Consider the following 43,925-nt stretch of genomic DNA (forward strand, 5'->3'; position numbering starts at 1 on the left):
GCAGTTTGTAGTATGGCACTTCTCATATTAATCTTTTTCTGATGATTTTAATTTTAACCTAATCAAACTATATACACCAAGCGCGGCAATGCTCAATACAACGATTTCAAACATCGTATCCAAACCTCTAAAATCAACCAGAATTACATTGACTACATTTTTGCCCTTAGCAAGGGTATAGGCAAACTGACCGTAAAACTCACTGATTGTAATATCGGTAGGTACTTGCAATACTTTAATAGCTATTATTGATAATAAAGTACCAAATGTTATTGCCACAATTGAATCTCTGATAATTATTTTATTATTAGCCTGATTGATAAATGACGGGAGATTAAATAGTACGAACACAAATAAAACGACCGTTAAAGTGTCTATCGTAAATTGGGTCATGGCAAGATCGGGTGCACTGTAATAAACGAACATCAAACAAATTGCATATCCTATTGCGCTTGTTCCAACTACAGCTGTCAACCTCGACGATGTGGTTACTGTAAGTCCTACCGCCGCAATCAATATCAGTACATTAACGGCTTCATAAATACTAATGGGAGATAATTGAGTGTAATCAATATATATGGATCCGCCGATAAACAATTCATAAGCCAGCAGTGCTTCAGCAAAAATGATAATTTTGAGTAAATAGGATCTTAAAAAGCCATTGTGCATGATATTGGTATACCACGCTGAAAAATTAACAAACTTTTTGAATAGCTTTTTAGTGATATTTTGAGGGGAGACCTTATTTAAGGGCACTAATAAAGTCAGCTTTCGGCTGTCAGGTTTATTATAAAGGAACAAGATCGATCCTAATGCAAGTGTAACAAGGCTCAGCAGGAGCACTGTATTGAAACCATGCCATACTTGGAGATGAGCATTTACCGTTTCTGCAGACATGCTAGTTACCGCAGGGGAGACAATAAAGTAGCCTGCAACTGCAGGAAAAAGGCCAAAAGCCAATCCAAGTAAAGCTAAAATCAAAGGGGGGATCCACATCGATTGATCAGGTAAATGAACCTTTTCGTATTGCTGGGGCAAATTTCCAAGGAACGGTTTGATACCAGCCATAAACCCTGCTGCTACTAAACAAACATTGGTAAGTACGGCAGCGATCGTTAAATACAATGCTAGATGTTGCTCGGAATGTAAGGTCGCTTCATAGATCAGGTCCTTTGAAATAAAGCCAAATAACAGGGGCATGCCTGCACTGGATAATGCAGCTAACGTCCCTGCAATAAAAACCGGGAACAAAACCTTTCTTAGGCCCGAAAGCTTACTAAGATCCCTTGTTTCTGTTTCATGATCAATTATTCCGGTTGTTAAAAATAATGTGGCTTTGTATAACGCATGTACAACTGTAAATGTAATTGCCGCAATTAATGCTTCCTGTGTGCCGATGCCTATTAAAAATGTTAAAATCCCTAAAGCGGATATAGTGGAATAGGCGAGTACGGCTTTTAAATCTGTCCGGAATAAGGAGTGCAGTGCAGCATATATCATGGTAAAGCCACCCACTATCATTAACGTATAGGACCATGCAGATGTACCCCCTAAAATAGGAGTAAAGCGCGCTAGGAGAAATATCCCAGCTTTAACCATAGTGGCCGAATGAAGATAAGCCGATACAGGTGTTGGGGCCTTCATTGCATCAGGTAACCAGAAATGGAAGGGGAATTGAGCCGATTTAGTAAATGCTCCGATAAATACCAATCCCAATACTATTGGATACAATTCGTGATTTTTAATAATACTGGCGGATTCTATTAACTGCCCAATTGAATAGGTTCCTGCAATACTACCCATCAGGATTAAGCCCGCTAAAAGAAAGAAACCACCTAGTCCTGTAACGCTTAATGCCGTAATCGCACTTTTTCTTGAATCCGCATGGTCATTATTAAAGCCGATTAAAAAAAAGGAGCTAATACTGGTTAATTCCCAAAAAACGAAAAGAAGTATAATATTGTCAGACAGGACTATGCCCAACATGGAAGCCATAAACAGACATAGATAACCATAAAAACGATCTAAGTAGGAATGCCCCTTTAGGTAAGAGCTGGCATATATGAAAATTAATGAACCAATTCCTGTGATTAACAGGCTAAATAATAGCGATAACCCATCTAATCTAAGGTCAAAATTAATATGTAAAGAAGGGACCCATTCGTAACTTTCGTACAGCGTAATACCGGTACTTATAACAGGAATAAACTGCAGTAAATAACAAAATAATAAGATAGGCAGTATGGCAATAACAGCACCCCATTTAGTACGGAAATATTTTCCAAATGGAATGAAAAGACCTGATGTTATTAATCCTGATAATACAGTAAATAGCATTTAAAGGGAGTTTTTGAGGTTGAATTGGCCAAAATAATGAAGAATGATCACTCTTCTTGTATTATTATCGCTAAAAAAGGAGTTGTAACGCTTTATTTCTAATAATGTGATTTGCAGATCAATAACAAATTTACTCAAATCTTTCGATTTGCCTTTTCAATAGCTTACAACTTTCGTTAAGAAACTAGTCAATATTAAAATCAGTATTGATCCCTATTACTTCTATATTTGGCACCTCCTTAACATGAAATTCACCTCACATTTATGTGAAATTAATGAACGATAAGAAAGTTAATATCCTTAATGCTTCCCTGTCTGGAAGATGGGCCCTCGCCTGGTCCGAATCTCTTTTTAAGCAAAAGCTGCTATTAGCCATAGCTATGATGTTATGCCTTACCCCGGTTTTTCCTGTTTTTTATCAGTACATAGAAGCTCGACAGGGTTATGTGTACAATGACTGGTTACTAAATATTATCCCTGCAACTGATGTCTCCATACCCATTTTCACCATTACCTGGGGCATGGCAATCTTTTCGATCATAAGAGTGGTGCAAAGTCCTTCATTGCTTCTAAACTTAATGTATGGAATTATTGTATTGAATATCTCCAGGTTTATTACAATTTCTTTGGTACCTCTTAATCCACCTCAAGGGTTAATTGATATATGGGACCCAATTACAGACCTGTTTTACGGAGCTACCTATGTCACTAAAGATTTGTTTTATTCAGGACACACAGCAACCCAATTCCTGTTTTTTCTGATACTCCAAAAGAAAAGTGATAAACGACTCGCCCTGATCACCACTACTTTAATGGGGGTGCTGGTACTGTTGCAACATGCCCACTATAGTATTGATGTAATCTTTGCCCCAGCATTTACTTATCTGTGCTATTTATTAGCAAAGAAATTTGCGAATTAAAAGTTGAGAGAAATAGTATTGCTTAATTAAAGGTTTTAGTTCTCATGAAATAGCTATTTGATAGAATTAAACCTAATGCATAAATTGTTGATTGCCCCCAATGATAAATTACCTAAGGTTAAACAGATCGTTTATGAAGCGTTGTTATCAGCCGAAAAATCGCTTCAAACATATAAAAGCATTACAAATGTATTTCTAGAATTAAACAATCATCCTACTGAAACGCTGGAAGGAATCAAGCAGTTTTGTAAGGATTATAAAAAGAAATTTGCTATTGTTCCTGATGTCGACCAAATACAATTAAAAAAGGGTCAGGTATTCCTTACCCTTACTGAGTCAGCTTTGGCTGATCTAATCAAGATGGTTAGGTCTAAAGGATTAAAACTAGGAATTGATATTGGAATTATCTCCTTCAATGAAACGGTATTAAAGGAATTGTTAGACCTAACCGTTATAACCACCAACTTTGAAGAAATGAGTAATACTGCCGCTAACTTAATTCTGGATAAAGAGTTTAAGCAGGTTCGCAATTCATGTAAATTAATTGAAAGATCGTCACTATAAAGAACTTTAATGTATTTTTAAAATTTATTCCAGTCATTTTATGACTACTAATAGCTATTTCAGGATTGCGGAATTTTCATGAATTTGCCTGAAATAATTGTATTATGATTACCGCTACCACCAAAGATAAAACAGAAAGAATTGTTAATGTTTTTGAAACAGGTTCTACACAAGGTAAATATGATTCGTTGGTTAAATTGAAGGACTATACGGATGCTAAGACCAAAAGTAATATCGTTCAGATTACCTATGGCCGTTCGCAAACTACTGAATTTGGGAACCTCAAATCGCTGATTAATGTCTATATGCAGCATAATGGCATCTTTAAGAAGGAGTTGTTGCCTTATATAAACAGAATAGGTCAGAAGCCATCCCTGGCTTCTGACCTAACTTTTTGCAATTTGCTAAAAAAAGCAGGTAAGACTGATCCTGCTATGCAGGCTTCGCAGGATGATTTTTTTGATTCCTATTATTACTTGCCTGCTTATGCCTGGTTTAACCAAATGGGATTTAAGCTTCCACTGAGCCTCCTTGTCATTTATGATAGTTTTATCCATTCCGGTGGAATACTAAATTTTCTGCGTCAACGCTTCCCAGAAATGGTTCCGGTAAAAGGAGGTGACGAGAAGAAATGGACTTCTCAATATGTAGATGTTCGCGATGAATGGTTGAGAACGAATAAAAAAGTCATCCTTCAAAATACGGTTTATCGTACGGAATGTTTGAAGGAACAAATCAAGAATGATAACTGGGATTTGAAACGTCCGGTAGTGGCTAATAGAGTTACTGTGGCGTAATGCAGCGTGTATTGTGAAATTGAAATTGTTTTATTAATCAAAATAATCAAATCAAAACAAATGGCTACAATCAAAGTAAAAGACGGTACAGAAATTTATTATAAGGATTGGGGAACAGGACAGCCCCTTTTTTTTCATCACGGTTGGCCGCTATCCAGTGATGATTGGGACGCACAGATGACGTTCTTTTTACAGCATGGATATCGGGTTATTGCTCATGACCGCAGAGGACATGGTAGATCCAGTCAAACTTCCGAAGGGCATGATATGGATACCTACGCAGCGGATGTGGCTGAATTATCACAGGCACTTGATCTAAAAGATGCAATACACATCGGCCATTCAACTGGTGGTGGTGAAGTAATCCACTATGTGGCCAAACATGGAAAAGGACGTGTTGTCAAAGCAGTACTTATCAGTGCCGTTACCCCGTTAATGGTACAGACAGAAAAAAATCCGGAAGGCATTCCCATTTCTGTATTTGATGAAATACGAAATGGAACAGCAACTCAGCGACCACAGTATTTTTATGAATTTACCATTCCATTTTATGGATATAACCGCGACGGTGCAAAAGAATTGCAAGGTATTAGGGATAACTGGTGGCGGCAGGGAATGATGGGTGCAATAAAAGCACATTACGACGGTATCAAAGCTTTTTCGGAAACAGACTTCACCGAGGATCTTAAAAGTGTGGATGTTCCTGTACTGGTTATGCATGGTGAAGACGATCAGATCGTTCCATTTCCAATTACGGCACCAAAGTCTGTGAATTTATTAAAAAATGGAAAACTTATTTCTTATCCAGGTTTTCCTCATGGAATGCCAACTACAGAAGCTGCGACAATAAATGCAGACCTTTTAACTTTTATTAAATCTTAAAAGATTCTATATAAAGAGTATTAACAGAAGCTGATGTCAATAATAGCTGATGACATCAGTTTTTGTTAATACTCTTTGAAAATAACCAGTCAAATCTTTTACAATAACCAGTTAATTGGAGCAAATAACTATTCCATAGCTTGCATACCCATATTGGCCCACTCTTCTTTTGATGGTCCATAAATTCCAGGAACAGGAAGTCCAAGCATCCTCATTATCACAGTCATTTGTGCACGGTGATGTGTTTGATGTATAATCAGTACCTGCAAAATCTTTCCCTTTTCCCATTCCTCGCCGTACATATTTACTTTATCCTCAAGAGAAGAATCAGTCCATTTAGAATTTACTGCCTTACTAAGCTGTTCACAATAATCCTGATAGGTATTGACAAGTTCAACAATTGATTCAGGAATAGGACTATTTTCTAAATGATCAACAGGGAATAATCCAGCTTTGTGTCCCATCTCGGTAATGGTTTGAGTTAGATGCCATGCAAGTCGTTCTAATGAACGTACATTTTCATTAATTTTTACCTGACGTATTTCTTCTGTAATTACGTAAAATACTTTAATAGTACTTTCACTCTCATTTTTCCAGTCTGTTAAAAAATCGTAAATATTTCTGTACATAATTTAAGTTTTTTTATTTTTCATGTCAGGTAATTAACCAGACAAGAGCAAATATCGAAAATTAAATCATAACTAAAATTATTAGTGATAAAAAATTAATAAAACTAATTATTTTAGTTAATAAAGGGGTTTTAAATTGTAGCTTCAAATAGAAACAAGCGTTATTGGTTAGGTATTTTGAAAGAGCCTGATACCTGCCTTTTAGTAAAAGATTCCAGTAAGACTGCAGTAAGATTCCGATATAAGTCCGACTATAGCTAGTTTAAGTCGGACTTTTACCGGAAACTTACTAGTTTGAATCTGCTATCGATAAGTTCAGTAACTGCTAATTAATGCAGCAAATAAAGCTCCTAGTAGATTTATTCCTTTTTTGAAAGAAGAAGGTGAAAAGGTAAATTTTTTCTTAAATGCAGCAGAGAAATGGTTGGTGTGTTTATATCCAAGTTTGGATGCAATTTCCTTTAAGCTAACAGCATGTTCCTTACTTAATAATGCTTTGGCTTCCATCATTTTTAAATCTATGGTATACGTATAAATAGTTTTACCGAAAAGATCCTTAAATCCAGTTTGCATTTTTGTCCTGTTCATGCCGGCCACCATGGCTAAATCTCCAATGGAATAATTTTTACTCAGATTTTTTTCAATAAGTTCTTTCAGCTGATGAAATAACATTTTTTCCTTTTCGGTCCATTGGAATTCAGAAGTTGCTATTGAGGCAGTAGATAAAACTTGAATGACTAACTCACATACTTTAGTTTGCAGATATACCTTTTTGAATTTCGGATGACAGGAACAATGAAGAATGTCAGTGATTATATTTAGGATAGGAAGAGATGTTTTTTTAGTACCTGTTAGCTGATGATCGGTTATTTTTAGAAATTCCTCTTTAGACAAAGTAATTTCCATCAAACATGTATTAGTTATCAAATTATCGTTTTTAGCTGGTATTTCAGTCCACAAAAAGTCTGTTATTTTAATGCTTTCACTTGTAAAATAAAGATTAACCAACGGGTAATCAGGTTGTTGAAAGCCGAAAGGCAGTATCTTCTCTTTTGAATCTTTAATTTCTACCTTAAACATATTCCTGCTAAATCTGTATGCATTCCTGCAAAATTCGTATAAATAATATTCTATTTTTGGCCAAGTTAAGAATTAGTCTAAATAAGAACAAACAAATTTTATGCATATTTTACACAAGCAGGTATATTCAATCTTCCTTTACCTTTTCCTCTTCATCGGTATCTGCAATGCAAGTGCTCAACAAAAATATGCCTTTTCTGGTCGTGTAATAACTAAATCAGGAGTTCCTCTTACAGGGGCTAGTATCAAAATAACAACGGGTGGTAATTCGGCAGTAACTAATGCCGACGGTAAATTTTTTATTCAAAGTCTCCCATCTGGGCATTATAAATTCAAGATCAGTTATATTGGTTATAAGGAATTAAAAGAGGAATTAACACTGCCGCTTAAAGACAATCAGTCTATTTTCTTTACGCTGCAGGAAGAGGAGAACGACCTGTCGGAAGTTGTAGTTACAGGACGTACCGTGGTTCAGGAAACCAACAGGCAGGCTTTTAATGTAACTGCTGTCGACGCTAAAAAACTATATAATACAACACTCGATATTTCTGGGGCCCTGGATCGGGTTGCTGGGATCCGAGTAAGAGAATCGGGAGGAGTGGGGTCAAACTTCAATCTTTCTTTAAATGGCTTTTCGGGAAATCATGTCAAGTATTTTATTGATGGCATACCGATGGACAATTTTGGGACTTCTTTCCAGATTAATAATATTCCGATCAATATTGCAGATCGGATAGAGGTTTATAAAGGAGTTGTTCCGATGTGGTTGGGTTCTGATGCGCTTGGAGGAGCGATTAATATTATCACGGCTGATCGTTATCGTAATTATGTAGATGCTTCTTATTCATTCGGATCCTTTAACACGCATAGAAGTGTAGTTAATGCCGCTATGACTTCCCAAAAGGGTTTTACTGTACAATTGAATGCATTTCAGAATTACTCAGACAATGATTATAAAGTAGATGTCGAGGCATCAGATATTTATACCGGGGCTTATGCTGCTGAAGCCTCATTAAGGCGATTTCATGATACGTATCATAATGAAACGTTTATTGCAAATGTGGGGGTAGTGGATAAAAGTTATGCGGACAAGCTTTTGTTCGGTATTACCCTGGGTCAGAATTACAAAGAAATACAAACAGGTGCCCGAATGGTTACGGTGTTCGGCGGATGGCATAGAAGAGGGAATACCATTATGCCTACTTTGAAATATAAGAAAGAAGATCTGATAAAAGGACTGGATGTCACGATTAATGCCAATTACAATTTGGGAAAGGAACAGAACATCGACACGATGAATGTCAGATATGACTGGTATGGCACTACTAAACCGAATGGTTCAAATGGCGAGAGCTCAAGAAGTTTATATGAATACAAGAATAATAATGGTTTGGCAACAACGATGTTAAATTACCAGATCAATGACAATCAATCCCTTTCATTAAGTAATGTATTCAGCACATTTAACAGAAAGGGAAGTGACCCTCTTAATCCAGGCAATGCTCAGTATGAACTAACTAAGAAAACGAATAAAAATGTTTTAGGGTTAGGCTATAGCTTTGATGTAAAAAGTAAATGGAGTGCTACCGTGTTTGGCAAATTTATTAATCAGAATAGCATAAATGGGGGTGGCGCCGCGGCAGGAAATGATAACGTAAGCAAATTTGGTTATGGTGGAGCTACAACCTATTTTATTAAGCCAAACTTACAATTAAAGGCGTCGTATGAGTTAACTAACCGTATGCCTGAGGCATATGAAATATTTGGTGATGTGGAAAATCAGGAAGGGAACCCTGGCCTGAAACCAGAGAAAAGCGCCAACATCAATCTGGGGATGAACTATAGCTTTTCTTTAAATGAAAACAGCTATTTGTTTTTTGCTGCAAACGCTATTTATAGAAATGCAACTGACTTTATCTATAACAAATTAAATAATAATCAATCAAAATTAGTAGCTGATAACAGAGAGGGTGTCCGCACTTGGGGAGGTGATGCTGAAGTCAGGTATTCTTACAAGGACTGGCTTACAGCAGGTACGACCTTCACCTATCAGTACTTGCAAAACCTTCAAATGTTTGAACCCGGATATACCGGAGTAAGTATTGTTTACAAAGATCAGATGCCCAATATTCCCTATCTGTTCGGTAACAGTGACGTTTCTGTATCACTTAAAAACTTTGGCAAAAAGGGTAATAATTTAAATATAGGGTACAATTTATTATATGTACATGCCTTCTGGCTCTACTGGCCCAGTCAGGGAGGTAAGGGAGTAAATGACGATAAAAAGGTTATTCCTGAGCAGCTTTGTCATGACCTTAACCTGGTCTACAGTCTGGCAAAAGGCCGGTATAATATCGCATTAGAGGGTAAAAATCTTACCAACGCTTCCCTTTACGATAATTTCAGTTTACAAAAACCGGGTCGCGGTTTCTATTTAAATCTTCGCTATTTCTTTAATAAAAACAACAACAATTAATATGAAAACAAACATTCTAAAAACATGTGCAGCACTGGCAATTGCAGTCGCGATAACTTCTTGTTCTAAGTCAGATAATGGACCTTCGAATCCTGGTAATTTTATTGTAGCAGTTACTCCGGTTGCCTCTACTGGTGTTGCCGATTATTTACTAACTACGAGTAGCCTGGACACCGGTAAGATAACCACTGTTGGAAGCGGAGTAGAGCAGGATGGAACATACCGGTATTATGTAACACATAACAATAAATTTTTCAGTATGCTTTATGGACAAGGGAATCCGGGAGCTGTAACAACCTATAGTATTCTTAACGGTCAGTTAAACAAGCTTTCAAATTTTCAGACTGAAACAGTTCAGGCATTTGCCCCTGTAAATGACGATTTGTTATTGATTAAAATATCCAGAAACATAACAAACCCTTTGTCTAGCTGGTATCAGGTAAATACAAACACGTTGTTGATAACCGCTGAGGGAACCATCAATACGCAAGAACCATCTCATAATGGAGAAACTGCTCATTTTAGCTGGATCAAACAGGTAGGAAATAAAGTGTTTGCTCCTTATTTCTCTATTAAGGGACTCCCTGGGGCTGCATTTGAAACAAATTACCCTGACAGTGCATGGATTGCGGTATACAGTTATCCGGAAATGAAATTGGAGAAGGTAATTAAAGACAACCGGACCAGCTTTATCGGTCGATATTTCACGGACGGATTAGCAGTAGTTGAAAATGGAGATACGTATGCCTTTTCATCGTCCGTTGCAGTAACTAATAAGGTATTAAGTTCCACAAAACCATCCGCTATAACACGTATTAAATCTGGAACAACTGAATTTGATCAGAGTTACTTCTGCGATTTTGAGTCGATTTCCAACGGGTATGTCATAACCAACTGGATTTACATTGGCGATAATAATTTTGTAGTGAATGCCTCTCTTAAAGCAGAAAAAGGTGCTTACACTGTTGGAACTACTATTGGTATTGTAAACGTACTGAACAAAACCTTTACTCAGGTAACAGGAATGCCTGATGTTAACGATATTCAAGGTATCACAAATAATAATTACACCCCTAAAGATGGAAGGTACGCCTACATTGGTGTGAATTTGAAGAGTGGATTGGGCTATGTATATAAAATAGATGCTACCAATCACACGGCCACTCAAGGGTTAAAAGTTGAGGGTGGATTAATTACTGCCATTCAACATTTACAATAATTAAAAAACTTTATCTCACTACATACTAAAAAAACAATGAAGCCTGTCAACATGAACACAACCTCAAAAAAGAAAAGCGCGGATTCTCTTTTTATTAAGATCAACAAGTGGCTCCATCTTTGGTTGGGACTTGTATCGGGCATCATTGTTTTAATAGTATGTTTAACAGGCTGTATCTGGGTTTTTAATGATGAGATTACCGGTTTGCTTGAACCGGAAACTAAAGTAGAAAAGCAGAATAAGCCTGTTTTGCAACCCTCGCAAATAGGTGCTATAGCCGCTCATCTTTATCCTGATAAGGTGCCAGCTTATGCTTTCTATCAGCAAGGGCGCGCAATTAATTTGACACTTAAAGATCCAAAAGAACAAGGTCGTAGAGGTGGTGGCATCAGTATTCATATCGACCCTTATACAGGAAAGGTAGTTAAAACCGATGTCCGTAAAAAAGGCGATACTGATTTTTTCAGGTTTATACTAAACGGCCATCGCGCCCTTTGGTTACCTTATACTATTGGACGACCTATTGTGAATTATGGCACCCTTATATTTGTGGTGTTACTTATTACCGGATTGATCTGGTGGTATCCCAAAAAACGGAATAACTCTACGCGTGATAAAAGCTTTAAAATTAAATGGGGCGCTTCGTTTAAACGAGTAAACCTGGATCTGCATAATGTAGTTGGCTTTTACTCGCTGCTATTTTTGCTTGCTATTGCGCTTTCTGGAATGGTATATGGCATCAAGTGGTATAGAGAGGGGCTCTATTGGGTCAGTACTGGAGGAGAAACATTGGCCGAATATAAGCGATTAGAATCTGATTCGCTTCAGGCAAAGAAACACTACACTCCGCAGCAGGCTATGGATAAAGCATGGCTAACTGTAATCACCAGGCATCCGAAATCAGCTGGTTTTTATTATAATTTCCCGGACACAGCTCATTCAAAATCTACTATAGGAATTACTGTTTATCCCAACACTGGTCAGTTTTACAATAGTCAGGGTTATACATTCGACCAGCATACCGTGCAAGAGCTTAAGCGTGAAGATATTTATTCAACGGCTTATGCAGATGCCGGATTCGGGGGTAAATTAAGGAAAATGAACTATGATATCCATGTGGGCAGTATTCTTGGTTTTCCTGGTAAAGTAATCGCTTTTCTAGCTTCTCTTATTGGTGCCAGCTTACCTGTAACGGGTTTCCTGATCTGGTATGGTCGAAATTTCAAGAAGAAAGGTAATAAAAAAGTGGTATCGGTTAACGCTACTGATAGGCTTCCTTTGAAAAGACGAATTAATATAGTAAAGAATGAATCGGAGCCCGTTTTGGCTTCAACAAGCAATAATCTTTTGAATACTAAAAAATCATAATAATGAAAAATATAAAAATAATGATGCTGATATTTCTACTCAGCTTTGTTTCCAATAGCATCTTTGCACATGCGTTATGGATAGAAACTAAATCAACAGGTAATGTTGGTCAAAAACAGGTTGTAAAGGTATTTTATGGGGAGTTTGTAAGTAATGAGAGAGATAGTGTGGATAAGTGGTATTCAGATGTAAATGAATTCAGTTTATGGCTTGTTGGTCCTGATCAGAAGAAAACACAGATTGCTGTAGTTCCCGGTGTTAACTTTTTTGAGGGTGCATTTACTCCGGTGCAAAGTGGTGCTTACACTGTTATGGTAAGTCATGAAGCGAAGGAGTTGGGAGGTTTAACTAAATATCATTTTCTTTCCAGCGCAAATATTGTGGTAGGAAAAGTGCTGCCTACAGCGACTCAAAACACGAACGTACTTAAACTTCATGTTGATGCTGTTTTAACAGCAAAAGTCAATAAAATGGTTCAGGTAAAGTCATTCCTTAATGATCAGGTGGCGAAAGGTAAAACAGTGGCTGTATTTACTCCCAGTGGCTGGTCTAAAGAACTAAAAACTAATGATTATGGAGTAGTGGAATTTGAACCTCTTTGGGCAGGTAGGTATGTTATTGAGATTAGTGATATGGATAAAACTGCTGGTAAGCATCATGGCAAAGACTTTAATGCTACATGGAGAGGGGCGACTTACAGTTTTGAGGTAAAATAAATATAAGGTTTGGCAATCTAGTTAATCTTAGAATAGCTAATGTGCCCTTATCTGTTTGAAATAATGTGTTGTAGAAAAAACTATCTGTTCAATGTAATAGCGCACAAGAATACATTGGGTTTTATTAATTGAATATAAATTTGTTCCTTAAGAAATCGTGAATAGTCATATAGCTTTTTGTCGCAAAAGTGCCTGTAATTGTCTTAATCAACCATTTGTGGTTAGTTTAAGATAATTAATTTTGTAGGATAACGAAGCAAATAAGTCATGAGAAAAATTATTGTTACTACATATTTAAACCATGGATGGTGTGCTTCAGGCACCTGTTACTGGGGAGGCGCATATATGAAATATTTGCAGCACACTGGCCTTATCAGAATAATGACCCAATAGCCGAAACATTTAACCGGATCCAAAAGTATGTAGTAGCTACAACACATGGATGATGAAAGGGCAGAGACCAATTGCGGTAACAGCCGTTACGAGACATTACAAACCTGAAGTTTATCCTAAAGTGGAGGACGATGCTACTGTGATTTTGGAGTATCCAGGAGCAACTGGTCTTATTGAAGCATCATGGAACTGGCCCTTTTCTATTAAGGATATGGAAGTTTTTGGAGTAAGTGGTTATCTGCATGCGTTGGACGATGTGAATATCAACAGTCTGAACCGTGAAAAGATCTCTAGTAATCAAAAAGCTAAAGATCTGCCTACACAGATAAAGGATCCCATCACTTATTTATCTGCAGTGCTCCGTAATCAAGTTTCGGGTACTGACGACCTTTCTTCATTAAAATATAATATGATCGTAATGGAAATTCTTGATGCTGCAAAGAGATCAGCGGCAAGTGGTAAAAGAATTGTTTTATAAGATCAGGTTGATCTAAATAGACAACAGTTTAAAATGTTCTAACTGAAATTATGAATAGATATGTCCTACTTATTTGGATTTAAGCTTTATTAAGTAGATGATAGTACAACTATTCGGAAGAACAGGTATATTCGCCAAAAATTATGGGTTACGCAAAAGAAAGAGGAAAGCTTGAAAAGCTGGTTATAAAGATTGCAGGTATAGCTGCTTATGATGAGAAAAGTATGGCTGTTCTTATTGATATTCATGAGAATTACTCCCACACCATCAGAATCTTAAAGAATAAGCAACCGGATAGTTTTGGCGATTTATACAAAAATGAATTGCAGGAGATTAATCAAGCTAAAAAGGCTGTTAAAGAAGCAAATTCGGATGAAATTCGTCAAAGTAACTTTGTCTTATATAAAGATACATTGGTACGCGTTTTGGAAAAGACCATTCAGATTGCAAAAGCGATTTTATAATAAGCGATAAATTTATAGCTGAGATTCAAGTTCGGCCAGTCTTTTTTTGATAAAAATGAAAGGGACTGATTTGTGTATCACACCATCGGTCCAGGAGGGAAGTGTCAATTCCGTTATTATACTTGCTAAGCGAAATACAACAGATCTACAAGATCCACCAGCAGGTGTTGCTCGTCCTGAATATGACATGATCTTACGCATGCGGCCTACCGTCTATGCTAATACGAAGTTATCTACTCAGAAACTGTAGTCATTACTCCAGTTAAAAGGCCTGTTACAGCATCTAAAACAGTGATTTTATATCAGCAGATGTGTGGAAGTTGTCATGGTAATGATTGCGGAGAACGGACCGTGCTAAAGGCTTATTGGCAGCTAAACTGCTGTACGGCTCAACTAAGCCAGCTCTGTTCATACCATTACGAATGGGGATATGCTTAAGGGAATGCCAGCATGGAACGGGGCAATTAGTAAGCCTGACATCGCTAAAATTGCAGACTATATTATAAGTAATAGAAAGAGGCGGTAATAGTTAATTATTTTTTCTCTTTATCCAAAACCTCAAACTTTTGTTGCAGCGTATTGCCCCGGTCGTCAACTAAGGTAATCACATGTATGCCGTTGGATGGGGAGATCGCTATTTGGTGGAAACCTGTCGTCGTAGTAATGAATTCCCGATCAATAGACCAGTAGATTTTGCTCCTGGGATTTCGATGTGCAGCGTTGAAAATTACTTTTCCCCTAACGCCGTCTATCTCCAGCGGAATATAGATCTTCGCATTGTTTTTGGGATAAATAAGTTCCATTGGGCGATAGTTTTCCTGTTCATTTTGACAGGCTGGACTGAATGGAGGAAGTGTCTGGTAGTCGCGATGTCTGATTTTGTAATAATATTCCATGGCAGGAGGCAGTACAAACCAGTTGACATGTTGCATGTTTTCGGGAGATTCACAGGTCGAACTTACCCTGTATTTTCCTGAGCGGTCTAAATGAATCAGTTGATGATAAGGACAGAGTGGCGATTTCATCGATGCGGCTGGCATGTAGGTTGTTTTGGTGTTAGTGCAAAACTCACCGGCTCTAAAGCCACTCTTCAGGCATACGGATACTTTAATTAAATCATGGTAAGGAACTGTAAATTCGTTGTTTTTGGGTAAGAGATCGAAGATATCAAATAAGATCGGGGCAGCAGTTTGGATGCCGGTTAATTCAGGTCTGCCTTCACCGTCGGCATTGCCTACCCACACACAAACTACATAATCAGGAGTCACGCCAATTGCCCACCCATCCCTAAAGCCAAAACTGGTACCTGTTTTCCATGCGATCTTTTTTGATGAATTAAACTGTTCCCAAAGCAATTCTTCGCCGGGACGCATCACTTCCTGCATAGCCTGAAAGGTGTAGAATAGCGATCCGTAATCCATAACAGTGGAGGCAGAGAGGTTCTCTTTAAGAGGCTTTGACGCGCTCATATACACCGGTGGATGGTAATCGGAAGCATTGTACTTTCCCTTATAGCGGGAATAATGATTTAGTGTGCGGGCCATACTGGCATAAGCACCTGAAAGTTCCCACATGGAAACTTCACACCCTCCAAGAATCATTGACAAACCATAATAGTCCGCGGGTTTATTTAATGATTGGATGCCTGCTTTTTTAAGGAGCTGATGAAAGCGTTCATATTTATATTGCTGCAGCATCTTTACTGCTGGGATATTCAGCGAACGGCTTAATGCCCGCGAAGCAGGTATGGCGCCATCATAGCCGAGATCATAGTTCTGAGGGGTGTACCCGCCAATCTGAACAGGAATATCTGGAACCAGACTATTTGGGAGAAGCAGGCCGTCGTGCAACATACTCGCATATAAAAGGGGCTTTAAAGTACTTCCCGGACTTCTTAGTGCATTTATGATATCCACATAACTTTCCATTTCTGCATCCCCAGGATCATATACATTCCCTACATAGGTAAGTGTATGGCCTGTTTCTACATCGAGAATCAGTGCGGCAGCGTTATTTATGCCATTGGCTTTAAATTGTTGATGATGACGTTTGAGGAGGGCTGTTACGTTCTTTTGCAGAGCGGACTGGACTGTCGTTCTTAATCGTGTACTTTTTAATTTAAGCGTAGGGAAATCAGACTTAAACCTAGTTAGGAGATGTGGTGCATCCTGAGGTAAAGGTAGGGGTTGTTGCGAAACAGGCTCTAACATGGCTAGCTGAGCGGTGTTTTTATCTATTACCTGATCTTTTAAAAGTTGCGCTAAAAGCGCATTTCTTTTCTTTAGAAGGATGGTTCTGTTTTTTCCGGGATGAACCAATGCAGGTGAATTTGGTAATACGGCAAGCATAGCGGTTTCTGCCCAGGAGAGTTGTGCTGCATCTCTGCCGAAATAGCGCCAGGAGGCGGCGTCAAGTCCTACTACATTTCCTCCAAAGGGTGCATTTCCTGCATATACAGCCAGTATCTCCGCTTTTGAATAGGATAGTTCTAAGCGAAAGGCTAGCATTATTTCTATAATTTTTTGCCAGAGCGTTCTTTGTTTATTTCTACTCAACCTGATCACTTGCATAGTGATCGTGCTGGCCCCACTTACTGTTCTTTTATTCTGGAAATTTGATCTCAATGCTCTGAGCATCGCCAAAGGGTCAAATCCCGGATGGTAATAAAAGCGTTTATCCTCATAGGTTGTGATACACTTGATGAACTTTTCGGGGATGGTATCTGAGGCAGGGAAACGCCATTGTCCATCCCTGGCAATAGAGGCGTTCAATAGTTCCCCATGATCATCTTCTATGACATAGGATGTTGGCGTTTTAAATAGGGGAGAAGGCAACGAAAACCAAAACAGTAACAACAGGATTATTATTGCACTTGAAAACAAGACAATCTTCGGTTTAATGAAGATTGTCTTGTTCCTGAAGTTAGCTTTATTTAGAGTACTCAATTATTTAACGACCTCCACCCAGAAGCCTGTTTTACTTGCTTGAATTTCATTATCGTACATGGCCGCAGAACTTACTGCAGGTAGATAGAACCTGCCTAAATAGGAAGCGTTTAATAATACCTGATAAGTAAGTGTTTCGCGTGGTTTGATGTTGAAGTAGGTGAGCACCCTGTCGTCCCGGATATCTCTGTAAGTATAATTTGATCCACTGTTGTTGCCGGATTGATCACTTAAGCGGGTATTGATAATTTCCCAACCAGATGGGAAGATCTGAGTGAGGGCCATTTGTTCGTAGTATCCTCTTTTACCGGGATTGTTAATGGTGACTTCAGCAATGAAATCAGTGCCTTGTTTGATGCTTACAGGGTTAATGTGCATCCCGTTTTGTGTTTTGTAGACAATGCCCATGTCCAGCAATTCTGGATGGTTTACAAGAGGTGGGTTCTGGCCTTGTGCCGCCTGACCTTCCTGCGTTACCCTGATGTATAAAACATTGTCGCCATTGTTTAAAAGTTGAAGAGCTGATTTGCCTGCTTTATAATTCAATGGGAAACGTTTTATATAGGAGTTGGATGTAATGCTTTGTTTTGCTCCATTGATACTATAGCTAAAATTCATTTTTTTTCCGTCCTTGTTTACACCACAATATTTGGAGATGGCTATTAAGGAATAGGCCGTGGTTTGAGTACTGTACCATTGATCTTTTGAAAGCATAGCGGCTATTTTATTGACTAAAACAGCTGCTTGTTTTCTTTTTCCAAGTTCGGTAAGCGTCTCCAAAATCATGGCTTCATCTCTCAAATCAGAGCCATATGTATAACTCATTTGATTATATGGTTTTACCTCCAAGCTTAAATTTTTTATTAATGAAAGCGCTATATCTGTCTGACCAATAAGTTTATATGCGGCTGCCAATCGCCATTTAGCTGCATCAGATAAATAACTGAATTCACGAAGACGGTTCATTGCGCCGACTTCAGGACTCTTAGCAAATGCAAGTAAATACAAGCGATAGGCCTGAATTAGGTCACCTCCATAAAAATTACTGCTGGAAGGAGCATACGCATTTGCTTTGTTCTTCTGGTAGCGTTTCCATGAATCCCAAAGACCTGCAGGGAGACTATAACCTTTCCTTTGTGCTTCCAGTAAGAAGTGGCCTGCATAATTAGTGCCCCATTCATCCGCGTCCTGATTTCCTGGCCAATAAGCCATACCACCATCCTGCGTCTGGAAGGATTGTAATCTATTCAATACGCTTTTTATGTTTCTTTCTATAGCAGCCTTTTGTTGTGGGGATACGTCCGTAAGCTGGTTGAGTACCAACTGAGGGAATATGCCTGATACCACTTGTTCCACACAGCCATGCGGGTACTGAATCAGGTAATTCAATCTTTTACTTAGGTTCATTGCCGGAATCGTAGATACTTCAAGCATGCTACTTGTGGAGCCTGAAATACCAATAGGGGCAAAGACTTTACTATAGGATTTTTTGGGCTCCAGTTGGGCTCCTGTGACTACTGTTAAGTAAGGATTTGGATTTCGGATATCCATTTCGACATCGTACTCCGCTTTTTCATTTCCACTGGTAGCGATGATTTTAATTTTAGCGATTCCTGTCGCTTGTTTCACTGCGATGGTGGCATAAGCCATCTTTTCGCCAATGCCGCTGAAGCTGATGACCTGGCTACTGGAGCTTGTGTTTAATAAATTGCTGGTTTTGATTTCAAGCTTTACATTTTTAATCTGATTCTCCATGGCAAATACCGTAATGGGCAATTTGAAGGTCTCTCCTGGTCCTGCAACACGAGGAAGTGTTGCTAAAATCATCAGTGGTTTCTTCACCTGGATTTGCTTTTCAGCGAAACCATAAGCCCCATCTTTTCCGGCAATGACCATAGCTCTGACGGCTCCGATATACTGAGGGAGTTTAAAGTGATGAGTTGTTTTTTGACCTTCTTTTAAGTAGAAGGGGCCCATAAACTTGACTACGGGTTTAAACCGGTTTGCTTTTGCGGGATTGACATTTCGGTTGATACTGGCATCCCCTCCAATACTTAAGATCCGTACTAAATCGCCTCCCCAGGCACCTATTACATTGTCAAACAGGTCCCATGTTTTCACTCCCAAAGCCTCCCGTGCATAAAAGCTGGAATGTGGGTTGGGTGTATTGAACTTGGTGAGCGCAAGAAGACCTTCATCTACAATGGCAATGGTATAAGTCATCGGCCTACCTGATTGTTCTGAAACTGTTAAACTGCTGTTTGTTTCGGGGCGTATTACCGCTGCAGAACCGATTACAGGCTTCAGAATGGTTTTTGGATCTTCTACTAAAATAGGAATTACCCCGTACATCCGGATAGGAAGGTCATTTATCGTCTGGGAATGGGGTTGTAACAAGGTGACGTTTAGGAAAACATTAGGGGCCATTTCCTTTTCTACTTTAAAAGAAAATTTAGTTTGGCCTTTCTGGGTTTCAATCCACCAGGTCTTTAATACTTTGCTTCCACTTTCTACGCTGACCAGTCCTCTTCCTCCTTTACTGCTCGGAATAGTTAATTCTACATTTTCGCCTACTTTGAAACTCTCTTTATTTGCTGTAAAGGAAAGCATGGAGGCTTCGGTAGGGTTATTCTGCTGCTCCCTCTGCGCCCAGCCAGGCCAGTCTACATACAGGGTTTGTCCTGAAGTATGTCCGCTTTTTAGATCTTTAACGCGGATTAGGTAACGTCCCCATTCCGGGTAGTTGATCCGGAAGTTCCAGTTGCCCTTGCCATTGTTAAGGGTAATGATTTCTTTTTTCAGGAGTTGATTCACTTTGTTCTGACTGAAATTACTCAGGTTTTCTTCCCCTTCATCCCACCACCAGCGCCATTGGATTTTATACAACTGGATTTCTACTTGCTGTGTTCCTGCCAGGTATTTACCTGCTGTATTGACATTGATAATATTGATCTGATGATTGCGGTCTGTCAGCAGCATATCGCTTAACTGAGCACCCTGTGGTACATTGATTCCGGTGTAGGAATTGTAAATATGATAGGGCATTTCAAAGTTGTCAATACTGAAATTACCTCCAGGCTCAAACACTTTGGTAATGAAGTTGGCACGCAATACTCCTGGGGCGCTTTCTGTAGAGCTTAGATTGGCCTTCACAATTGCAATACCATTATCATTCAACTTACCGTCAAAGATGGTGGTGCTTTCTGATTCGAAAGCATTGGTAGGGTCATCGAAGGTATAGGGTTCGAAACCTTTAAAACTGGTTTTGGCGGGACTCAAAGTCACGTCGACCTTTGCTTTGAGATTCCTGGCGATGGATCCAAAGAGCCAGTTTACCGTTAATTTACCGGGATTGTCCTTTCCTTTAATCAGGGTGTTAGTGGACGCAAAATTAAGATTTATCTTTAAGCGGTTGGGCATAATGGTTTCAATCTTTACCGCTTTACTGAATGTAGATCCACCTACTTTTACCTTTGCCAGCCAGTTACCTGTAGGTGCTCCGCTGTTTGTATTTACTTTAAAGGTATAAAAATCAAGGACTCCCTTAGTTTGCATCAACTTTTTGTTTAGCTGCCCCTGAGGGGTATACAGTTCAAAAATAATAGGGAGTCCATCGGGAAGTTTCTTGTCTTTGTCTTCTAAAATAAAACTGAGATAAATAGAATCACCGGGTCTCCACACACCTCTTTCACCATAGATGAATCCTTTTATACCATTTTGAATAATATCTCCGCTTACATTAAACCGGCTTAATGGGAGAGAAGAGCCATCATCCAATTTTAAGTATCCGCGTTGTTTGTCTTTTTTTGCCAACAGCAGGAAGGGCTTCCTTTTTAACTGGAACACCGCGATTCCATCATTATTGGTATTTGCTGTTTGAATCAGCTGGTTTTGATAATCCAGGAGTTTAATTTCCACTCCTTGCATGGGTTCTGTGGTCAGTATATCCGTAGTGAAGACGGTGACGGTATTGTCGTCGCCTCTCTTAGTTATAATCCCGATGTTGGAAGCTATTACATTTCGGGACACCCATCTGTTCTGGTTGAAATAGGAATTGGAACAAGGGTCATCTTTCTCGTCCCAGTCATATCCAAAGGGATAATAGTCATTGTATCGTTGCCAGAATTCGTCATCTTCATCAATCTTTTCGCCATAATCGTAGCTGTTTGCAGGGCTTTCTTCCTCTGTTTGATCGGTGCATTTATAAAGGGAATATGATTTTCTGAAACCTATTGTGATCCGGTAAATGGCTCCGGGTTCTGTCTTAATCAACTTGTCGATATCGAGAGCGAAACGGTTTTTCTTTTTTAAGTTCAGGGTCTTGTCCTCATCCAGACGAATAGTTTTTTGCACAAGCGGTTTTCCTACACGTCTTAAATCATTAGATCCATCAGTGGCATTATTAACCTGTAGAAACTGGGGGATGTTATTCTCGTAGATCTTAATGATCGTTACATCTACTGCTTTCAGGTTGATGGCTTCAAAAGGGTAACTCAGCTTACCGGAGTCTGGAATAATCATCCCCTTGCCAGGAATGGTTACTGCAGGCTCTATGTTCTCGAAACTGACATTGCCTTTCAGAGTGGTTTTTAACTTCTGACTGGCTATGTTTTGAATGCCTTCATTGATGGAAACGGTGTAATTTCCATTCAATCTGTCCGGCGTATAAACCTTTATTTCACTTCCTTCGATGGTGAATTGCGGATCGGTGATGTTACTGATCGTAATTAGCCCATTTAAATCCTGACCAATCATGACTGGGTTGGACAGCTGTATTAAAACATATTGCTCATCTTTTTGAACTGCTTTCATGTCTAATACCTTGAAGACGCCTTTCGCCGGAACTTCCAGTTCTTTATTATCCTTGATATTTGAATGGATTGGAGTGCCATTCCAAGATAATTTTAAAGCATGACTAGCCTGTCCCATCTCGATGCTGTCGACAGTAAACCTGGAGGTATGCATTTCCGGGTGATGCTCCCATTTGATGCCTTTACTTTTTCCTGCATAGGTGGCAATAAGTACTTTTTCTATAGCTTTAGTTTCTTCCTGATCAGATGTAAGAATTGTTCCTGTGCATTTTAAATATGCTAAAGAGGAGCTGTTGATGGATTTGAGCCCATCCAGTTCAATTTTAAAAGAAGGTTTAATGATCTCAAAGTTAAAAATGAAGGTCTGAAGCGGTTCTTTAACTTCAACCAGTTTCCCTAAATGGAAAGAGGCCTGATAGGATTCCCCTGGTTTGAGCGACTCTGCAGGTGCAAATTCGATGGTGCTTTCATCAAGCCAATAGGCTTTCCCTTTTATAGCTGGACTGAAATCTAGAATGTCCTTACCTAGCGGCTCATTTACACGATGAAGCGTGTTTACTTGTCCTGTTAAATGGATCTTTATTTTTTCACTTTTAGAAATGACTCCGGAGGTATAGGATTCAATATAGGCTGCAAACTCCGGATTATTTTCATTGGTTGGATTGGGTTTTAATAATAAATAGGTTACAAATGCCAGAATAATTAGGCCCAATGCGGTTATAATCGAAATTATATTCTTTTTTGAGTAAAAAGTATTTGCCATTTACGTGTGGTTAATATTTAGGAAAAGTAATAAAATGGATTGTTTTTTAAGCTATATCTGCTCTGTTTTTTATTACATGCAAAGTGTTGAGTGCGGCGGGAGAAATGATGGAGCTGAGTAAACCTGATGTATCTTTATAAATATAGATTCTGCAATTTTATCTCTAAAAGGATAATTTAATCTTAAAATGTAGACAGTAAGTGGATTCCTATTTGAATGTAAGTGTCAACTTATCAATTTTTGCTTGTGGAACTTCGGTTAGGTTTAATACTAGAAAGCCATCGAGGCAATCAGAGAATTTAGGGTCGATATTAAACCCAATAAAACTTGCTTGAAGAGCGAGATATTGCCGAAGTAAAACTGGGATCTTAATGTGGCTTGTTTCGAGTTCAGAAATAAGGCTATTCAAGTCCTTCAATGAATCGCAGTTATCCAACAATAGGTTCTGATTTAATTTAGAAAAATTAACCCGGAAATGATGATAGGGTTTGATATGTTTCGCCAGGTCATGATTAAAGTGATGTTTCATGATATACTCCACCATGAGTGACTTGGAAAATCGGGAGTATTTATTACTGATGCTAACAGGTCCGATGAGGTATTTATACCTGGTATCCGTTTGCAGGTATTTTAATAATCCTTTCCAGAGCAAATATAAGGGTAAGGGTTTTTGCTGGTATTCCTTTCTGATCCAAGACCGGCCAAGCTCCAGACTTTCTTTAAGAATTGGGTAGAATTCCTTTTTAATCTTAAACAGTTCAGCGGTGTAAAATCCCTTTTTTCCCATGCTATAGAAGATCTCATCGCCTTTTCCAATGCGATAAGCACCTACTAGTAGTTTATTTTCATGATCCCAAATGAAAAGATGGTAATAATAGATGTCAAATTTATCAAGGTCAATTGATTTGTTGCTTCCTTCGCCAACTTCCCTGAAGGTGGTTTCCCTTAGGCGACCAATTTCTTTCAGGAGGTTAGGTATTTCTGCTGATGAAGCCAGGTAAACCTCATAGTTTTTCTCTCTGCAGATCAGCTGATTGTTGAGATTAGTTACTTCTTTTTCGAGTAACGCAGGAGAGATTTGCTCTACAATCAGTTGGGATTTACTTCTGATTTTGAAGATATTCCCTGGGTTTAGGATCTTTCTTTCATTCGCCAATCCAGCCCCTAATGCATATGTTTTTACCCTGAGGTAGTTTAAAAGTTCTGTATTATTATCCCGACCGGGAATCTGCTCTAGGGTGACAGGTTTACCAATTCGTATGCGGAGTACATGTCCTCTTTTATTAAACAACTCAGATGGAAGTTTTGCCGTTTGAAGCATTGGGTGGATGTACCTGAGCAGACTAAATAAGATTCCATTATTGCCATGAAAATAAATGGGAAGCACAGGCACATTCGCCTTACTAATGATTTTACCTACAACAGGGTGCCACTTCTTATCGGTTATTTGCTGTTTACCGGGTGTATAGGCAGAAACTTCACCTGCTGGAAAGATTGCCACAGGTGTTCCGTTCTTCAACATTTGGATGGTATTTTTTAGACCAGTAATACTGGATTTGTCTTTAATTTTTTCAAATGGATTTACCGGAATGATATAATCTGCCAGATTGGGAATTCTTTTTAGAAGGAAATTTCCCATAAACATGGTTTCAGGCCTGGAGGTAGTAAGTACTTGAAGCAAAGCGAGTGCCTCTATGGCTCCATAAGGATGGTTGGCAATAGCAATGAATGCCCCGTCTTTAGGGATATTGGCCAGGTCAGCTGGATCAAGTTCAATTGCAATGCCCAGAATATGAAGTAAATGAGCTGCAAATTCAGGTCCCTGCAGTGATTCAGCCTGATCTATTATTTCATTAAGATCGTTGATCTTCATGATCTTCATCAACAATAAATCGAGCCCAGGCATCAGTGTACTGTTTATTCCTGCTGTCTTTGAAAAATCTTCCTTAGATACTACTGCCATATCTGGCAAGGTAATGCTGTAAGATTTCCTTATTGAGAGTTTAAAATGAACTCTATGTTATTATAATGATGTATTCCTAGTCTAATAATTTAAATCAACAGCATTCCTGATATCAGTGTTACTGCATGTCCTGAAAGTAGCACACGGTCGCCTTTAAGCTCTAGTCTCATTTCCCCACCTCTTTGTGATGCCTGATAAGCAAAGAATTGAGTTTTATTCAGCTGCTCTGCGTAGTAGGGCACTAAACAGCAATGAGAAGAGCCTGTTACGGGGTCTTCATCGACACCAACGGAAGGACCAAATGTTCTTGATACAAAATCATAGGGGGATGAAGGGGCTCCTTTGCTTGTCACGATTACCATTTCATGATGTCTCAATATGTTGAAGTCTGGTTTAACATTATTCACTTCTTCGGGAGTACTTACTTCAATAATATAACGGTCTGCATAAGCGGTACGAATTGGTCGAACCTGCAGTGCTGCTAATACTTCTTCAGACACATCAACTGGTCTGTTTTCTTTTGCAGGAAGATCAATTTCAATCCAATCGCCCTTCTTTTTCGCAGTAAGTAAGCCACTTAAGGTATGATATCGTGCAGTTTCTTGGGCTTTAAGGATCCCTTCCTGCCAAAGAATATGAGATGTTGCTAAAGTGGCATGTCCGCATAAATGCACCTCAACAGTAGGGGTAAACCAACGCAGGTAAAATCCATCTTCTGCTTTTTGTACGAAAGCAGTTTCAGCAAGATTATTTTCTGCAGCTATTTGGAGCATAGTTGCTGTACTCAATTCTTCTTCAAGTAGGCAAATTGCTGCTGGATTTCCTTTAAATGGCTGATCAGTAAATGCATCAACCTGATAAAACTTAATGTTTTTCAAGAGCGTATTTGTTTATTTATAATGTTCAGTATCTATAAACATTCATCAAAATCTGAGTAAGTGAAACACAGTAGGGATGATCCTCTGGACTTTTAAATTAGAATGTTTCCGTGTTGCACTAAATCAACAAGGTAGTTCAATGATAAATAAAATTATACGGTTCTGCAATATGGAATTTCAGGTTTCATTATTCTCAACAGACTTGTATAGGTAAAATTTAAAAGCAAAACAACCTGAAAGAGGAATTGATTCTTCCAGGTTGTTTTGCTTTTAAATATTGTAATTAATAAAAACTGTTATTACTTATCCACCGGTTTTTGTTGTTCATTCATGTTATGTGCAACAACACTATCTGGCAATATATTACTCATTCCAATTTGAACTTTATTTTTAAAGCCTGAAATTACCTTATCTTTTCCGGCGAAAAGGGCTTCATAACCGTCTTTTGCAACATCTGCAGCATCAGATAAAGAGTCCTTATCCTGGACGGCTTTGCTGTCCTCCATTTCCGCTTTATTGAAGAAATCCGTATCTGTTGCACCAGGCATCAAAGCAGTAATTGTTATGTCGTAATCCTTATTCTCTTCGCGAATAGCTTCTGTAAAGGATAAAACAAATGCTTTGGTGCCATGATAAACGGATTGCCATGGTCCGGGAACCTTACTCGCAATGGAAGCTAAATTGAGTATTTTTCCAGAGTTTGCAGCAACCATCTCTTTTAAGAAATGTTTGGTTAAGATGACTACTGAAGAAATGTTCAATTCTATGATATCCAGTTCGCGCTGTAAATCAGTGTCTTTAAATTCGCCGTACAGACCCTGACCTGCATCGTTGACTAAAATGTCAATTGTAATCCCTTTACTTTTAATGTCCTCAATTAGTGAAAAAGCTTCTTCTCTATGGAAGAGATTTTTAGCTATAGTAATCACATCAACGCCTAAGGATTTAAATTCTTCTCCTTTGGCATCAAGTTCCTGTTGGTTTCGGGAAACAAGTACTAAATTGTCGTGATCTTTGGCAAATAGCTTTGCCAGTTCATAACCAATGCCAGCTGTGGCACCGGTTATAAGTACGTATTTCCTCGTATACGGCATGATTTTTAATTTTTAAGTTATTGATATACTTATTTTAAAATAAGGCTATGGTTTCAGCACTACTTTTACACAATCGTCTTCCTTTTCGTCAAAAATTTTATAAGCGTGTGTTACATCACTTAAAGGGAGGCTGTGCGTAATAATGTCATCAAGTACAACTTTCTCTTCTTTAACTAACTCGATCAGGTGGTCTATGTAGTTCAGTACTGGCGCTTGCCCCTGTTTGATAGTCAGTCCTTTATCAAACATGCGATGAACAGGGAAATTGTCATAGGGACTACCGTAAACCCCAACAATGGTAACTGTTCCGCTTCTTCTTACGGCTTTAAAGCAAAGGTCAATTACTTTGATACTTCCCTTTTCAAAATTAACGGTTGCTTTAACCTTATCTAAAAAAGAACGTTCTGGTTCAAATCCGACAGCATCCACACAAACGTCAGCTCCTCTGCCTCCGGTCATCGCTCTGATAGCTTCAACAACATCTACTTTATTTGGATTAAGCGTTTCGACGTGATTAACTGCTTTTGCTTTTTCCAAACGGTAATCCAATGGATCGATAGCAATTACCCTGCTGGCGCCATTGATCCATGCTGCCTTTTGTGCCATTAAACCAACCGGACCAGAGCCAAAAACAGCAACAACTTCTCCGCCTTTAAGCTGTGCCCAGTCAATTGCAGACCAACCTGTAGGGAAAATATCAGTTAAAAACAAGGCTTGCTCATCTGTAATATTGTCCGGAATAATTCTTGGACTAATATCAGCATAAGGAACTCTAACATATTCAGCTTGACCGCCTGAATATCCACCGTAAAGGTCTGTGTAGCCAAATAGTGCTGCTCCTTTTTGATCCATCATGTCGCCATTTGGACCGTAATGTTTGTAATTTGAGTTTTCGCAACTCGGGGAGGCGCCATGGCTGCAAAAGAAACAATGTCCGCATGCAATAGGGAAAGGGACAATTACCCGGTCGCCACGCTTTAAATTCTTAACAGAAGGTCCAACTTCTTCAACAATGCCCATGAACTCATGTCCCATGATCATATCCGTAGGTTGTGGTACTGCACCACTAAGGATGTGAAGGTCAGATCCGCAAATAGCGGTTGAGGTAACCCGTAAAATTACGTCCCCTCCTTGTTCGATACGCGGGTCGTCCACGGTATCATAGCTGATATCACCAGGTTTGTGAAATACTGCTGCTTTCATAGATAGTATGTTTATTAATAGTATGATAGATGCCGGGAATAACACTACCACACTTTAATAAGTTTTAAAGAATTTCAAATTATATCGCTGGCAAGAGTAGCTTTTTTTAAATTTCTTTTGATGAGTTTACTTACCCGATACATCAGCAGGATGCTGAGAATGGAGATGAAAACAATGACATAACCTACGATATCGTAATGTACAAGCGGACTTGCTTTATCCTTTTGAACCACAATCATTCCGGCAATAGCAGCAGCAACACCACCTGCAATTTGTTGTAAAGAGGAGTTGATGCTCATAAATGATCCACGATCGTATGTTTCGGGAACAGCACTAGTTAAAGCAGAGGAAGGAACCATTCTGCTCATAATGCCCATCATCATCAGGATATTAAAGATGATCACCACCCAGAAAGAGGTAACACCAAGATTGGTATACAGCACACATATGATCATCATCCAAATGGAAGCAAATGCAAATATTTTAAACTTGTCTAACTTGTCACTTAGTTTACCAACAATAGGCATGATAATTAGTGAACTCACACCAGCTACCATAAATAAGACCGGAAGCTGATCCATGGAAACCTTTAAATTATTGATTGCAAAAGCACTGCTAAAAGGCATCATCATAAACCCTCCTATGGACAATAATGCGGTAGCTGAAAACCCTATCCGATAGTCTTTTTTGGCCAGTGTATGCCATAGATGCAGAAAAGCGGATTTGTCATGCTGAGCAGCAAGATGTTGGTTAACTGGCTTTAGTTTTATAATAATGCCAACTACGGTCATTATTGCAATAGCGGCTACCATTAAAAAGGGAGCTTCCCAACCCCAGTAATTGGCAATATATAAGCTGATAGGAATGCCCAATACCTGACTGGCACCAAAACCCATTTGAATGAACCCCATTACTCGTCCACGCTGCTGCAAAACGAACAGATCGGTGATGATGGCCATTGAAATGGAGCCGATCACTCCTCCAAATAGGCCTGTGATGATCCTTGCAACGATTAATGCGACGTAAGAATGGGCTAATCCGCAAAAAATAGTTCCAATTATAAATCCTCCGTAGAAAAATACCAATAGATTTTTCCGGTCAAAACGATCAGCGAACCCTGCAGTGAGCAGTCCTGAAATACCTGCACTAAAGGCATAGGCCGATACAGCCAGTCCAAAGGAGGAAGGTTCTAAACTCAATGATTTCATCAACATATCACCCAATGGCGACATCACCATAAAGTCAAGGATGACTGTAAATTGAGTGAGGGCAAGAATGAAAATTGCAAATTTCTGGTATCCTGTAAACGATAGGGTATCTTCTTTGATCATAATTAAGTAAGTTCCTCACAGTCATATCCATGAACCTGAAGTAGTTTGATAATGTACTGATGATTAAGAGTGTAAGATATGATTCTTAATACATAATCTTCGTCATATAAGTCCACATTCCATTGTTTAATACTTTTATGCTGTTCAAACAATGGTTTTAACGTTTCTCTGTCTGCTGGAGTTTTAATATTTGTTTTAAAGACCAGGATGTGATTGAAGTTTTCCATAAGTCATAAATAATTGCTTAATTATTTGAAATAGTATATTTGATTATTTGATAACCAATATGTTACAAAAGTTTTATTTATTTTCTATGTGGTTTTGCGGTAATTCCAGATCGCCCAGCTGTTCAGGAAGATTCCAAATGCGATCAAATACAAAAACTCAGTTCGTACATCACTGAAGTTACTACCCTTTAACATAATCATCCTGACGACTTTAATGAAATGAGTTACAGGTAGCATATTAGAGATTCCTCTTGCCCAGCTGGGCATGCTTTCGACGGAAGTAAAAAGTCCACCCATTAACATAAAAATCATCATAAAGAAGAAAGCAACAAACATAGCCTGCACCTGACTGTCGCAATAAGTAGAAATTAGTAGACCGAAACCCAGCAAAGCAACCAGATAAACAGAAGCGAATGTGTAAAGGAGCGGAATACTTCCCTGGGAAATAATGCCATATACGATCCAGCAGACGAATAGACCAATTGTGAAAACAATCATACCTATAATCCAGAAAGGGATCAGTTTACCGAGGATAAACTCCCATTTTTTTATTGGAGTAACGTTGATCTGTTCGATGGTTCCCATTTCTTTCTCTTTTACAATGTTGAGTGCTGCCAGAAATCCACCAATCATCGTTAAAAGGATTACGAGTATGGCCGGAACGATATTGTATTTATACTCCGCCCGGACATTATACCAATTTCGGTACGTAACGTCAATCAGGCCCTGTGGCGTCTTGATATTGTCATTATTTATTTCAAGATTAGTATTGAAATCCTTGAGTACAGCTGCCAGGTAACTTCCACCAATGGATGCTTTGGCACCATTTATAGCGTCAACCGAAATCCCTATTTTTTGCATGCCTTCTCTAACTAAGTTGCGCTCAAATCCGGAGGGAATTTCCATAACTATATCCGCTTTATCCTGTTCGATGTTCTCTAAAGCGTTTGGATAGGAAGTTTCCATACTGGTGATATTGAAGAATCCCGAAGAACCAACTTTGCTAATCAGCTTTTGAGAGTACGTACTGTTATCATGATCAATAATGGAGATGTTGACACTTTTAATATCAAAATTCATGGCAATAGGGAGTACGATTAGCTGAATCGTAGGCATTAAAAACATCATGATCAGGATCGTTTTATCCCTGGAGATTTGCCTGAATTCTTTTTGTAAAATAAAGCCTAGTACTTTCATGACAGCCTGATTTTAAAGTTCTTTAATGCCACAGTGAGCAATACAACGGTCATTCCTATTAGAATTAAGGTTTCTTTCCATACACCTTCAAAACCCAGACCTTTTAACATCACCGATTTCACAATCAAATAATACCAGTGTGCGGGGATGATTTTTGAAATAGCCTGAAAGATCCAGGGCATGTTTTCCAGGGGAAACATAAATCCTGTAAAAATGAGCGTAGGGATTTGCAATCCCATCATGGAAATCAATAAGGCTGTTTGCTGTGAAGCCGTTACATTGGAAATCAATAAGCCGAGTGAAAGGCAGGTAATAATAAAGAGGATGCTTTCCATAAATAGCAACAAAATGCTGCCTTTTATTTCCACATCTAAAGCATAAACAGAAAGCAAAATAATCACAGTGAAGTTAGCTATGGAAAGAGCCAGGTAGGGTATGGCCTTAGAGATCAGTACCATAAAGGGTTTAAAGGGGGATACTAATAAAATTTCCATTGTTCCCAGTTCTTTTTCTTTTACGACTGAAACAGAGGTGAGTGCCGTGCATACAATCATCAGAATGAGTGCCATGACGCCTGGAATAAAGTTCAACGATCCGTTTCCTTCTTCGTTATAAAGCATTCGTGTTTCCGGGATGATTTTGTAAGGTAACCCTACGGTAGGGGATAGCTGTGCCTGATAATCATTGATAATGGCAGTAAGATAATTGACAATTGTTTTAGCTGTATTAGGATCAGAGCCATCAGCAATGATCTGTACCTGAGCTTTCCCTGAATGCACAAGATCCTTTGCGAAATCAGAAGGAAAAATTAAGGCGCTTTTTACCGTTCCTTGTTTGAATGCCTCTTCAATATCCGCATATCCCATAACAGATTCATCTACACTGAAGTAAGAGGATGCTTTAATTTTATTGATGATTTGCAGGGTATTGACATCTTTGGAGTTATCGGAGATGATGAGATGCACATTTTTGACCTCGCTAGTCAAAGCAAATCCAAACAGGATGATCTGCACGATAGGTAATCCGAACATGATCAATAGCGTACGCTTGTCCCGGATAACCTGGTAAAACTCCTTTTTTGTAAATGCTAGTAGCTGTTTCATATTAATCTGCTGATCGGCTCGCTCCACGTGCCAACTGGTAAAAAACGTCATCCATAGAATGGACAGAAAATTTGGATTTTAAATTCGAAGGAGAATCAAGTGCTTCCACTTTTCCATCAACCATAATCGAGATCCTATTGCAATACTCCGCTTCATCCATGTAATGGGTGGTGACGAATATGGTGATGCCTGTTGCCGCAGCCTCATAGATCATATCCCAAAACTGCCTTCGCGTAACGGGATCAACTCCACCTGTAGGTTCATCCAGAAATACAATCTTTGGACGGTGGAATATAGCTACCGAAAAGGCTAATTTCTGCTTCCAACCTAAAGGGAGTTCGCCTACCATTTTTTTAGCTTCTTTTTCAAGTCCTAATGTTTGGATGAGTAGGCCACTCCGCTCTTTTATTTCCTTTCGGTCCAGTCCATAAACGCCACCAAAGAATTCAATATTCTCAAGGATGCTCAGGTTTTCATAAAGAGAAAACTTCTGACTCATATACCCGATATTTTTTTTTATAAATTCCTGTTGTTTGTATACATCAAACCCGGCAACGGTAGCTTCACCTGAACTTGGAAAAGAGAGTCCGCAAAGCATACGCATTGCCGTTGTTTTACCTGCTCCATTTGCACCAAGAAAACCGAAGATCTCTCCTTTATTGACGTCAAAAGTTATTTCATTGACGGCATAAAAGTCCCCGAACTTTTTACTGAGGGATTTGCATGTGATTACTTTTTCTTCATCCATTGTGATGTCTTGAGTTCGTGTCGTGTTGACCTTGTTTTACTTATAAACGATTATTGTTTTTTTTGCTATAATAAATTAACCCTGTATTCAACTAATCTCATTCACATCACAAATGCGTTTATTTATCTTTAATATTGCAGTCTAGTCTTTTTCCTTAATTACGCTACGTTCATTTAAAATGACTTTCCTTATGCAGCTAACCTTGTTCCCCAGATAATAAAATAAAACTATCTTCAATTCCAGGTTTAATCTCTTCAATCCAGATATTAGAATGCCCATTTTGCTCCGCAATTACCCTTAAAATCTTCTTGCCATTTTCCTGCTTTTCCTTTAAAGTGACATGTAGGAACTCACCAAATGCATAACAGCTTTCCACTTGCCCATTTAACCTTAAGTCATTAAGCAGTTTATAGATCTGATCAGATTTCGCTCCATAAAGCGTATATGGAAATGCCTTAATGATATTTTCTGGCGTATCAACCGACATGATCTTTCCTTTTTGAAGAAGTGCAATCCGTTCGCATAAGTTAGCTTCATCCATATAGGGGGTAGATACCAGGATAGTGATGCCTTGTTTCTTTAATGTTTTAAGCATCTCCCAAAATTCCTTCCGTGATACGACGTCAACGCCAGTAGTGGGTTCATCCAGCAATAGAACTAACGGTTTGTGGATCAACGCACAGCAAAGCGCCAGCTTTTGTTTCATGCCTCCTGATAGCTTTCCCGCCCTTCTATTGCTAAAAGGTTTGATCTGATCATAAATATCCTTGATCAGATCGTAATTGGCTTCTATGGTAGTGCCAAATACAGTTGCAAAGAAACTCAGGTTTTCTGCCACAGTTAGATCTTGGTAAAGCGAAAACTTACCGGGCATATAACCTACATTGTTCCTGATCGATTGATAATCTTTAATCACATCGAAACCAGCAACACTGGCTTCACCTTTGTCTGCCAACAACAGCGTGGTCAGTATTCGGAAGATAGAGGTTTTACCTGCGCCATCCGGACCAATTAATCCAAACAGTTCACCCTCCTTCACCTCAAAAGAGATATTATCTACAGCAAGTACCTTCCCTTTATCGTAAGTTTTAGTGATGTTTTTGACTGTTACCGCATTCATATTATTTATCCTGAGCCGTAATGACTTCCCCGTACATGCCAATTTTAAGGTAACCGTCATTTTTAACCCTGACTTTAAGCGCATACACTAAATTGGCCCGTTCATTTTTAGTCTGGATTGTTTTAGGGGTAAATTCAGACTTAGCAGCGATCCAGGAAATGACTCCTGAATAGTTTTTATACTCCTTATCCCCTTGATCAATACGAACACGTACTACCTGACCCAGTTTAATGCCAGCAAGCAGATCGCCTGTGATATAGGCCTTTAGGTACAGCGTTTCTAGATTTGCAATTTTGTATAGCGGTTTACCAATTGCAGCAAGTTCACCCTTCAGGATATAGGTAGTCAGCACCGTTCCGTTAATTGGATTTATAACCAGTCCCTTATCAATTTGCTCCTGATATTGTCGTGCACCAACTTCCAACGGGGCTCTTTCACTCAAGATACTGCGGTTCTGAGTAGAAGTATTGGAATTATATAACTTAAGTTGCTGACGCGTTACGCCAATTTGTTTTTGAAGCTGATCAATACCTGCATCCAGGTCATCCAGTTGCTTTTGTGTTGCCGCATCAGCTTCCACAAGGTTCTTTGTCCGGAGTCGTTCCCTTTGTTGCTGATTCAATTGTGATTGCTGCACCAAAAGTTGTCGTTTTACTACTTCTGCTTGTTGCTCCGGATTGCTTGTTTTTTCCTGCAAAGAATGAATTGTCGCTTCAGCTTGCTCTTTTTGAAGTTTAACCAGGGTTACATCGATCTGTCCCACTAAACTGTCTTTCTTCAGTATGGAGCCTTCCTTGATGTTAAAAGATTCCAGCAAGCCATTCTGTTGAGCGGAAACTATCACCTCATCCGATTCAAAATTACCGGAAGCGACATAATCATGCTTATTGGAACATGATACGAATAGTAAGCAACACAGTGATATATAGAGCTGTTTCATAATTAATTTCCTGAAGTATATAGATAGTTGTATTGAGATTGCAATAGTTGAATAGTATGAAGTATCAATGTCTGACGGGCACTATTCTCTGCGTTAAGCTGAGAAATATAATCCCGCATGGTAATCACCCCGTTTTCCTGTTGTGCCTGAGCCGCTTTCTTGATAGATGCACGAAGTTCAATAACTTTTCTATCCTGCTCAATGAGGGCTTTAAATTTGAGTATTTCGTTTGTTTGCCGGGTTAAATTTATTGTGGTGTTCTGCAGGAAACTTTCCCTTTCGACCTCAATGGACAGCCTATTTAAATTTACTATTTTCTTATTGTCTTTTAATGTGTAAAGGCTGCCGAATGCCCAGTTTAATCTAACGCCTGTAATGTACCAGGGGCCAAATTCATTCTTGATAAAGTTTAATGTTGGCCGTCCATACCCTCCCTGAAAAAAGGCACTCAGCTTTGGTAAGTAATCCGTCTGCAGCTTTTGCTCGTCTATGGCATATATCTTCTTTTGTAAGTCGTATAGTTTCAGTTCGGGTCTATTGATAGTAGGCGGACTGCTTAGTGGTTTAGGAACTATTAACTCAGAGGGGCTTGTAATCGTACTCCCTGTCAGGATAGAAAGCATCTCTAAATTAGCCTGCGACTGCGTCCGGATCTCAATATTCGTCATTTCAGCCTGAACTAGTTCAGCCTTTAACTCATCCATATTGCTTCTAAAAGAAGTGCCATTTTTAATCAATGCGCTTACCTTCGCTGCCGAACTATTCAGGTCACTTATTCTGATTGCATTTTGTTTCAGCTGTTCATCCAGGAGTAGAATGGAGAAGTAAACCTGATTAATACGCTCCTTGACAGCTTGTAAGTTCACTTCCAGACTCTGTTGTTGAACCGCTTCATTCGCCCGTATAGCTGCTTTTTGATTGCGGGTATTCCCACCATCTAAAAGGTTCTGTGACACATCCGCTAAAATCTTATACTGATCTTTGTCTAACGAAGGAAACGAAATGCCTGCACCCATAGTAGGAAAACTAACGGTTTCCGATTGGTAAGAAGCCTGTCCGCTGACATTCAATTGAGGAAGATTCGTTTTTGAACTGTTCTGAAGCAAATATTTACTGTTCTGAAGAATCAATTCCCGCTTCTTAATTAAGGGATAATGCTCCTTTGCAAGCTGATAACAAACTTCAATAGTAAAAGGAGCAGTAGATTGTGCCAGAAGATCTTTCATACTCATTGAGCAGAGCAAGATCAGAATCCATTTTAATTTCATAACTCCACTTCTAACATGCTTTTAATCCATTTGGGAATCAATACCTTACGTTCATTCATTAGCTTTTGAAAGATTTCCTTGTCTACAAGCCCTGCAGCAGTGAATACAGGCTGACCGATAAACGGAAAAACCACCATACCCAATAGACTCATTAAAAAATGTAAAGGATTGATATCCGGCTTCTTTAATTGAATTTGTTTAATCAAAGAAGAGTTGCGCAATAGGTTATCGGCTTTTGTTGAATGAATAAACTGTTCCGGATTATTTCTTACCTCACTAAAAACAAATAATGGTAGATCGGGATGCTCTAAAAGCAAATCAATATAATTGGTTACAATCAGCTCGATTTTTATTTCCAGAGCTAAACTGGTATCGTTTGCGATGGGGATGATGACGCCGAAAAGCTTTTGGATCTTCTCTATCATGATGACATGAAACAGCTTTTCCTTACTTCTGAAATAATAATTTAGGAGCGCCAGATTAATACCAGATTCCTCAGCAATATCACGGGTTCGTGTTGCGGCGTAACCTTTTAAAGTAAAAACCTTTCTTGCTGCCTCCTTGATTTTCTCCTCTGCCGAAAGATCTAATTCCTCTTTTGTCTTCTTTGCCATACGGTGCACATCTTATAGAGACAAAAATAACTAATATATTGATTTAATCAAGTGTTTAAATCAATATATTAGTTTAACAAAGTGTAGAGGTGTTGAAGTTTTGGGTATGGTTTTACATAAGCATTACAAATCTCCAGAAGCTGTTTATATCTACATGAGAGCTGTCCAGATTGATTGTTAAGTAAGTTACCAGGGAAGATAAATAGATTCACTTATGCTATTGTGACCGGCTTCGCTATTTCAAAATTTATTAAAGAAAGCAAACGTGCTCCCTTTAATAAATGATTACCGTGCAAACTTCAATTGATTACCAGTCATCTTTTTTAACTGGTACCGTTGCCTTCGCCATATATCCTTTAACAGACAAAAGTGTTGAATCAGCAAACCTGCCTGCTTTAATTAGTATTGTTTTAGAGCTATACAATTGTGTTTTCTCTAAAGAAGTAAGGGTATTAAAAGAATAGGAATCGGGTATTTGTTCGTAATATCTCTCAATCGGACGTTTGGAAGAAGGAATGTACGATCCTCCAAAGCGAGCAGCAATGTTTTCTATCTGAAAGGGACTCATTATCAACCTGTATTTGCCATCTTTAATAGAGAATTCCATTTTTACATTTTGATAGTATTTTTTTGGAACCAATACGCCCAAAGTTTTAACGCTATAACTGTCTTCGGTAGATCCTTCAATGACAATCTTGCCGTTGTCCTTGTCCTGCAGTTTAATTACACCGGGTTGATCTTTAAAGGCTTCATTGATCCAGGATAATGCCCTGGAATATAGTTCGTCTTTAGACGCTTTTGGCACTTCCTGAATGATCGAATACGATAGTTTTTTATTGGCATCAAGAGGATAATCCTTCTTCTTGAAAGGAATATCAGTATCCTGTGCTTGTGCGAAATGGAAGAGTAAAAAGGTTAAGCTAAAAAAAAGTAGTTTTTTCATGATTAAAAAGAACAAAAAATAAGTGTATAGTTTTTATAGGGTAAAAACGGTATCCTCCAGTTCTTATTACACCAATGGAATATCATTTTATGCACAACCGTAAATTATACTGCTTATGACGTATGCTGGTGTCATTCTAAATACAAATTTTTTTAATTGCTAAATAAATTTGTAATTTCCCCGTTCAGTCTTTAAAATTATTCCATACAATATGCGAATTAAGAATATTTCTTATGTATCCATGGCAACGCTCCTGGTAGGCCTCACGGCATGTAATAAAGGAACTCAAAGCGGTTCCGAAAAATTTATAGAAACGGCGAGTTTAGACTCTTCTATAAATCCGGGTGATAATTTCTTTCAATATGTAAATGGTAAATGGATCGGAACAGCTAAAATTCCTTCTACACAAACCAGTACTGGTACTTTCGACGAACTGTACAACAAAACGAAAGAGAATATTAAAAGTTTACTCGAAGAGTCAGCTGCTTCAGAAGCAGTGAAGGGAACTCTCGAACAAAAGGTAGGTGATTTCTATGCCTCAGGTATGGATTCTGCTGCCATTGAAAAATTAGGTTATACCCCTATTAAGCCCTATCTGGACAAAATTAATGCCATCAAGACTCCACAGCAGGTTTTGCAGTTCGAAGCTGAAATGGAGAAACAGCAATCTGCAATCTTCACGGGTCTTTATGTTGGTCCTGATGAGAAAAACAGCTCTACTAATATCCTTGCGCTGTATCAAACTGGTTTAGGTTTACCTGACCGCGATTATTATTTTAAAACAGACGCCGAGACCAAAGCAATTCAAAAAGCATATAAAGAATGTATTACTAAACTGTTTGTATTAATAGGTGACAATCAGAGTACCGCAACCAAGAAATCGGAGGCTGTTTATGCTTTCGAAAAACAATTGGCAGAAAGTCATCGTACCAATGTAGAATTGCGCGATCCGCAGAAGAACTACAACAAATCAGCCGTTTCCGATCTGGATAAAACGATGCCTGTTTTAAAACCAAGTGCATATTTAGCCTTGATTGGTGTTAAAACAGATTCGGTAAATATAGGTCAGCCTGCCTATTACGCTAAAGTGAATGACTTGCTTAAAAGCACCCCTTTGGATATCTGGAAAGCCTATCTTGCCGCACATATCATCCGGAATGCTTCAATGGCATTAAGTACTCCATTCGAAAATGCTGACTTTGAATATACGAAAGTGCTTTCCGGTCAAAAACAAATTAAACCTCGCTGGGAACGTATCTACAGAAGTGCTGATGCTAATCTGGGTGAATTATTAGGTCAGCTTTATGTGAAAAAGCATTTCTCGGAAGATGCCAAAAGTAGAATGATGGAGCTGATTGATAATCTGCAAAAAGCTTTTGATAGCCGCATCAGTAAGGTGGATTGGATGACCGATAGCACAAAGAAGGTAGCCAAAGAAAAACTGCATACTTTTATTAAGAAAATCGGCTACCCTGAAAAATGGAAAGATTATAGTAAAGTTTCTATAGACCGTTCAAGGTACTTCGAGAACATTGTCGCTTGCGATAAAGTGGAATTTGCTTACCAAATTAATAAAGTGGGCAAACCTGTTGATAAGACAGAATGGGGCATGACTCCTCCAACGATCAATGCCTACTATAACCCCACTATCAACGAGATTGTATTCCCCGCCGGAATTCTACAATTTCCGTTCTTTGATCTTAATGCAGATGATGCAATTAATTATGGTGCTATAGGCATGGTAATTGGTCATGAAATGACCCATGGATTTGATGATCAGGGTTCTCAATATGACAAGACAGGTAATCTTAAAAACTGGTGGGCTGTATCAGATAACGTCAAGTTTAAGGCTAAGTCTAAACAGGTTATAGATCTGTATAGTAGTTTTACAGCAATCGATACGCTTCATATCAATGGTGCGTTAACAACTGGCGAGAATATGGCTGATATTGGTGGAATAGCTATTGCTTATGATGCCTTTAAGCTGACTAAACAAGGTCAGGATACAATAAAGATTGATGGTTTAACACCCGATCAACGTTTCTTTATATCTTTCGCTCGTGTATGGAAAGAGAAAAGAGAAGACAAATCATTACGTCTGCAGGTCAGTACCGATCCTCATTCACCAGCACAGTATCGTGTGAATGTACCACTGATGAACTTTACACCTTTCTATAATGCGTTTAACGTTAAAGAAGGCGAGAAGATGTTTTTACCAGTAGATAAGCGGATTAAAATTTGGTAATCTACCAAATTAATTAAAATATAAGAGGTATTGGTTTTAAACCAGTACCTCTTTTTTTTGAAGAGAAATCTCATCCGAATAGCTTTTCCATAACAGGTATCCGCCAGAAAGATTAAACACACTGTCGAATCCGCTTTGCACCAGTATGCGTTGAGCTAAATACCCTCTCAAACCTTGCTGACAGAAAATATAAAGTGTTCTGTCACGAGGAATTTCATTCAGCCGATCCCTGATTTCATCCAGAGGAATCAATATCGATCCTGGTATTGTGCCGGCAGCGTGTTCTGCTAAGGTGCGCACATCCAGTATAACAATGGATTCATCTGCATCGGCGATCTCTTCACATTGCATAATCTTTAACCGGCCTAAAAGTATGTTTTCTGCTACATAACCAGCCATATTAACCGGATCTTTAGCTGATGAAAAGGGTGGGGCATAAGCATGTTCGATCTCCGTCAAATCAGTTATCGTTCCTTTGTTTTTAATGACGGTAGCTAGTAAATCCAGGCGTTTATCCACTCCCTCTTTCCCAATAACCTGTGCACTCAGCAATGTGCCATTATCAGGCGAAAAAGCAATTTGAATAGTCATACGCTTAGCTCCGGGATAATAACCGGCATGCGAATTACTGTGAATCGTAGAAACAATATGTTCAATTCCTTGTGCCTTTAATTGTTTGGCTGCCATCCCTGCAACACCTATTGTTAAATCAAATACTTTTACAATAGCGGTATTAATTGATCCTTTGTACGTGTGTTTATTGCCGAATACCAGGTTGTCTGCACAGATTCGTCCTTGTTTGTTGGCTGGTCCTGCTAAATAGGTAATCGTTGCCTGTCCGGATATAGGATTTGGGAATTCAATCGCATCCCCAACTGCATAAATATCAGGATCAGAAGTCTGCATATATTCATTTACAAGGATACCTTTGGCATCACCTAATTTTAATCCGGCTTTTACTGCAAGAAATGTATCGGGTTTTACGCCTATAGAAAGGATCACCAGGTCTGCATCAATATCCGTTTCATCTTTGAGCTGTACCTTTAAACGAGCATCCGTTTTAATAAAGCCTTCTACAGCAGTATTCAGATAAAGATGGATTCCTTTATCCCGTAAATGTTGCTGCGCTATTGCTGCTATAGGGAAATCCACGGGGGCAAGAATTTGATCTCCCATTTCTACCACTGTAACATCAATTCCTAGTTCATGGAAATTTTCAGCCATTTCAAGACCAATAAACCCGGCTCCCACAACAACTGCCTTCTTTACGTTAAACTGGCTGATATAATTTTTGATGTAATCGGTATCTGCCACATTGCGGACGGTAAAAATGCCTTCCATATTAATGCCCGGTAGCGGCGGACGAACGGGGAAAGCTCCAGGTGATAAAACTAACTTATCATAACTTTCCTGGTACGTTTTGCCAGTTTCAAGTTGAATAGCCGTAATCGTCTTTTGCTCAGCATTAATATCAGTTACTTCAGTACCGATCCTCACATCTACTTTAAATCGTTGTGTAAAAGAAGTTGCTGTTTGTACAAATAATTTATTTCGGTCTTTTATAACATCACCAATATAATATGGAAGTCCGCAATTCGCATAAGAAATATACTTTCCTTTTTCGAAGATCACTATTTCGGCATGCTCGTCCATTCTTCTTAATCGTGCGGCTGTGGTAGCACCGCCAGCTACAGCGCCTATAATTACATACTTCATATGGGTAATTTTTATAACTCGCACAAAAGACGGAAGTAAATCTTACATTGTATGTGCCTTATGTCACATTGGTTAATAAAAATTTTATATAGTAGAAGTTTATAAGATAAAATAAAAAGATCAAACAGTCTTTTCCCTACAAGTTCTTTATCATTTCTTTTCTAATATAGCCACTCAACAATTATATTTTTGTAAATGAATTCTGTTATGCTATAATTTTTAAATTTAAGTTTATTATCTATTAATTCAAGTGTATAGTATTGATCACTTGTTTCTTATCGGCTAACCAATAAACGAATCTAAGCTCTTTCAAAAAGAATAAAGCTGCTAATGATGAAAGTAAATGGTATCTTTTCGATTCCTCAATTCATGTTCATTGGTGTTGCAGGTAATGAGAAAGCGAAAGGTATGCTGATTAAGTTATCGGTTTGCAGCTGAGAACGGATCTAGAACAGCAAATATTTATTTTGTAAGGCTGTTACATTAGATTGTATTTGTATCTATCAGGCTCCTGTATTTAAAAAACGATATATACCTGTTTTTTTGGATAAACACGTGTTTTAAAAGAAATTTTTGAGTCATGCAAAACTTTTAGCAAAGGAAATTATTTTGTAATTAAAATCATCTATTATGAAATTAAATCTTTTAGCAGTTATTGCAATCACTAGTATGGCATTAGCAAGTTGTGGTTCTAGCAAGACAAATGATCAAAGTTCAGATTCTACCATGATGCAGGATTCCTCAATGGACACTACAGGTGGTACACCAACAATGACTGATTCCATAAGTTCAGACAACAGTAGCACAACATCTGGATCGGGTTCCGCTACAGGTAATCCTTCACCTTCAGGAATGGATTCAATGAGCTCTGGAAGTTCTACTACGCCCAGATAAAGGGAAAGAAATGGGTGTGACTATTTTAGCTTGCACCTATTTCTTCATTTATAGTACTGCTCAGTTTATTTAACTGCTTGTTCTTAACATCTCTTTAATCCGAATGGGATATAATTTACCTTTAATCACGTTACGGATCAACTTATAATAAAGCAAAGCGGCTGTAATTATAAATCCCGCAATCCCCTCAATAAATACGACCGTCTGCGCGCCATAGAGATGGGCCAAAAATCCAATCAATAAACTTCCTATAGGGAGAATTCCCTGGTTAGCCATAATGTAATAGCTAATCGTTCTTCCCCTCATTTCAGGTGTAGAATGCGTTTGTATATACGTATTGATGGATGAATTTTGTACCATTAAGCCGATTCCTGCGGCTGCAGTAAAAATAAGTGCAGGCACTAATGATGGGGCTATAGAAAGAGCAATAACGGAAAATGACATAATAAATCCGGAGATGATGGTAACCTTATGCAGACTTATTCCTTTCCGTAAGCGCGCCATATAGATGGCACCAAACAAAGCGCCAAGGCCTGCAGCGCTTTCAAACCAGCTGAATGTTCCTGCATCCCCATGAAAAATATCTTTCGCAAACACAGGTAGGAGTGTGATAAAAGGGATGATCAGTAAGCTTGAAGCTGCCATGGTCAATATTAATGATAGGACGTTTGGCGAATTTTTTATATGATAAAACCCTTCCTTCAGGTCCGACCAGATATTTTCAGTAGCCTTCATGCTGGGTTTAATGTCCAGTTTCATACATAACAAACAAATCAGTACAGCGATGAAACTGACAAAGTTAATCGTAAAGCACATCTCTTCACCGAAGGTGCTGAGTATAATACCCGCTAATGCGGGACCAACCAAACGGGCTGAATTAAATACAGTTGCATTTAGAGCGATAGCATTGGGCAAATCTTCCTTATTATCTACAAGATCTACCATTAAAGCTTGTCGGGCTGTTACATCGAACGAATTAATAATTCCTTGCAATAAGCTAAGTATTCCAATCCACATGATGCTGTAGTATTGAAACCAAATCATCAGGGCTAATAATCCGGCTTGAAGCATTAGTCCCGCCTGAGTAACCAGTAATACTTTAAATTTATCGTGACGGTCGATAAAACTACCGGCATAAGGGGAGAGGAATAAAGAAGGAATAAGACTTGCAAAAGTGATGAATCCTAATAGAAAAGCAGATCCTGTGAGCCGGTACACTAACCAGCTAATTGCTACCCTTTGCATCCATGTGCCAATAAGGGATATGGCCTGCCCGGTGAAATGTAGCCTGTAGTTGTAGTATTTAAGTGAGCGAAAGATATTCATAAATCAAAATATAGTAAAGCAGCTTTACAAAAATAATATTTTTTTGTTGTTTAATGATAATTGAATGGTCATATGTTTCTTATCTTTATAAAGTTAATTTAGTTTAAATGGCAAATCAAGATTACGAATTGGCGGTTCAGTTTCGAACCTTAGTGACACGACTTACCCGTCAGATCCGTAAACAAAATGTGCGTACCGAGTTTTCCAATACTGAAATTCATACCCTTTCCTTACTGGAACAATATGATAAACTACTACCCTCAGATCTTGCAG

General features: G+C 38.6%; 35 protein-coding genes (1 of these 35 only partly in view). 13 read left to right on the plus strand and 22 right to left on the minus strand.

Translation table 11 applies throughout. From position 1 onward, the window contains the following. A protein-coding gene (locus ADIARSV_RS15310; protein ID WP_016196513.1) for a Na+/H+ antiporter subunit B crosses the window boundary here: on the minus strand, positions 1–26 show its beginning. 388 nt of this gene lie to the left of the window's left edge; the window shows 26 of its 414 coding nt (coding positions 1–26); its start codon is at positions 24–26; its stop codon lies off the left edge, out of view. A 1-nt stretch (position 27) separates the two neighbouring features. Next, entirely contained in the window at positions 28–2,337 is a 2,310-nt protein-coding gene (locus ADIARSV_RS15315; protein WP_016196514.1) for a putative monovalent cation/H+ antiporter subunit A, read from the minus strand. Positions 2,338–2,612: 275 nt separating this feature from the next. On the opposite strand from ADIARSV_RS15315, the gene ADIARSV_RS15320 reads away from it, so the two are divergent. The 4 genes from ADIARSV_RS15320 to ADIARSV_RS15335 all read left to right on the plus strand — a co-directional run bounded on the left by ADIARSV_RS15320 (position 2,613) and on the right by ADIARSV_RS15335 (position 5,500). Further along, complete coding sequence (locus ADIARSV_RS15320) at positions 2,613–3,257, plus strand: phosphatase PAP2-related protein (RefSeq protein ID WP_016196515.1); 645 nt, start codon at positions 2,613–2,615, stop codon at positions 3,255–3,257. Between the two features lie 75 nt (positions 3,258–3,332). Continuing rightward, positions 3,333–3,821 (plus strand): type 1 periplasmic-binding domain-containing protein, encoded by a 489-nt coding sequence (locus tag ADIARSV_RS15325; protein ID WP_016196516.1) that lies wholly within the window; start codon positions 3,333–3,335, stop codon positions 3,819–3,821. Positions 3,822–3,925: 104 nt separating this feature from the next. Then, positions 3,926–4,618, plus strand: a complete 693-nt coding sequence (locus ADIARSV_RS15330; protein ID WP_016196517.1) for a chitosanase — start codon at positions 3,926–3,928, stop codon at positions 4,616–4,618. Positions 4,619–4,678: 60 nt separating this feature from the next. Then, positions 4,679–5,500 carry an alpha/beta fold hydrolase gene (locus ADIARSV_RS15335; protein WP_016196518.1) on the plus strand — a complete coding sequence of 274 codons (822 nt, stop codon included), beginning with the start codon at positions 4,679–4,681 and terminating at the stop codon, positions 5,498–5,500. Between the two features lie 128 nt (positions 5,501–5,628). Here ADIARSV_RS15335 and ADIARSV_RS15340 read toward each other — a convergent pair whose 3' ends face one another. Together ADIARSV_RS15340 and ADIARSV_RS20760 are read right to left on the minus strand one after the other, a co-directional pair. Then, positions 5,629–6,129 carry a DinB family protein gene (locus ADIARSV_RS15340; protein ID WP_016196519.1) on the minus strand — a complete coding sequence of 167 codons (501 nt, stop codon included), beginning with the start codon at positions 6,127–6,129 and terminating at the stop codon, positions 5,629–5,631. Between the two features lie 315 nt (positions 6,130–6,444). After that, positions 6,445–7,209, minus strand: a complete 765-nt coding sequence (locus ADIARSV_RS20760; RefSeq protein WP_016196520.1) for a helix-turn-helix domain-containing protein — start codon at positions 7,207–7,209, stop codon at positions 6,445–6,447. Positions 7,210–7,309: 100 nt separating this feature from the next. On the opposite strand from ADIARSV_RS20760, the gene ADIARSV_RS15350 reads away from it, so the two are divergent. The 7 genes from ADIARSV_RS15350 (at position 7,310) to ADIARSV_RS15380 (ending at position 14,573) form a co-directional block, all read left to right on the plus strand. Then, a complete protein-coding gene (locus tag ADIARSV_RS15350) occupies positions 7,310–9,685 on the plus strand; it encodes a TonB-dependent receptor (RefSeq protein WP_016196521.1) in 2,376 nt (791 codons plus the stop codon). A 1-nt stretch (position 9,686) separates the two neighbouring features. Then, complete coding sequence (locus ADIARSV_RS15355) at positions 9,687–10,904, plus strand: DUF4374 domain-containing protein (protein WP_016196522.1); 1,218 nt, start codon at positions 9,687–9,689, stop codon at positions 10,902–10,904. 51 nt (positions 10,905–10,955) lie between these two features. Next, positions 10,956–12,272: a PepSY-associated TM helix domain-containing protein gene (locus tag ADIARSV_RS15360; protein ID WP_152439916.1), complete on the plus strand. Its 1,317-nt coding sequence runs from the start codon at positions 10,956–10,958 to the stop codon at positions 12,270–12,272. Positions 12,273–12,274: 2 nt separating this feature from the next. Continuing rightward, complete coding sequence (locus tag ADIARSV_RS15365; RefSeq protein ID WP_016196524.1) at positions 12,275–12,988, plus strand: hypothetical protein; 714 nt, start codon at positions 12,275–12,277, stop codon at positions 12,986–12,988. Between the two features lie 442 nt (positions 12,989–13,430). Further along, entirely contained in the window at positions 13,431–13,859 is a 429-nt protein-coding gene (locus tag ADIARSV_RS15370; protein ID WP_016196526.1) for a Gfo/Idh/MocA family protein, read from the plus strand. 143 nt (positions 13,860–14,002) lie between these two features. Further along, the gene (locus tag ADIARSV_RS15375) at positions 14,003–14,323 is read left to right on the plus strand and encodes a hypothetical protein (RefSeq protein ID WP_016196527.1); all 321 of its coding nucleotides are present in this window, start codon (positions 14,003–14,005) and stop codon (positions 14,321–14,323) included. A 55-nt stretch (positions 14,324–14,378) separates the two neighbouring features. Then, entirely contained in the window at positions 14,379–14,573 is a 195-nt protein-coding gene (locus ADIARSV_RS15380) for a hypothetical protein (protein ID WP_040300298.1), read from the plus strand. Positions 14,574–14,856: 283 nt separating this feature from the next. On the opposite strand, the gene pbpC is transcribed toward ADIARSV_RS15380, so the two are convergent. The 16 genes from pbpC to ADIARSV_RS20765 form a co-directional block, all read right to left on the minus strand. Continuing rightward, the gene (gene pbpC / locus ADIARSV_RS15385) at positions 14,857–17,268 is read right to left on the minus strand and encodes a penicillin-binding protein 1C (protein ID WP_016196529.1); all 2,412 of its coding nucleotides are present in this window, start codon (positions 17,266–17,268) and stop codon (positions 14,857–14,859) included. Continuing rightward, the gene (locus ADIARSV_RS15390; RefSeq protein WP_016196530.1) at positions 17,269–22,842 is read right to left on the minus strand and encodes an alpha-2-macroglobulin family protein; all 5,574 of its coding nucleotides are present in this window, start codon (positions 22,840–22,842) and stop codon (positions 17,269–17,271) included. Between the two features lie 208 nt (positions 22,843–23,050). Next, positions 23,051–24,805: a lysophospholipid acyltransferase family protein gene (locus ADIARSV_RS15395; protein ID WP_016196531.1), complete on the minus strand. Its 1,755-nt coding sequence runs from the start codon at positions 24,803–24,805 to the stop codon at positions 23,051–23,053. A gap of 89 nt (positions 24,806–24,894) precedes the next feature. After that, entirely contained in the window at positions 24,895–25,683 is a 789-nt protein-coding gene (locus ADIARSV_RS15400) for a PhzF family phenazine biosynthesis protein (protein ID WP_016196532.1), read from the minus strand. A 299-nt stretch (positions 25,684–25,982) separates the two neighbouring features. Then, positions 25,983–26,777, minus strand: coding sequence for an SDR family NAD(P)-dependent oxidoreductase (locus ADIARSV_RS15405; protein ID WP_016196533.1), 795 nt, complete (start codon positions 26,775–26,777; stop codon positions 25,983–25,985). Positions 26,778–26,822: 45 nt separating this feature from the next. Beyond that, positions 26,823–27,980 (minus strand): zinc-dependent alcohol dehydrogenase, encoded by a 1,158-nt coding sequence (locus ADIARSV_RS15410; protein WP_016196534.1) that lies wholly within the window; start codon positions 27,978–27,980, stop codon positions 26,823–26,825. A 74-nt stretch (positions 27,981–28,054) separates the two neighbouring features. Next, on the minus strand, positions 28,055–29,311 hold the full coding sequence (locus ADIARSV_RS15415) for an MFS transporter (protein WP_016196535.1): 1,257 nt from the start codon (positions 29,309–29,311) through the stop codon (positions 28,055–28,057). A gap of 2 nt (positions 29,312–29,313) precedes the next feature. After that, positions 29,314–29,538, minus strand: coding sequence for a hypothetical protein (locus ADIARSV_RS15420; RefSeq protein WP_016196536.1), 225 nt, complete (start codon positions 29,536–29,538; stop codon positions 29,314–29,316). 84 nt (positions 29,539–29,622) lie between these two features. Further along, the gene (locus ADIARSV_RS15425) at positions 29,623–30,735 is read right to left on the minus strand and encodes an ABC transporter permease (protein WP_016196537.1); all 1,113 of its coding nucleotides are present in this window, start codon (positions 30,733–30,735) and stop codon (positions 29,623–29,625) included. Next, complete coding sequence (locus tag ADIARSV_RS15430) at positions 30,732–31,838, minus strand: ABC transporter permease (protein ID WP_040300300.1); 1,107 nt, start codon at positions 31,836–31,838, stop codon at positions 30,732–30,734. The genes ADIARSV_RS15425 and ADIARSV_RS15430 overlap by 4 nt, the downstream gene beginning before the upstream one ends. A gap of 1 nt (position 31,839) precedes the next feature. Further along, positions 31,840–32,586: an ABC transporter ATP-binding protein gene (locus ADIARSV_RS15435; protein ID WP_016196539.1), complete on the minus strand. Its 747-nt coding sequence runs from the start codon at positions 32,584–32,586 to the stop codon at positions 31,840–31,842. A gap of 196 nt (positions 32,587–32,782) precedes the next feature. Continuing rightward, complete coding sequence (locus ADIARSV_RS15440) at positions 32,783–33,706, minus strand: ABC transporter ATP-binding protein (RefSeq protein ID WP_016196540.1); 924 nt, start codon at positions 33,704–33,706, stop codon at positions 32,783–32,785. Position 33,707: 1 nt separating this feature from the next. Then, the gene (locus ADIARSV_RS15445; protein WP_040300302.1) at positions 33,708–34,646 is read right to left on the minus strand and encodes an HlyD family secretion protein; all 939 of its coding nucleotides are present in this window, start codon (positions 34,644–34,646) and stop codon (positions 33,708–33,710) included. A 2-nt stretch (positions 34,647–34,648) separates the two neighbouring features. After that, on the minus strand, positions 34,649–35,914 hold the full coding sequence (locus ADIARSV_RS15450; protein ID WP_040300304.1) for a TolC family protein: 1,266 nt from the start codon (positions 35,912–35,914) through the stop codon (positions 34,649–34,651). Beyond that, positions 35,911–36,528: a TetR/AcrR family transcriptional regulator gene (locus tag ADIARSV_RS15455; RefSeq protein ID WP_016196543.1), complete on the minus strand. Its 618-nt coding sequence runs from the start codon at positions 36,526–36,528 to the stop codon at positions 35,911–35,913. Before ADIARSV_RS15455 ends, ADIARSV_RS15450 begins: the two co-directional genes overlap by 4 nt. Positions 36,529–36,835: 307 nt before the next feature. Then, positions 36,836–37,471, minus strand: a complete 636-nt coding sequence (locus ADIARSV_RS20765) for a DUF4468 domain-containing protein (RefSeq protein WP_016196544.1) — start codon at positions 37,469–37,471, stop codon at positions 36,836–36,838. Positions 37,472–37,682: 211 nt separating this feature from the next. Between ADIARSV_RS20765 and ADIARSV_RS15465 the strand changes: the two genes are divergently transcribed. Continuing rightward, positions 37,683–39,716 carry a M13 family metallopeptidase gene (locus ADIARSV_RS15465; protein WP_016196545.1) on the plus strand — a complete coding sequence of 678 codons (2,034 nt, stop codon included), beginning with the start codon at positions 37,683–37,685 and terminating at the stop codon, positions 39,714–39,716. A 36-nt stretch (positions 39,717–39,752) separates the two neighbouring features. Here the strand turns inward: ADIARSV_RS15465 and ADIARSV_RS15470 are convergent, their stop codons facing one another. Further along, positions 39,753–41,432, minus strand: a complete 1,680-nt coding sequence (locus ADIARSV_RS15470; RefSeq protein WP_016196546.1) for an FAD-dependent oxidoreductase — start codon at positions 41,430–41,432, stop codon at positions 39,753–39,755. 630 nt (positions 41,433–42,062) lie between these two features. On the opposite strand from ADIARSV_RS15470, the gene ADIARSV_RS15475 reads away from it, so the two are divergent. Next, positions 42,063–42,326 carry a hypothetical protein gene (locus tag ADIARSV_RS15475; protein ID WP_040300306.1) on the plus strand — a complete coding sequence of 88 codons (264 nt, stop codon included), beginning with the start codon at positions 42,063–42,065 and terminating at the stop codon, positions 42,324–42,326. 69 nt (positions 42,327–42,395) lie between these two features. On the opposite strand, the gene ADIARSV_RS15480 is transcribed toward ADIARSV_RS15475, so the two are convergent. Further along, on the minus strand, positions 42,396–43,652 hold the full coding sequence (locus ADIARSV_RS15480; RefSeq protein ID WP_016196549.1) for an MFS transporter: 1,257 nt from the start codon (positions 43,650–43,652) through the stop codon (positions 42,396–42,398). Between the last annotated feature and the right edge of the window lie 273 nt (positions 43,653–43,925).

Origin of the sequence: Arcticibacter svalbardensis MN12-7, from assembly GCF_000403135.1 — a bacterium.
In the GTDB taxonomy this organism is placed as follows: Bacteria; Bacteroidota; Bacteroidia; order Sphingobacteriales; family Sphingobacteriaceae; genus Arcticibacter; species Arcticibacter svalbardensis.

Bases quoted from the DNA above. Each gene is read 5' to 3' on its own strand.
- ADIARSV_RS15390 (WP_016196530.1), bottom strand. From the start codon at position 22,842: ATGGCAAATACTTTTTACTCAAAAAAGAATATAATTTCGATTATAACC.
- ADIARSV_RS15415 (WP_016196535.1), bottom strand. From the start codon at position 29,311: ATGATCAAAGAAGATACCCTATCGTTTACAGGATACCAGAAATTTGCA.
- ADIARSV_RS20765 (WP_016196544.1), bottom strand. From the start codon at position 37,471: ATGAAAAAACTACTTTTTTTTAGCTTAACCTTTTTACTCTTCCATTTC.
- ADIARSV_RS15435 (WP_016196539.1), bottom strand. From the start codon at position 32,586: ATGGATGAAGAAAAAGTAATCACATGCAAATCCCTCAGTAAAAAGTTC.
- ADIARSV_RS15350 (WP_016196521.1), top strand. From the start codon at position 7,310: ATGCATATTTTACACAAGCAGGTATATTCAATCTTCCTTTACCTTTTC.
- ADIARSV_RS15475 (WP_040300306.1), top strand. From the start codon at position 42,063: ATGAAATTAAATCTTTTAGCAGTTATTGCAATCACTAGTATGGCATTA.
- ADIARSV_RS15405 (WP_016196533.1), bottom strand. From the start codon at position 26,777: ATGCCGTATACGAGGAAATACGTACTTATAACCGGTGCCACAGCTGGC.
- ADIARSV_RS15375 (WP_016196527.1), top strand. From the start codon at position 14,003: ATGGGTTACGCAAAAGAAAGAGGAAAGCTTGAAAAGCTGGTTATAAAG.
- ADIARSV_RS15420 (WP_016196536.1), bottom strand. From the start codon at position 29,538: ATGGAAAACTTCAATCACATCCTGGTCTTTAAAACAAATATTAAAACT.
- ADIARSV_RS15320 (WP_016196515.1), top strand. From the start codon at position 2,613: ATGAACGATAAGAAAGTTAATATCCTTAATGCTTCCCTGTCTGGAAGA.
- ADIARSV_RS15315 (WP_016196514.1), bottom strand. From the start codon at position 2,337: ATGCTATTTACTGTATTATCAGGATTAATAACATCAGGTCTTTTCATT.
- ADIARSV_RS15325 (WP_016196516.1), top strand. From the start codon at position 3,333: ATGCATAAATTGTTGATTGCCCCCAATGATAAATTACCTAAGGTTAAA.
- ADIARSV_RS15465 (WP_016196545.1), top strand. From the start codon at position 37,683: ATGCGAATTAAGAATATTTCTTATGTATCCATGGCAACGCTCCTGGTA.
- ADIARSV_RS15410 (WP_016196534.1), bottom strand. From the start codon at position 27,980: ATGAAAGCAGCAGTATTTCACAAACCTGGTGATATCAGCTATGATACC.
- ADIARSV_RS20760 (WP_016196520.1), bottom strand. From the start codon at position 7,209: ATGTTTAAGGTAGAAATTAAAGATTCAAAAGAGAAGATACTGCCTTTC.
- ADIARSV_RS15360 (WP_152439916.1), top strand. From the start codon at position 10,956: ATGAACACAACCTCAAAAAAGAAAAGCGCGGATTCTCTTTTTATTAAG.
- ADIARSV_RS15330 (WP_016196517.1), top strand. From the start codon at position 3,926: ATGATTACCGCTACCACCAAAGATAAAACAGAAAGAATTGTTAATGTT.
- ADIARSV_RS15395 (WP_016196531.1), bottom strand. From the start codon at position 24,805: ATGGCAGTAGTATCTAAGGAAGATTTTTCAAAGACAGCAGGAATAAAC.
- ADIARSV_RS15430 (WP_040300300.1), bottom strand. From the start codon at position 31,838: ATGAAACAGCTACTAGCATTTACAAAAAAGGAGTTTTACCAGGTTATC.
- ADIARSV_RS15365 (WP_016196524.1), top strand. From the start codon at position 12,275: ATGAAAAATATAAAAATAATGATGCTGATATTTCTACTCAGCTTTGTT.
- ADIARSV_RS15335 (WP_016196518.1), top strand. From the start codon at position 4,679: ATGGCTACAATCAAAGTAAAAGACGGTACAGAAATTTATTATAAGGAT.
- ADIARSV_RS15450 (WP_040300304.1), bottom strand. From the start codon at position 35,914: ATGAAATTAAAATGGATTCTGATCTTGCTCTGCTCAATGAGTATGAAA.
- ADIARSV_RS15445 (WP_040300302.1), bottom strand. From the start codon at position 34,646: ATGAAACAGCTCTATATATCACTGTGTTGCTTACTATTCGTATCATGT.
- ADIARSV_RS15470 (WP_016196546.1), bottom strand. From the start codon at position 41,432: ATGAAGTATGTAATTATAGGCGCTGTAGCTGGCGGTGCTACCACAGCC.
- ADIARSV_RS15340 (WP_016196519.1), bottom strand. From the start codon at position 6,129: ATGTACAGAAATATTTACGATTTTTTAACAGACTGGAAAAATGAGAGT.
- ADIARSV_RS15380 (WP_040300298.1), top strand. From the start codon at position 14,379: ATGAAAGGGACTGATTTGTGTATCACACCATCGGTCCAGGAGGGAAGT.
- ADIARSV_RS15425 (WP_016196537.1), bottom strand. From the start codon at position 30,735: ATGAAAGTACTAGGCTTTATTTTACAAAAAGAATTCAGGCAAATCTCC.
- ADIARSV_RS15440 (WP_016196540.1), bottom strand. From the start codon at position 33,706: ATGAATGCGGTAACAGTCAAAAACATCACTAAAACTTACGATAAAGGG.
- ADIARSV_RS15480 (WP_016196549.1), bottom strand. From the start codon at position 43,652: ATGAATATCTTTCGCTCACTTAAATACTACAACTACAGGCTACATTTC.
- ADIARSV_RS15355 (WP_016196522.1), top strand. From the start codon at position 9,687: ATGAAAACAAACATTCTAAAAACATGTGCAGCACTGGCAATTGCAGTC.
- ADIARSV_RS15370 (WP_016196526.1), top strand. From the start codon at position 13,431: ATGATGAAAGGGCAGAGACCAATTGCGGTAACAGCCGTTACGAGACAT.
- ADIARSV_RS15455 (WP_016196543.1), bottom strand. From the start codon at position 36,528: ATGGCAAAGAAGACAAAAGAGGAATTAGATCTTTCGGCAGAGGAGAAA.